Origin of the sequence: Kitasatospora sp. NPDC057223, assembly GCF_042669755.1 — a bacterium.
Taxonomy (GTDB): domain Bacteria; phylum Actinomycetota; class Actinomycetes; order Streptomycetales; family Streptomycetaceae; genus Kitasatospora.
The window spans coordinates 15871-64719 of the sequence record NZ_JBHUWW010000029.1 but is presented as its reverse complement, the minus strand read 5'-3'; the positions used below and the strand labels follow the sequence as shown (position 1 = coordinate 64719).

General features: G+C 71.1%; 47 protein-coding genes and 3 pseudogenes. 33 read left to right on the top strand and 17 right to left on the bottom strand.

Annotated elements, in window-relative coordinates; all coding sequences use genetic code 11:
• Positions 1-57: 57 nt before the first annotated feature.
• Positions 58-228 carry a hydrophobic protein gene (locus tag ACFUK0_RS13900; protein WP_380249603.1) on the bottom strand — a complete coding sequence of 57 codons (171 nt, stop codon included), beginning with the start codon at positions 226-228 and terminating at the stop codon, positions 58-60.
• Between the two features lie 142 nt (positions 229-370).
• Here ACFUK0_RS13900 and ACFUK0_RS13895 point away from each other — a divergent pair, with 142 nt between their 5' ends.
• Complete coding sequence (locus tag ACFUK0_RS13895) at positions 371-544, top strand: CsbD family protein (RefSeq protein WP_380249595.1); 174 nt, start codon at positions 371-373, stop codon at positions 542-544.
• Positions 545-705: 161 nt separating this feature from the next.
• On the opposite strand, the gene ACFUK0_RS13890 is transcribed toward ACFUK0_RS13895, so the two are convergent.
• On the bottom strand, positions 706-963 hold the full coding sequence (locus tag ACFUK0_RS13890) for a hypothetical protein (protein WP_380249593.1): 258 nt from the start codon (positions 961-963) through the stop codon (positions 706-708).
• A gap of 231 nt (positions 964-1194) precedes the next feature.
• Between ACFUK0_RS13890 and ACFUK0_RS13885 the strand changes: the two genes are divergently transcribed.
• Entirely contained in the window at positions 1195-1344 is a 150-nt protein-coding gene (locus ACFUK0_RS13885) for a hypothetical protein (protein WP_380249591.1), read from the top strand.
• A gap of 16 nt (positions 1345-1360) precedes the next feature.
• On the opposite strand, the gene ACFUK0_RS13880 is transcribed toward ACFUK0_RS13885, so the two are convergent.
• Both ACFUK0_RS13880 and ACFUK0_RS13875 read right to left on the bottom strand, forming a co-directional pair.
• The gene (locus ACFUK0_RS13880; protein WP_380249589.1) at positions 1361-2530 is read right to left on the bottom strand and encodes a helix-turn-helix domain-containing protein; all 1170 of its coding nucleotides are present in this window, start codon (positions 2528-2530) and stop codon (positions 1361-1363) included.
• 9 nt (positions 2531-2539) lie between these two features.
• Positions 2540-2773 carry a hypothetical protein gene (locus ACFUK0_RS13875; RefSeq protein WP_380249587.1) on the bottom strand — a complete coding sequence of 78 codons (234 nt, stop codon included), beginning with the start codon at positions 2771-2773 and terminating at the stop codon, positions 2540-2542.
• Positions 2774-3375: 602 nt separating this feature from the next.
• On the opposite strand from ACFUK0_RS13875, the gene ACFUK0_RS13870 reads away from it, so the two are divergent.
• The 5 genes from ACFUK0_RS13870 (at position 3376) to ACFUK0_RS13850 (ending at position 8066) form a co-directional block, all read left to right on the top strand.
• The gene (locus ACFUK0_RS13870; RefSeq protein ID WP_380249585.1) at positions 3376-4071 is read left to right on the top strand and encodes an HNH endonuclease family protein; all 696 of its coding nucleotides are present in this window, start codon (positions 3376-3378) and stop codon (positions 4069-4071) included.
• Positions 4072-4152: 81 nt separating this feature from the next.
• Positions 4153-5118 (top strand): hypothetical protein, encoded by a 966-nt coding sequence (locus ACFUK0_RS13865; protein WP_380249583.1) that lies wholly within the window; start codon positions 4153-4155, stop codon positions 5116-5118.
• Between the two features lie 1026 nt (positions 5119-6144).
• Positions 6145-6567, top strand: a complete 423-nt coding sequence (locus ACFUK0_RS13860; RefSeq protein WP_380249581.1) for a 4-oxalocrotonate tautomerase family protein — start codon at positions 6145-6147, stop codon at positions 6565-6567.
• A gap of 133 nt (positions 6568-6700) precedes the next feature.
• Positions 6701-7126: a response regulator transcription factor gene (locus ACFUK0_RS13855; protein WP_380249579.1), complete on the top strand. Its 426-nt coding sequence runs from the start codon at positions 6701-6703 to the stop codon at positions 7124-7126.
• 244 nt (positions 7127-7370) lie between these two features.
• Positions 7371-8066 carry an SDR family oxidoreductase gene (locus ACFUK0_RS13850; RefSeq protein WP_380249577.1) on the top strand — a complete coding sequence of 232 codons (696 nt, stop codon included), beginning with the start codon at positions 7371-7373 and terminating at the stop codon, positions 8064-8066.
• Between the two features lie 176 nt (positions 8067-8242).
• Here the strand turns inward: ACFUK0_RS13850 and ACFUK0_RS13845 are convergent, their stop codons facing one another.
• Positions 8243-8875 carry an HD domain-containing protein gene (locus tag ACFUK0_RS13845; RefSeq protein WP_380249575.1) on the bottom strand — a complete coding sequence of 211 codons (633 nt, stop codon included), beginning with the start codon at positions 8873-8875 and terminating at the stop codon, positions 8243-8245.
• Between the two features lie 264 nt (positions 8876-9139).
• Complete coding sequence (locus tag ACFUK0_RS13840) at positions 9140-9748, bottom strand: GlxA family transcriptional regulator (RefSeq protein WP_380249572.1); 609 nt, start codon at positions 9746-9748, stop codon at positions 9140-9142.
• Between the two features lie 18 nt (positions 9749-9766).
• Here ACFUK0_RS13840 and ACFUK0_RS13835 point away from each other — a divergent pair, with 18 nt between their 5' ends.
• Together ACFUK0_RS13835 and ACFUK0_RS13830 are read left to right on the top strand one after the other, a co-directional pair.
• Positions 9767-10123, top strand: coding sequence for an alpha/beta fold hydrolase (locus tag ACFUK0_RS13835; protein ID WP_380249570.1), 357 nt, complete (start codon positions 9767-9769; stop codon positions 10121-10123).
• Entirely contained in the window at positions 10120-10473 is a 354-nt protein-coding gene (locus ACFUK0_RS13830) for an alpha/beta fold hydrolase (RefSeq protein ID WP_380249568.1), read from the top strand. Before ACFUK0_RS13835 ends, ACFUK0_RS13830 begins: the two co-directional genes overlap by 4 nt.
• Before the next feature lie 521 nt (positions 10474-10994).
• Here ACFUK0_RS13830 and ACFUK0_RS13825 read toward each other — a convergent pair.
• Together ACFUK0_RS13825 and ACFUK0_RS13820 are read right to left on the bottom strand one after the other, a co-directional pair.
• A complete protein-coding gene (locus tag ACFUK0_RS13825; protein WP_380249566.1) occupies positions 10995-11654 on the bottom strand; it encodes a response regulator transcription factor in 660 nt (219 codons plus the stop codon).
• Positions 11655-11659: 5 nt separating this feature from the next.
• Positions 11660-12877: a sensor histidine kinase gene (locus ACFUK0_RS13820; protein ID WP_380249564.1), complete on the bottom strand. Its 1218-nt coding sequence runs from the start codon at positions 12875-12877 to the stop codon at positions 11660-11662.
• An 85-nt stretch (positions 12878-12962) separates the two neighbouring features.
• Here ACFUK0_RS13820 and ACFUK0_RS13815 point away from each other — a divergent pair, with 85 nt between their 5' ends.
• The 6 genes and pseudogenes from ACFUK0_RS13815 to ACFUK0_RS13790 all read left to right on the top strand — a co-directional run.
• A complete protein-coding gene (locus ACFUK0_RS13815) occupies positions 12963-13493 on the top strand; it encodes a hypothetical protein (protein ID WP_380249562.1) in 531 nt (176 codons plus the stop codon).
• Positions 13490-14554, top strand: a complete 1065-nt coding sequence (locus ACFUK0_RS13810; protein ID WP_380249560.1) for a peptidoglycan-binding protein — start codon at positions 13490-13492, stop codon at positions 14552-14554. The genes ACFUK0_RS13815 and ACFUK0_RS13810 overlap by 4 nt, the downstream gene beginning before the upstream one ends.
• A complete protein-coding gene (locus tag ACFUK0_RS13805) occupies positions 14551-15258 on the top strand; it encodes an ABC transporter ATP-binding protein (RefSeq protein WP_380249558.1) in 708 nt (235 codons plus the stop codon). Before ACFUK0_RS13810 ends, ACFUK0_RS13805 begins: the two co-directional genes overlap by 4 nt.
• Positions 15251-16507 carry an ABC transporter permease gene (locus ACFUK0_RS13800; protein ID WP_380249556.1) on the top strand — a complete coding sequence of 419 codons (1257 nt, stop codon included), beginning with the start codon at positions 15251-15253 and terminating at the stop codon, positions 16505-16507. The genes ACFUK0_RS13805 and ACFUK0_RS13800 overlap by 8 nt, the downstream gene beginning before the upstream one ends.
• A 604-nt stretch (positions 16508-17111) precedes the next feature.
• The gene (locus tag ACFUK0_RS13795) at positions 17112-17339 is read left to right on the top strand and encodes a hypothetical protein (RefSeq protein ID WP_380249554.1); all 228 of its coding nucleotides are present in this window, start codon (positions 17112-17114) and stop codon (positions 17337-17339) included.
• A gap of 109 nt (positions 17340-17448) precedes the next feature.
• Positions 17449-17798 (top strand): annotated as a pseudogene (locus tag ACFUK0_RS13790) (TetR/AcrR family transcriptional regulator); the annotation flags it as partial.
• 81 nt (positions 17799-17879) lie between these two features.
• Here the strand turns inward: ACFUK0_RS13790 and ykgO are convergent.
• Positions 17880-18002, bottom strand: coding sequence for a type B 50S ribosomal protein L36 (ykgO, locus tag ACFUK0_RS13785; RefSeq protein WP_380249552.1), 123 nt, complete (start codon positions 18000-18002; stop codon positions 17880-17882).
• Between the two features lie 535 nt (positions 18003-18537).
• On the opposite strand from ykgO, the gene ACFUK0_RS13780 reads away from it, so the two are divergent.
• The 3 genes and pseudogenes from ACFUK0_RS13780 (at position 18538) to ACFUK0_RS13770 (ending at position 21554) form a co-directional block, all read left to right on the top strand.
• Positions 18538-19950: a ricin-type beta-trefoil lectin domain protein gene (locus tag ACFUK0_RS13780; RefSeq protein ID WP_380249550.1), complete on the top strand. Its 1413-nt coding sequence runs from the start codon at positions 18538-18540 to the stop codon at positions 19948-19950.
• A pseudogene (locus ACFUK0_RS13775) lies at positions 19950-21146 on the top strand (alginate lyase family protein); the annotation flags it as partial. The gene ACFUK0_RS13780 and the pseudogene ACFUK0_RS13775, both read left to right, overlap by 1 nt.
• On the top strand, positions 21123-21554 hold the full coding sequence (locus ACFUK0_RS13770) for a ricin-type beta-trefoil lectin domain protein (protein ID WP_380249601.1): 432 nt from the start codon (positions 21123-21125) through the stop codon (positions 21552-21554). The pseudogene ACFUK0_RS13775 and the gene ACFUK0_RS13770, both read left to right, overlap by 24 nt.
• 79 nt (positions 21555-21633) lie before the next feature.
• On the opposite strand, the gene ACFUK0_RS13765 is transcribed toward ACFUK0_RS13770, so the two are convergent.
• The gene (locus ACFUK0_RS13765) at positions 21634-24468 is read right to left on the bottom strand and encodes a LuxR C-terminal-related transcriptional regulator (protein WP_380249548.1); all 2835 of its coding nucleotides are present in this window, start codon (positions 24466-24468) and stop codon (positions 21634-21636) included.
• 502 nt (positions 24469-24970) lie between these two features.
• Positions 24971-25915: a LysR family transcriptional regulator gene (locus ACFUK0_RS13760; RefSeq protein ID WP_380249546.1), complete on the bottom strand. Its 945-nt coding sequence runs from the start codon at positions 25913-25915 to the stop codon at positions 24971-24973.
• 621 nt (positions 25916-26536) lie between these two features.
• Between ACFUK0_RS13760 and ACFUK0_RS13755 the strand changes: the two genes are divergently transcribed.
• The 10 genes from ACFUK0_RS13755 (at position 26537) to ACFUK0_RS13710 (ending at position 39091) form a co-directional block, all read left to right on the top strand.
• A complete protein-coding gene (locus tag ACFUK0_RS13755) occupies positions 26537-27763 on the top strand; it encodes an SfnB family sulfur acquisition oxidoreductase (RefSeq protein WP_380249544.1) in 1227 nt (408 codons plus the stop codon).
• 58 nt (positions 27764-27821) lie between these two features.
• Entirely contained in the window at positions 27822-29012 is a 1191-nt protein-coding gene (locus tag ACFUK0_RS13750; protein WP_380249542.1) for an LLM class flavin-dependent oxidoreductase, read from the top strand.
• A gap of 419 nt (positions 29013-29431) precedes the next feature.
• Positions 29432-31063: an ABC transporter substrate-binding protein gene (locus tag ACFUK0_RS13745; RefSeq protein ID WP_380249540.1), complete on the top strand. Its 1632-nt coding sequence runs from the start codon at positions 29432-29434 to the stop codon at positions 31061-31063.
• Positions 31063-32040: an ABC transporter permease gene (locus ACFUK0_RS13740; protein ID WP_380249538.1), complete on the top strand. Its 978-nt coding sequence runs from the start codon at positions 31063-31065 to the stop codon at positions 32038-32040. Before ACFUK0_RS13745 ends, ACFUK0_RS13740 begins: the two co-directional genes overlap by 1 nt.
• Positions 32037-32939 carry an ABC transporter permease gene (locus ACFUK0_RS13735; RefSeq protein WP_380249536.1) on the top strand — a complete coding sequence of 301 codons (903 nt, stop codon included), beginning with the start codon at positions 32037-32039 and terminating at the stop codon, positions 32937-32939. The genes ACFUK0_RS13740 and ACFUK0_RS13735 overlap by 4 nt, the downstream gene beginning before the upstream one ends.
• Positions 32939-34672, top strand: a complete 1734-nt coding sequence (locus ACFUK0_RS13730; protein WP_380249534.1) for a dipeptide ABC transporter ATP-binding protein — start codon at positions 32939-32941, stop codon at positions 34670-34672. Before ACFUK0_RS13735 ends, ACFUK0_RS13730 begins: the two co-directional genes overlap by 1 nt.
• 8 nt (positions 34673-34680) lie before the next feature.
• Positions 34681-36057: an LLM class flavin-dependent oxidoreductase gene (locus ACFUK0_RS13725; RefSeq protein WP_380249532.1), complete on the top strand. Its 1377-nt coding sequence runs from the start codon at positions 34681-34683 to the stop codon at positions 36055-36057.
• Entirely contained in the window at positions 36054-37349 is a 1296-nt protein-coding gene (locus tag ACFUK0_RS13720; RefSeq protein ID WP_380249530.1) for an acyl-CoA dehydrogenase family protein, read from the top strand. The genes ACFUK0_RS13725 and ACFUK0_RS13720 overlap by 4 nt, the downstream gene beginning before the upstream one ends.
• Positions 37346-38572: an acyl-CoA dehydrogenase family protein gene (locus ACFUK0_RS13715; RefSeq protein WP_380249528.1), complete on the top strand. Its 1227-nt coding sequence runs from the start codon at positions 37346-37348 to the stop codon at positions 38570-38572. Before ACFUK0_RS13720 ends, ACFUK0_RS13715 begins: the two co-directional genes overlap by 4 nt.
• A 36-nt stretch (positions 38573-38608) precedes the next feature.
• Complete coding sequence (locus ACFUK0_RS13710) at positions 38609-39091, top strand: flavin reductase family protein (RefSeq protein ID WP_380249526.1); 483 nt, start codon at positions 38609-38611, stop codon at positions 39089-39091.
• Positions 39092-39227: 136 nt separating this feature from the next.
• On the opposite strand, the gene ACFUK0_RS13705 is transcribed toward ACFUK0_RS13710, so the two are convergent.
• The 3 genes from ACFUK0_RS13705 to ACFUK0_RS13695 all read right to left on the bottom strand — a co-directional run bounded on the left by ACFUK0_RS13705 (position 39228) and on the right by ACFUK0_RS13695 (position 40813).
• A complete protein-coding gene (locus tag ACFUK0_RS13705; protein ID WP_380249524.1) occupies positions 39228-39581 on the bottom strand; it encodes a hypothetical protein in 354 nt (117 codons plus the stop codon).
• A 167-nt stretch (positions 39582-39748) separates the two neighbouring features.
• Entirely contained in the window at positions 39749-40258 is a 510-nt protein-coding gene (locus ACFUK0_RS13700) for a hypothetical protein (RefSeq protein WP_380249522.1), read from the bottom strand.
• Between the two features lie 162 nt (positions 40259-40420).
• Complete coding sequence (locus ACFUK0_RS13695) at positions 40421-40813, bottom strand: hypothetical protein (protein WP_380249520.1); 393 nt, start codon at positions 40811-40813, stop codon at positions 40421-40423.
• 487 nt (positions 40814-41300) lie between these two features.
• Between ACFUK0_RS13695 and ACFUK0_RS13690 the strand changes: the two genes are divergently transcribed.
• Positions 41301-42887 (top strand): HEAT repeat domain-containing protein, encoded by a 1587-nt coding sequence (locus ACFUK0_RS13690; protein ID WP_380249518.1) that lies wholly within the window; start codon positions 41301-41303, stop codon positions 42885-42887.
• A gap of 194 nt (positions 42888-43081) precedes the next feature.
• Here ACFUK0_RS13690 and ACFUK0_RS13685 read toward each other — a convergent pair whose 3' ends face one another.
• Together ACFUK0_RS13685 and ACFUK0_RS13680 are read right to left on the bottom strand one after the other, a co-directional pair.
• Entirely contained in the window at positions 43082-43270 is a 189-nt protein-coding gene (locus tag ACFUK0_RS13685; protein ID WP_380249516.1) for an NUDIX domain-containing protein, read from the bottom strand.
• 29 nt (positions 43271-43299) lie between these two features.
• The gene (locus tag ACFUK0_RS13680) at positions 43300-43734 is read right to left on the bottom strand and encodes a hypothetical protein (RefSeq protein ID WP_380249515.1); all 435 of its coding nucleotides are present in this window, start codon (positions 43732-43734) and stop codon (positions 43300-43302) included.
• A 747-nt stretch (positions 43735-44481) separates the two neighbouring features.
• Between ACFUK0_RS13680 and ACFUK0_RS13675 the strand changes: the two genes are divergently transcribed.
• The 4 genes and pseudogenes from ACFUK0_RS13675 to ACFUK0_RS13660 all read left to right on the top strand — a co-directional run.
• Positions 44482-45636, top strand: a complete 1155-nt coding sequence (locus ACFUK0_RS13675) for a ParA family protein (protein WP_380249513.1) — start codon at positions 44482-44484, stop codon at positions 45634-45636.
• On the top strand, positions 45633-46871 hold the full coding sequence (locus ACFUK0_RS13670) for a ParB/RepB/Spo0J family partition protein (protein WP_380249511.1): 1239 nt from the start codon (positions 45633-45635) through the stop codon (positions 46869-46871). The genes ACFUK0_RS13675 and ACFUK0_RS13670 overlap by 4 nt, the downstream gene beginning before the upstream one ends.
• A 269-nt stretch (positions 46872-47140) precedes the next feature.
• On the top strand, positions 47141-47629 hold the full coding sequence (locus tag ACFUK0_RS13665; RefSeq protein ID WP_380249510.1) for a hypothetical protein: 489 nt from the start codon (positions 47141-47143) through the stop codon (positions 47627-47629).
• A gap of 308 nt (positions 47630-47937) precedes the next feature.
• Positions 47938-48339 (top strand): annotated as a pseudogene (locus ACFUK0_RS13660) (transposase); the annotation flags it as partial.
• Here ACFUK0_RS13660 and ACFUK0_RS13655 read toward each other — a convergent pair.
• Positions 48298-48651 carry a hypothetical protein gene (locus ACFUK0_RS13655; protein ID WP_380249508.1) on the bottom strand — a complete coding sequence of 118 codons (354 nt, stop codon included), beginning with the start codon at positions 48649-48651 and terminating at the stop codon, positions 48298-48300. The pseudogene ACFUK0_RS13660 and the gene ACFUK0_RS13655 overlap by 42 nt on opposite strands.
• Positions 48652-48849 lie beyond the last annotated feature (198 nt).

Sequence of the window (48849 nt, the reverse complement as noted above, 5' to 3'; positions counted from 1 at the left end):
GGGCACACCCAGCAGCGTGTGCCCCGCCTGGCGCTTGCCGGGCCCGTGGCGGGCGCTCTACCAGCGGTACCAGCGGTGGCGACTGCCGGAGGAATGGGTGCCGCGGGCGACGAACCCGACCAGCCAGACCACCAGCACGATGATCGCCACCCACCAGAGGATCTTGACGGCGAAGCCCGCGCCGAACAGGAGAAGGGCCAGCAGCAGCACAAGAAGAAGGGGAACCATCGCGATGACCTCCGGGTCGGACTTGATCGGCTTCGGCGAACGCTTGCCCCGGTCCACTGCCCGTATTCGTGGGAATCTTCCGCTCGGAAGAGGGCAGGCGACATGGCGTACCGGACAGCACACCGACCCACGGAGGCCCCCAGTGAGCGCCCACGACAAGATCGAGAACACTGGCGACAAGATCAAGGGCAAGGCCAAGGAAGGCGCCGGCAAGCTGGTCGGCAACGAACGCCTGGAGGCCGAGGGCAAGGCCGACCAGGCCAAGGGCGACGTCAAGCAGGCCGGCGAACACGTCAAGGACGCCTTCAAGCACTGACCGCCTCCGGCGTGTGCGGGCCCCGACCGGAACCGGTCGGGGCCCGCGCGCGTTCACCTCCACTCACCGGCCAGGCCACGCAGGGCCGCCTGTCACGGCCGAAGGCGGCCTGCCGACGGCTGTCCCCGGCCGGGGTGAGGGCAGGGTCTGTGCTGGTCAGGTCAGTTTCCGGCGTCCACCGTGTGGGCGGGGTCCACCCAGACGGTGCCGGTGACCTTGACGCGGTTCTTCTCGAACTGGCCGCGGTGGGGTTCGGTCAGGGTGACCGTCAGGGTGGCCACGCGGTTCTGTCCGGTAAGCAGGCAGATCCTGTCACCGGCCTTGAGGCTGGCGTTGATGGTGCCGCTGGGCACGTCGACGAACAGACGGTTGCAGTCGGCGACCGTGGGGGCGGGACCGTTCCCGGCGGGCGCGACCACCAGTCCGCGGCCGTAGACGCTGACGCGTTAGCCCTGGGTGAGGCTGGCCAGGAGGTCGGCGTAGGCGCGCAGGCGGGCTGCCGTACCCGAGCCCTGGGAAGACCGCGGATCCCCGCGTCGCCTTGGCCCGCCGCGGTCCCGGCCTCCCGTACCCTCAGCCCCCTGTACGCCGGCCGTCCCCCCGGACCGGCGCCGATCACGACGTCGGAGCACGACACGCTGCAGGCGCCGGTGAACGCCGGCAACTGGACGCTGCTCGCCGACACCGGGATCGACCTGGCCGTCGGCAACGTCGACGCGCTGTGCCGAACCGCGAAGCTCGACCAGAACGTCGTCGAGGCCTTCGCGCGCTGGGTGAGCAGCGCCAACACGGCCCGGTGACCGGTGCCGCGCCCGGTCACCAGCCGCCCTGCTCGACGCGGTCACCCGACAGCTCGGTGTGGCGGGCCGGGAGGTTGATCGTCACGTGGACGCGGGGTGGCTCGGCCTGCGGCGCCCTGCCCCAGGTGAAGGGGTCGTAGCGGGTGGCCACGGCGGCCGCGGCGACGGCCGGCCTGCGGCGCCGGGTCCGCTCGTAGCGGCGCGGAACGCGGATCGGCAGTCCCGAGAGGGTATGTCCCGCCGGGGGGTGAGGACGTCTGGGTCCGGCGGGGTCGAGCGGACGCTGCGCCCCGATCCCCGGGGCCATGACGAGCAGGCCGTGCTTGAGGAGGTAGTTGACGTCCCGGACCACCGGGTTGTCGTCGCCCCAGGTCTGGGCGATCGTCCGGGTGTCGCGCGACCACCTGCTGCGATCCCCCGCGGCCGGGGCCGGCCCGGGCCCGGGCGGTGCGGGTGGGAGTCTGTCGAAGCCCCACGGGTCCGGCAGGGCGCCGGTGGCGGGGCCGGCATCCGGGTGCCCGGGGAGCAGCCGGAGCCGGAGGGGGGCATGGGCGGCCTCGGCGGCGCTGTTGCGCCCGGCCCGGTCCCATGCCCTTCCCCATGTTTGGACCATGGTGTTGGAGGCGCCCATTGCCGTGGCGAAGGCGAGGACGTGGCTCCTGTCCGGCCGTTTTCTGCCGTTGAGGATCTCCCCGAGGGTGCTCTTGGGCAGGATGGGACCGCCGTCGTCGCGTCGGCCGGCTCGTTTCTCCAGTTCCCGCAGTGAGGGCTGCCCGTGTTTGGCGCGTAGTTCGCGCAGCGCGCGGCGCAGTTGGGGGAAGTCCTCGATGAGTTCTGGGTGGACGGTGTAGCGGTCGACGAGGATGGCGAGGTCGTGGAAGTCTTCGCCGTGGTGTGCGGGCTGGTGGTTCTTTCTGCGTTTCTGGTCGGCGCGGTGGGCGGCCCGCCAGAGGTGGCGGGCCTGGGTGAGGTCGGCGTCGCAGGCGCCGGCGAAGGCCTCGACGACCTGCTGGGAGGGCAGGGTCGTTCCCTTGCCGGCGCGGGAGAGCGTCGTGGGGTCGTATTTGGTGCTCTGGGCCATCGCCGCGTAGGTGAGGCCGGCGCGTTGGCGCTGCTCTCGGAGCCACAGCGCCAACGCTTCCATCTGCCTGGTCTCGGCGGCGACGGCGCTTTCGCGCCGTCCCATGAGCGTGGGTCAGATCGCGCCGGGCGTGCCCGGGCGGGGGTCGCGCAGGCCCTTGACGGTGCGGCAGGCCAGGTAGACGGCGCCGCCGAGGAACTCCAGGGCGCCGAACATCGGCAGGTCCGCGAGGGCGAGAGCGACGGCGAGGGTCATGATGATGACGACGACCGTGGCCTCCGGTCCGCTCAGGGCGCGGGGGCCCGCTTGGGGCCCGGGGTTCGGCATGGCGGTGCTGATCGTGCGCATAGGACTTCCTCCTGGTGAGGTGAATGTGGGCGTGGCTCCATCAACTGCGTGCTCCGACTGGGGGATTGCCGCCCCCGGTCGCCGGAACGGTGTGATCCTCTCACCCGTCACAGAGCGAGAACGAATCCTTGTGATCCGTGATCACGGATTGATGCGCGGATGTCCGATTGGGAGGCCGTGGGCCGGATTTCACCCGCCAGGGACAGCCGCAGGTCAACCGGGGTGTAACGAGAGAATTCCTGCGCGTTTGTCCGAAGCGTGGTTGCCCGCGGGGCGCCCGCGATGACACCCTCGTGAGCAGCGCTGAATCCGGCCGGTGGCCGGATCTTCCCCTGGCGTCGTGGCTCCATCATGGAACAGGGACCGGGCAGTGCCGCGATTGCCGCGTGGCCGCCCACGAGGGTGGCGCACCCTGCCGGGGTGCGGCCACCCTCAGCACACGAAGGCGCTGGCGGTCGGCAGCCCGGCGGGTCCCGAAGCGCCGCATCCTGTACGACTACTTCCCCTCCTGGGTGAACCCCGCCGCGCCCGGCTTCCCCCTCCGGGCGCGGGACCGCTAGGAAGATCCGCAAGTGACGGATCTCCAGAAAGCGGCCCACCGTATGCGCATCACCCCCACACGCGCCGTCGTACTCACCGCGGCCACCGTGCTGCTCAGCGCCGCGATCTCCGTACCCGCCGCCGGCGCCACCCCCGCACACCCCGCCCACCGGGCCGCGGGCGACACGGTCACCACCACCCTCACCCAGGCGATCGAGGCGCTGCCCGTCGCCGACGAGGACCGCACCGGCTACCTCCGCACCGCCTTCCGGCACTGGATCGACGCCGACAAGGACGGCTGCGACACCCGACGCGAAGTCATCATCGACGAAGCCGTCCAGGCACCCGAGGTCGGCCCGCACTGCGCGCTGACGGGCGGCCAGTGGTACTCCCCCTACGACGCGGTCATCGTCACCGACGCCGCCGGCCTCGACGTCGACCACATGGTCCCCCTCGCCGAGGCCTGGGACTCCGGAGCCTCCACCTGGACCGCGGCCGAGCGGCAGGCCTACGCCAACGACCTCGGCGACGGCCGCTCCCTCATCGCCGTCACCGCCAAGTCCAACCGCTCCAAGGCCGACAAGGACGTCACCGACTGGCTCCCGCCCGCCACCGGCTACACCTGCACCTACATCACCAACTGGACGGTCGTGAAGACCCGCTGGGGCCTGGACGTCGACCCGGCCGAGAAGACCGCCCTCCAGCGGATCGCGGCCGGCTGCGCCGACGAGAGCATCACCGTGCAGATCGCCCGCTGACCAAACGCCGCCCCGGGGCGTCGCCGACCCTGACGGCGCACCGGGCCCGCAGACGACGCGTGCCGTGAGGAAAGGACCGGGGTGGACTTCGACGAGATCGCCGACCAGTTGTACGCACTTGCGCCGACGGAGTTCACCCCGGCCCGCGACGAAGCCGCCCAGCGCGCCCGACGAGCCGGTGACCGCCCGCTCGCCAAGAAGATCCGTGCCCTGCGCAGGCCCACCACCGCCGCCTGGCTCGCCAACCGGCTCACCCGCACCCACCACGACGAGACCGCAGCACTCCTGGAGCTCGGCCGCGGGCTGCGCGCCGCGCAGGAGCATCTCGCCGCACCCGAACTGCGCGACCTGCTCGCCCAACGCCACCAGGTCGTCCTCGCCCTCGTCGGCCAGGCCCGCGACGACGCCCGCAACGCCGGTCATCACGTCGGTGACGGCCCCGCGCAGGAACTGGAGGAAACCCTGCAGGCCGCCCTCGCCGACCCGGCCGCCGCAGCCGCATTCGAAGCCGGGCGTCTCACCACCGCCCTGCGCCCCGGCGCCGGCATCACCCTGCCCACCACCACCGACACCAACACTGGTGGTGAAGGTGACGGGCCACCGCCGGGCCGCCCGACCGGCTCGCCCGCCGGCCGCGGCGCCACCACCCGAACGGGCCGCACCACCGCGGCCGGCACCACTCGGGAGGCCGACGAACTCGCACGGCTCGAAGCCGAGGCGGCCGACCTCACCACCCAGGTCGAGCAAGCGAAGAAAGACGCCCGCAGCGCGGAGAGGAAGGCCCGCTCCGCACAGGCACACGCCAACCGCGCCCAGGGCGCCCTGGAAGACGCCGAGCAGGCCGTGCAACGAGCACAAGCCGCACTCGAACAGGCCGAAGCTGCACAAGACACGGCCACCGGCACCGCCCGGACACGACACGAGGAAGCCGCCACAGCCACGACCAAGGCCCGGGACGCCGCCTCCCGCACCGGCGAACTCACCACCCGGCTGAACAGCGCCCGGGAGCGCATCGCCGCCCTGGGCAAATCCTCAAGCCCCACCTGACAAGACGTCCGCTCGGGGACCCGGCCTCGGACGCAGACACCTGCAGGACGGCTGCCCCACGCAACCTGTCCGCACGATTGTTCACCGGCGCGAGCCCACCATGCGTCGACTCATCGTCGCCAGCACCCCGGCTGCCTGTAGGCACGGCGTGAGACGCGGGAAGCAACCCACCCGGGAGGAACCGGCCGAGCTGCCAGCGGTACCGACCGGATCGGACGAATCTCGGCCCAGTCCTCCACGCGAATCACCCTCTCTTCATCCTGACCTCAGAGCATAGAAGTCAGGATGATCAAGAGATCGCAGAGCGGCCCGCTTTTGATCCGCCGTTCGTGGCCCTCGTTTCACCCGTTGTCGACACGGTATCGGAGACGCCCCCGGAGTAGCTGAATCCGCCGGGTGGCAGGCGAACCCGGCGAACGAGTGACGACACCTTGAAAGGGCCGGCTGTTCCTGGCGCAGCATCCTCTCGACCTTGCCCGGACGGGCCGTGCCGCGTGTCGACGTCGTCGTTCATCAGCGCGTCCCAGTGCTGAAGGTAGGTCCTCGGCCTGGGGCGGCTCCAGGAGCACACGGCGAGTGAGGGTTCGCTGGTGGTGTACGTGCGGAGGCCGCCGGAACGGGGAGGTGTTGCCGGGTCGAGAACAGCGGAGCGGCTGACCGCGTTGACGCGTGGGCCAGAGCCTGTGACCTCCCGGTGGGCGCGTACTGGGCTACTGGAAGGACTACGTGCGGTGCGTGGTTGCGGAACGGACGCGGCCAGGAACAGTTAATTCATGTACGCACGCGTCGTCGCACCGCCCGCGGGCGGCTCGGTCCGGCTTCGGGCTTCTGTCCGGGACGCCCAAAGCGTTGTGGCCCCGGCGGCCGGCTTTCGTCCCGTGGCTCCGGCCGGCCAGCCTGTGATCGGTTCGCCGGCGCTGCGCAACCAGCTGATTCCTCAGACTCCGTCCCGACCAGGACCGGTGCGTCCGGTGTCGGTGCGCGGGCCGGGGGCGAGGCGCCTATTCCTGTATCGAGGAGCACATCATGCCGATGATCGACGTGTACGTGGCCAAGGGAGTCGTCGCGGACCGCAAGAAGCTCGCGCAGGAACTCGCGCGGGCGGTGATGCGCTGGGAGAAGGTTCCCGAGATCCCGTTTTTCCTGGACAACACTGCCGGGTTCGTCCACGAGCTCGACCCGGAGGCGTTCAGTGACGCCGCAGGCGACAGTCAGCACGCCAGGGTGAGCGTCACCACCAATGCCGGAGCGCTCGACCGGGAGCAGCAGCTCGGCCTGGTCCGGGAGATCACCGACATCGTGGCCGACGCGGCCGGCGACCGGTCCCTGGCCGAGCGCACCTGGGTGACGCTGTCCGCCGCCGAGCCGGGCGGCTGGGGCATCGCCGGCCACGCATACACCAACGAGGAGATCGTCCAGCACGTGCGCGAGCTCCTCGGTAGGAGCTGACAACCACCGCGGATCCCCATCGCGTCGCAGGGTCGACGCGATGGTGGTCAGGGGACGGACGAGGCCGGGCTGCCCCGATCAGCCCGGCCTCGACCGGGTGCTGTGACCCCGCGCGGCCGACGCGGGGAGTGACATGCGTGTACTGATCGTCGAAGACGAGCTCCATCTTGCGGCGGCCGTCCAGGAGGGGCTGCGTCTGGCGGCCGTCCCCGCGGATACTGTCCATGACGGGGAGACGGCCCTGCAGCACCTGGCAGCCACGGGTTACGACATCGTGGTCCTGGAACGGGACACGCCCGTCATCCACGGTGAAGTGCTGTGCCGGCTCATCCACACCCGCCATCCGTGCTGCCGCGTCCTGATGCTCACCACTACCGGCCGCCTGGACGACGAGGTCACCGAAATCGGCCTCGGCGCTGACGACTACCTTGCCAGGCCGTTCGGTGTCCCCGAGATCATCACCCGGCTGCGGGAACTGTTCGGTTTCTCCTCGGCCCCTTGTACGGGTGACGAGGCGCCGCAGGCCCCATCGCCATGGCGCTCCCTGTTCAGGGCCTGATCATCGACCGGCCCCGGAGGCGGCTTCGCAACGGCGGACTCGCCCTGAGCGGTCGGTGGGCGCACGTGAGTGCCGCCGCGGTGGTGATCGGCTCGGGAACGTGGCGGGACGCCATTGTCAGAACCGGCGCCCCGGCCTCGCCCCGGCGGGTCCACCGCTACCCTCGCCAACGCTGCCGCGACGGCGGATGCCTCCTTGGCGTCTCTCGGCCGTACCCCGCGAACGGGTGTGTTTTCCGGGTGGGATGTTCGCCGTCCGTTGCCATGCGTTTTCCGCAGACACTGATGGGTGTGAAGAAATGAGAATCGTCATTGTTGGCGGCCACAGTCGGACCGCGTTGCTCCTCACCGGGTTGCTGAGCCGAGGGGGTCACGCCGTCGTGGGCACGGTCCGATCCCGCGTGCAGGGGAACGACGTGGTCGCGGCCGGAGGCACACCGCTCGAACTCGACATCGCGACAGTCTCCGTCCGCGCGCTCGCGGCCTCCTTGTCCGGTGCCGACGCCGTGGTGTTCGCGGCCGGCGCCGGCTACGGCAGCACCACCCTGCAGAAGGAGGCGATCGACCGCGACGGTGCGGTTTTGCTGGCCGACGCGGCCGAGGAGGCTGGGGTGAGTCGCTACGTGCTCATTTCCTCGATGGGAGCCGACTACCCCGACAGCGGATCGGATGATCCGTTCCAGGTCTATTTGCGGCTCAAGAGCGAAGCGGATGCGAACCTTCGTGCCCGCGCCCTGGACTGGACGATCGTTCGGCCGTCCGGGCTGGACGATCGACCGGGCCTCGGGCGCGTCCGGTTGGGCGACCGGCTCGGGGGCGGAAGCATTCCACGCACCGATGTGGCCGCGCTGATCGCGCGACTCCTCTCTGAGGGCCTCGGCATTCGGCACCAGTTCGAGGTCGCCTCCGGGCCGGAGCGCATCGAGGACCTCTCCCTCTGACATTGTCCGAATCCGCCGAGGCCCGGAGCACACCTGGCATGCGCTCGCGGATTCACGTCGCCAGCGTCGACGCAGCTCAGGACGCCGGTGCGGTGCTCATGTGGTGATACGCGCATTCCGACGAACACCCGCCTCGTGCGAGCCTCCGCAAAACCGCTCGCCGGCCGGCCGAGTGGCTACTCTGCCCACGGGGATGAGGCGGCTGCCAACTCCAGGCGTGTCACGCCGTCGGCCTGACGCTCGCGCAGCAGTTCACCGCCGATGGAATACCGAGGCCCTGCGGCGTCCGAGCGAGCAGCGCGCTCCACGATGGCGTCGACCAATGAACGCACCATGTCCAGACGGGGGTAGGCGATGTGGATCTCCTCCTGCCATCCGGAGGACAACTCCGTGTGGCGCCCGAAGTCCATCCCCACACCTTCACGGGTGAGGTAGCTCAGCACTCCTCGGCGCTCGGCGATGCCGGGGGAGGTGTGCAGGGCGATGGCCTCCCAGACGCGGTCGACGTCCGCTGCGGGAAGACCGTGTTCCTGGAGCAGAGATGCCGCGAGGTCGGCGCCTTCCACTTCGAAGCGTGCTTCGCCCTTGGCAAGGCTGCCGGTGCCCAGATCGTGCAGGACTGTCGCTGCGAACAGCAGGTCACGATCGTATGCGGCGTCTTCCAGACACCCTTCGTGCTCGGCCAGGAGCTGCGCGAAGAAGAAACTCCGCACGCTGTGGTTGAAGACAGGAGTGGATTCGGAGTTACGCACCGTGGAGACGACGGCCTCAACCAGCGGGCCTGTCGGAAACTCGAGTGAGAAGTCCATGTGTGGAGGTTAGGTGCCCCGATTCGGAGCCCGGGAGCTGTGCGCGTGACATTTACCGCAGTATTCGTGCCATTCATTCCACCGCTTGCGTCAGCCCTTATCGACCGACGCCTCCGGTGAGTACGTTTCTCGATAATGCTTCCTCGGGCCGGGTGCCCGCTCGGGCCGCGACGGTCCTCAGGCGCACACATGGCAGCCGACAGGCATCGGACTCCCTGTGAAGGGGTGGGCGGTACGCATCGCCGGTAGAACCTTGGCCGGAAATCAGGCCTTGACCGTAGGGGTCCGGGCCGGGGGCGGTTTGAACGTCTCGCGGTAGGCGCGCGGGGGGACGCCGACTCTGGCTTTGAACGTGGTCCGGAAGTTGGCCGGCGTGCCCAGGCCGCAGCGCCGTGCGACCGCTTCCACCGTCAGGTCGCTCGATTCGAGGAGCTCCCGTGCGAGACCGATCCTCGCGTCGAGCAGCCAACGCATGGGCGGTCTGCCGGTGTCGGTGTGAAAACGGCGGATCAGCGTGCGGCGGGACAGCCCGGACTGGCGCGCCAACTGGTCGACGGTGAGCGGCTGGTGTAGGTTGCGCAGGGCCCAGTCGTACACCCCCGCGGGACCGGCGTCCGGGTCTGGGGGTACCGGCAGGTCTACGAACTGGGCCTGGCCACCCGCGCGGTGAGGCGCCGCGACCAGCAGACGCGCCCGCTGGTTGGCCAGTCGATTTCCGTGATCGCGGCGGATGAGGTGAAGGCACAGATCAAGGCCGGCGGTGACCCCGCCGGAGGTCAGCACCTGGCCTTCATCGATGTACAGGGCCTCCGACTGCACCGTCACCTGTGGGTACTGCTCTTCGAGGTCCCCGGAGGCCAGCTGTACGCCCATGTACGCGAGGGTGAGGGCATGCCGCTGGTCTTCCTGCACTACTGGGGAGGGTCACGCCGCACCTGGATCCCCGTCCTGCGGCATCTCGATCCCGGACAGCCGTTCACCGCATACGACCAGCGCGGGTGGGGCGGCTCCGCCGACCTGCCAGGCTCATACGACCTCGAGAGCCTCGCTGACGACGCCCAGCGGGTCATCGACGAGCTCGCGCACCCCCGCTACGTCCTCGTCGGGCACTCCATGGGCGGCAAGATCGCCCAGATGCTCGCCGCCCGCAAGCCCGTCGGCCTGGCCGGTGTCGTCCTTGTCGCCCCCGCCCCCGCCTCGCCCTGCAGATCCAGGAGAACGCCTCCCACGCCTACGACGACGAGGTGACCGTCACCGCCGCCATTGACCAGATGCTGACCCACCGTGCCCTCAGCGACGAGCTGCGCCGCCAGGTTGTCGAGGACAGCCTGCGCGCCCGCCCCGAGGCCCGGATTGTCTGGCCCCGCCACGGCATGGTCCAGGACGTCTCCGCCGGCGTCGGCGACATCGACGTGCCCGTGCTGGTCCTCGCCGGCAGCCACGACAAGATCGACCCGCCGAGCGTACTGCGCGCCCACCTGCTGCCGATGATCCCCACCGCCAGCCTTGAAGTCCTCGACGGCACCGGCCACCTCTCGCCGCTGGAAGTGCCCGACCAAGTGGCCGCCCGCCTCGACGCGTTCACCACGGCCCTGTAGCAGTCCTTCCACCTCGCGGCCCCGCCCGCGACACCCGGCCCGGACACCTCGTCGGCGCTCGCCGCAGCAACGCCGCAGGCAGAGCCGAGCGCGGCTCCGGACATCCCCGAAGACCACGGCCTGCGCCGGAAGCCGGTGGTCCTGTCACTGCCACCTGGCGGCGACGCCTGTCCCTCCCCTTCCCACCATGACCGGTGCCCTCCTGAACCTGTTCGAGTGCGGTGCCGGCTGTGGCTAGCGACCCACGGGCGCCGCTGCCCGGTCGCACTGACCGAAACCTCCAGGCCACCGAGCTCGGACCGCGCACCACACGGTGTGCCCCGGTGGCCGGCAGCGCCACCCACGCAACGGCGTGGACGGCACGTGCTGCGTCGACCAGCTGACCGGGTGCCGGGCCGACCCGCTGCGACCCGAAATCCGCCCGGCGGCCGGCCTTGGGACTGCCGACGCCGATCGGCGGGCCCGACCGGGGGCTCGGACCGGTGCAACGGCGAACGCCCGGGCGCTGACCTGCGGGCCGTTCAGGTGAGGCGGTAGCCGCGGCCGACGACGGTGGTGATCGGGTCGGGCGCGCCGAGCTTCTGTCGCAGGGTCTTGACGGTGGTCCGTACGGCGGTGGTGAAGGGGTCGGCGTGCTCGTCCCAGACGCGGTTGAGGAGGTCCTCGGCGCTGACGATCTCACCGTCGGCGCGCAGGAGTTCGGCCAGGACGCCGAACTCCTTGCGCGTGAGGGTGACGGCGCGGCCGGCGCGGCGGACCTCGTGGCGGCCGACCTCGATGCGCAGGTCGCCCCGTTCGAGGACCGCAGACTGCCGGGAGGGTGCGCGGCGGCCGAGCGCGATGACACGGGCGACGAGCTCACGGAACGCGAAGGGCTTGGCGAGGTAGTCGTCGGCACCGAGGTGAAGGCCCTCCACCCGGTGGTCGACCGAGGCGGCGGCAGTGAGCATCAGTACCCGGGCCGGGGAACCATCACGGATCAGTGCCCGGGTGACGTCGTCGCCGTGCAGGAGCGGCAGGTCGCGGTCGAGTACGACGACGTCGGGCGTGATGTCGGCGGCGCGGCTGACCGCGGCAGCGCCGTCGTGGACCACGTCCACGACCATCCCCTGCTCGCGCAGGCCTACGGCGACGAGATCGGCGAGGACGGTGTCGTCCTCGACGACGAGGATGCGGAGCATGGCAGTCACCTTGCGGGAAAGTCGAGGATGTGGGTGAGGCCTCCGCCGGGGCGGGCCGAGGTGGTCCAGTCGGCACCGTGCGCCGCGACGATGGCGTCCACGATCGCCAGGCCCAGCCCTGCGCCCGTGGCGCCGGTGCGGCCCTGGCCGCGCTGGAACGGCTGGCGAAGCGCCGGGAGGTCGGCCGGGTCGACGTCGGCTCCGGTATTGTCCACCCGCAGCCACGCCCGGCTCCCGTTGCGACCGGTGGTGACCCAGACCCCGCCGCCAGGGGTGTTATAGCGGGCGGCGTTCTCCAGCAGGTTTCGCAGCAGCAGGCGTAGCTGCTCCGGGTCGCCCAAGGTCGGCGCTGGCCGCAGGTCCAGCACGATTGCGGGAGCGCCGTCGGGCCACGGTGTGGTCGCTTCGGCGGTCAGGCGGTCCAGGTCAACGGGGCCGCGCAGGTGACGCTGCTGTGTCTGGGCGAGCTGCAGCAGACTGGTGAGCATCGCGTCGCTGCGTTCGGCGGCGGAGGCGACGGTGGCCAGGGCGTGCCGGTACTGGGCCTCGGTGCGTGTTTCGCGGTCGAGCGTTATCTCGGCGGCAGTGCGGATGATCGTCAGAGGCGTGCGCAGTTCGTGGGAGGCGTTGGCCGCGAAGAGCCGCTGGCTGGCGAACGCCCGCTGGAGGCGGTCGAGCATGGCGTCGAAGGTATCGGCGAGAGTGCGAATCTCGTCGCGGGGGCCGGGCAGGGCGAGGCGGGCATCGAGGGTGTCGTGGGACAGCTCGGCGGCCGTGTCAGTGATCTGCCGCAGCGGGCGCAGCGCGCGCCGAGCGACCAGCCAGCACAGCACCAGAGAGATGGCGGTGAGGACAGCGAACAGGATGCCCGTGTCGAGGACGATCGAGCGCAGGGCATCGGTGCGGGCCCGGGTGGTCACGGCCTCGACAGCGGTGGCCTGCAGCGGGCTTCCGGTCGTGGCGGGTGAGGCGTCCGGTGCAACGGTGCCTGGGTTGACAACAGTGGGATCGCCGCCCGGTGTGAGGACTCCGTCGAGGACGATCTGCCCGGCGGTGAAGAACTCGCGACGCACCAGGTAGTACATCGCCGCGAGCACCACCGCACCGGTGACCGCGAAGACTGCCGCGTACCAGAGCGTCAGGCGCCCGCGGATGGTCAGCCGGCTCGCCGGGCGGGCCGCATCCGGCCTGGCCGTCGGGTGGTCAGTGGTGGGCTTGCTCATCAGGCCATTGTCGCCACGTGGGTGTGTGATCCGTGTGTGGCGCCACCACACGCCGGCACCACAGCCCGATGGCCAGGGTTGAGCCATGACCAGATTGATGTTGAAGGCATTCGCTCCCGCCGCCGCGATCGGCGTGCTCCTCCTCGGCGGTTTGACGGGCTGCTCGTCCGGCTCGGCAGCCGACGGCAAGGCCTCCTCCGCGGCAGGCGGCGAGCAGGCGCAGGCCCTGAAGTTCGCGAAATGCATGCGGGAGCACGGGGTAGACATGCCGGACCCGGGCAGCAACCTGACGGGCACCGGGACCGGGGCGGGTGACCAGGCCTCGCCGGGGTCGGTGGGCACCCTGGGCGCAGGGGGCACGATCGACGTCGGCGGGGGCGACGAGGCGTACCAGTCGTGCCGGCAGTTCCTGCCCAACGGCGGCCAGCCGCAGAAGCTCAGCGCCGAGGAGACGGCGCAGCAGGTCAGGTTCGCGAAGTGCATGCGCGAGCACGGCGTCGACTTCCCCGATCCGGCCGCCGACGGCCAGGCGCAGGGCGCACCGATCGACATGAGCGACAAGGACGCGATGAAGAAGCTCGAAGAGGCGAGCCGGGTCTGCGAGGTGGCGAAATGAGCAGGCGCAGGATTCTCGTGACCGCGACCGGCATCATCGGGGTCGGGGCAGTGGTGTCCGCAGCCCTCGGCCTCGACAGCGGCGGTAACGCGGGGGCTGCGCCCACGGCTCCGGCACCGTCGACCGCGCCGGTGACCCGCACCACCCTCGTCGACCAGGTCCGCCTCGCCGGGAAGATCGACTACGGGCTGGCGCAGCCGTTCGCGAGCCGGATCGCCGGCACGATCACGGCGCTGCCCGAGCCCGGGACTGTGCTGAAGGCCGGGGCTGCCGCCCTGCGCATCGATGACCAGCCCGTCGTCCTGCTGCTGGGCAAGCTCCCCGCCTACCGGGCGCTCGCGGAGGGCGTCAGCGGCCCGGACGTCAAACAGTTCGAGGAGAACCTGAAGGCCCTCGGCTACGGCGGATTCAAGGTCGACGCCGTCTACGACAAGGACACCGCCGCCGCGGTGAAGAAGTGGCAGAAGGCCTCCGGCATGCCCGAGAGCGGAACCGTAGACCTCGGCCGCGTCACCTACACCGAGGCTCCGGCACGCGTCGCGGAGCACAAGCAGCACGTCGGTGACACCGCCGCACCCGGCACGCCCGTACTCACCACCACCGGCACCACCCGCTCCGTGAGCGTCACGCTGGAGGAGAAGCAGGCGGCGCTCGCCAAAACCGGCACCAAGGTCCTGCTGCAGTCGGCAGGCGCCACGCCCGTCGAGGGCACCATGACCCAGGTCGGTGCCGCGCAGAACGGCGGGCAGGGTGAAGGGGGCGGTGGTGGCGGCGGTGGCGGGAAGACGCAGGTCACCGTCACCCCCAGCGACCCTTCGGCGCTCGGTGGCAACGACGGCGACGCGGTCGACGTGACGCTGAAGCGGGGCGAGAGGAAGGACGTCCTCACCGTGCCGATCGTGGCTCTCCTCGCCGTCCGCGACGGCTACGGCATCGAGGTGATCGGCCCCGCCGGACGCCACATCGTCCCCGTCACCGTCGGCATGTTCGCCCAGGGCCGTGTCGAGGTCTCCGGACCCGGCCTCGCGGAGGGCACCGACGTCGGGGTGGCCGGATCATGAGCATCCTGCTCCTCGACGAGGTCCGCAAGGAATACCCGGGCGGCGTCGTGGCCCTCGACAGAGTTTGCCTGGAGGTCGCCGAAGGCGAACTCGCCGCGATCGTCGGCCCGTCCGGATCCGGCAAGTCCACGATGCTCCACCTCGCCGGCACCCTCGACCGCCCCACCTCAGGCCGTGTCATCGTCGCCGGCCACGACCTCTCCACTCTCCCCGACCGGAAGGTGGCAGCCCTGCGCGCCCGAACCATCGGGTTCGTCTTCCAGCAGTTCCACCTCGCCTCCGGAGTCACCGCCGTCGACAACGTCGCCGACGGCCTCCTCTACCTCGGCGTCCCCGCGCGCCGCCGCCGGCAGTTGGCCCGCGAGGCCCTGGAACGCGTCGGCCTCGGCCACCGGCTCGACCACCGACCCCACGAGCTGTCCGGAGGTGAGCGCCAACGCGTGGCCATCGCCCGCGCCGTGGTCGCCTCCCCGCCGCTCCTGCTCGCCGACGAGCCGACCGGCAACCTCGACAGCGCCTCCGGCGCAACCGTCCTCGACCTGCTCAAGGAGCTCAACGCCGCCGGCACCACCGTCCTGGTCATCACCCACGACCGCGACCTCGCCGCCCAACTGCCCCGCCGGGTCGCCATGCGCGACGGCCGCGTCACCGACGACCACCGCACGCCGGCGGCCGAACCCGCGCACGGAGGCAGCCATGCCTGACATCAACACCAACACCACCGGCCCCGGCGCAACTGCGACCGCCGCCGAGCCCGCAGGTGCACCGAGTCCGGCCCGGCTGCGGCCAGCGGACGTCGCCCGGGTGGGGGCCATCGGGCTGCGGACCCGGCCCGTGCGGGCGGCACTGTCCGCCCTCGGGATCGCGATCGGCATCGCCGCGATGATCGCGGTCGTCGGGATCACCGCGTCCAGCCGACTCGACCTGGAGCACCGCCTCGCGAAGTTCGGCACCAATGTCCTGACCGTGACGCCCGGCACCGACTTCTCGGGCAAGAAGGCGGCACTGCCCGACACCGCCGGCGCGATGGTGGGCCGGATCCCGGACGTCGACCACCAGTCGGCGACCGGGACGACCAACGCGAACGTCTACCGCACCGACAGGATCCCGGCGGGCAACACCAACGGCATCGCCGTTCTCGCCGCCCGCTCCGACCTGCCCGCCTCCGTCGGCGCCACCCTGACCTCTGGCGCCTGGTTGAACGGCGCGACCGAGCGCGGAACCGCGGTCGTCCTGGGTGCCGCCACCGCCCGGTACCTCGGCATCGACCACGCCGGTCCGGATGTGCAGGTCTGGCTCGGCGGGCAGTGGTTCACCGTCATCGGCATCCTCGCCCCGACCCCCCTCGCGCCCGACCTCGAGAGCGCCGCCTTCGTCGGATGGCCCGTCGCCCAGGAACGCCTCGGCTTCGACGGAAACACCGGCACCCTCTACGTCCGCATCAAACCGACATCCGTCGACAGCGTGCGCACACTCCTCGGACGGACCGTCAACCCCGAGTCACCCAACGAGGTGCGCGTCGAGCGCCCCTCGGACGCCCTCCGGGTCAAGCAGGCCACCAACGACACCTTCACCGCCCTGCTCCTCGGCCTCGGCGCGGTCGCCCTGCTCGTCGGCGGTGTCGGCGTCGCCAACACCATGATCATCTCCGTGCTGGAGCGCCGCGGTGAGATCGGTTGGCGCCGTGCCCTCGGCGCGACCCGGGGCCAGATCCGTATCCAGTTCCTCACCGAGGCACTCCTTCTCTCGGCCCTCGGCGGCCTCGGCGGCATCCTGCTCGGTACCGCGGTCACCGGCGGCTTCGCCCTCTACCAGGGCTGGCCCGTCGCGGTGCCCGCCTGGGCCCAGGGCACCGCGCTCGGCTCCACCCTCGTCATCGGCGCCGTCGCGGGCCTCTACCCCGCCATCCGCGCAGCCCGCCTCTCACCAACCGAGGCCCTCGCCCAGCCGTAGGAGGACGCCGCAACCGATCGCCGCAACAGAACCCGGGCCACGGTGGTTCGACACGCCTTGACGGCGTCGAACCACCGGCCCGGCACTCCACCCGCTACGACCGCCGGGAGACCCCCGATGCCCCGGCCCCCCGACCGCCGGCGGCGGCCGGGTCGATGGCCTACCAGGTCTTCGTCGACACCCGCCGCCCGCACTGCCCCGCCTACGCCCGGCTGCGGACCCGCGACCCGCGCAGCGTCGACCTCGTCGTTGATCAGGCGCTCGGCGACATCACCGTGCCAGTGGCACACCCGCGTCATCAACTCGCCCAACGCGGCTCATGCCGCGTCGACGGTCCTGCTCGGCCGTCTCCACACCGCCGGCGACAACGACCCACCCCGCCCGGGGCCGGAACAAGCCGGCGATGCCGTCCGGCCGGGTGGCCCCCGCACCGACCTCGTCCTCCTGTGGACCGCCCTGCGGATGACCCGGGCACAGATCACCGACACCACCGGATTCCACCCCACCAACGTCAGTGCCCACCTGAACCGGGCAAGCCGCAAAACGCGAGGGGCCGCCACCGCCCAACGCCACCGGCGCCCGACCAAAGCGGCCAAGGACCCCCGTGCCAACTCATCGGACCACCCCCCACGAACCAGTCGAACCGCGCCCGGAAGGGGACCTCTGCAGCCGCTGGCAGGTTGTACTGCTGATCGCTGCGTACACCGCCGTCGCCGGCGCACTCCTGTGGATCCTCACCACGCACGGTACCGAGCCGGGCACGGTCGTTCGCTGCACCCTCCGCTTCTTCCACCTCAACGGCCTGCACACCCAATGCCTGCCCACCCGCTGACACGGACCCACCGGCGGCGACGGACCGGCGAACCCGCCTTGCGTGATCTGTAAGGCCAGATAGGGGCAGCCGCTGTAGTCCGGCCAGGAGGCCTGGACCTCGAACCGTTCAGCTCTTCGAGAGCAAGGACGACCTACTGGCCGCAAGCCTGGAGCAACGGGCCGCCGCCTACGCGGCCACCCTGCTGCCTGACCCAGGCGCGGGCTCGCCGTGTCTGCGCATCCTCCATCAAGAATCCGGAGCGCCCCGCAAGTCGCCAGCAGGGTCAAGCAGGGACTCAATGCGTTCTTCCTCGCTGAGGCCCTCTGCGGCCGGGCCCGGAACCCGGAGCTCCTGGCCCGGCAGCTCATCCTCCTGTTCGACGGAGCCAGTGCCCGCGCCGGCATCCATGCCGAAACGCTGACAGGCCTGCTCACGCCGACCGTGGTCACCCTGCTCGACGCTGCCGGCGTGGCCTGATAGCCATGTCCCTGATCAGCCGCAGGGCCGGTGCCCAGGACTGCGGACGGTCGATGTGCCCGCAGCCCCTAGTCCGGCCTCTCAGCCCTGACGGGCCTTGAACCTCGGGTCCCGCTTGTTCACGACTACCGTCCTGCCGCGTCGGCGGACGACCTGAGCGCCGGGCCTGGCCTTCAGGGCCCGGAGGGAGTTGCGCACTTTCATCTGTCCGTCCTTTCGCCTGTGCCCAGACAATTCAGATGTCGGAGCCATGCCAACATGGCCGCATCCCGGCTTGTTCCCGGCACGGATCGGAGCCCCCCAGTCCGGGCCACGCACCAAATCACTGGTCTGCGGCCGCCCGGCTCCCGGGGCCCGGCCCGGGCGGGTCCTGTGCGAGTCCTAGCCGTGCGATGCGGGGCCACGCGTCGCGCGTAGTCCTGGTGCGCGGCCGACTACGCGCCGGACCCGCCCCGCGCTCTCGATCCCCTGCCGGGTCCGGGCGGGTCCCCTCGCGCGGCACGCCCGCTGACCTGGTGGGCGCCGAGGAAGCCGCCCGGCGCGAGGCGGCTGTGCCGGCGCCGCCCGGCGCCGGGGGCGGCGACGAGCCCAGAACTGTCAGGAAGTTTTCCTAACCATCACCCTTGACGGTGGATCAGTGGCGCTTGTTGACTTCGGTGCCGTTCGGCCGAACCCCCATACCCCGCAGTCCTCACGGCCGGACGCCCCATGCCCCCATATCCCGAACGGGAGTCAGCCCATGCGCCTTCGGCGCGTCATCGCCCCTGTCACCGCTCTGCTCGCCGGTCTCGCCGGCGCGCTCGGCGTGGTCACCCCCGCCCACGCCGCGGCCAACCCGGGCCCCGGATTCCCCGCGCAGTTCGCGGCGCCCTACGTGGAGACCTGGAACTCCCCCGCCGCGCTCACCAACGCCCGCACAGCCACCGGCCTCAAGTACTTCACACTGGCCTTCGTCATCAACGGCGGAGGCAGCTGCAACCCCACCTTCAACGGCGACATCCCGCTGACCGACGCCGGCTGGACCGGTGCGATCAACACCCTGCGGGCCGCCGGAGGCGACGTGATCGCCTCTTTCGGCGGCGCCTCCGGCACCGAACTGGCGCAGGCGTGTACCTCGGTGAGCAGCCTCCAGGCCGCGTACAAGAACGTCATCGACACGCTCAACCTGACCCGTGTCGACTTCGACATCGAGGGCTCGGCCCTGGACGACACCGCCGCCAACGACCGCCGCAACCAGGCCCTCGCCAACCTCCAGGCCCAGTACGCGGGCCAGGGCCGGACGCTGAACGTGCAGTACACGCTGCCGGTGCTGACGAGCGGGCTGCTGTCGAACGCGCAGAACCTGCTGAAGAACGCGAAGAGCCGCAACGTCGACGTGAACCTGGTCAACATCATGACGATGGACTACGGCCCGAACTACAACATGGGCCAGGCGGCCATCGACGCGGCGACCGCGCTGCAGGGGCAGCTCGGCGCGATCTGGACCGGCAAGTCCGCGGCACAGCTGTGGGCGATGGAGGGCAACACGCCGATGATCGGCGTGAACGACTCCACCAACGAGGTCTTCACGACCGCCAACGCGTCGGCGCTGGTGAACTTCGCGAAGTCCAAGGGCATCCGTGAGCTGGCATTCTGGGCCCTGGGCCGGGACAAGGCGTGCGCCACCAACGGGACACTGTCCGACAGCTGCAGCGGCACCCCGCAGAGTGCCTTCCAGTTCGCGTCGATCTTCAACGGCGTGACCGGGGGCGGCGGCGGGGGCGGCGCCCGCACCGGGCAGATCACGGGCCTGGGCGGGCTGTGCCTGGACGACCGGTCAGCGTCGACCGCGAACTCCAACCCGGTGCAGGTCTACACCTGCAACGCCAGCGCGGCGCAGCAGTGGACGGTCGGCTCGGACTCAACGCTGCGGGTGCTGGGCAAGTGCCTGGACATCGCGGGCGGCGCGACGAACGACGGCGCGAAGGTCGGTATCTACGACTGCAACGGCACCGGTGCGCAGGTGTGGCAGCCGCGTGCGGACGGCTCGCTGTTCAACCCGCAGTCCGGCCGCTGCCTGGACGACACCGACCGGTCGACCACCCCGGGCACCCAGGTGCAGATCTGGGCGTGCGGCGGCGGCACCAACCAGCGCTGGAACGTGCCGGCCTGATGACCACGAACCTGCGAACCCGCATCGCCGCCCGAGCGGCCTCCGTCCTGGCGGCGCTCGCCCTCGCGGTGAGCGGTCTGCTCGCCGCCCCGCCCGCTCAGGCGGCGCCCGCCACGTTCAACCATCCCGGGGTGCTGGTCAGCAAGGGCCAGCTCGACTTCGTCAAGGCCCAGGTGAAGGCCGGTGCCCAGCCGTGGACGGCCGCCTGGCAGCAACTGCTTGCCAGCCCGTTCTCCTCCACCACCCGGACGCCCAAGCCCCGTTCGGTGGTGGAGTGCGGGCCGATCTCCAACCCGAACTACGGGTGCACCGACGAGCGTGAGGACGCGATCGCGGCGTACACCGACGCGCTCGCCTGGTACATCAGCGGCAACAGCGCCTACGCCGCCGAGGCCGTTCGCCTCATGAACGCCTGGTCGGCGACCATCACCGACCACACCAACGCCAACGCTCCGCTGCAGACCGGCTGGGCCGGATCCGTCTGGCCCCGCGCGGCGGAGATCATCCGCTACAGCTACAGCGGCTGGAACGCCTCCGACATCTCCCGCTTCTCGACGATGCTGCGCACCGTCTATCTGCCGGAGGTCATCAACGGCTCCAACAGCAACGGCAACTGGGAGCTGTCGATGATGGAGGCCGCCGTCGGGATCTCCGTCTTCCTCGACGACAAGGCCTCCTACGACAAGGCCGTCGCCCGCTACCTCAACCGTGTCCCGGCCTACATCTACCTCGCCTCCGACGGAGCGCTGCCGAGGACCGTGCCCGGGAGCGGGCTGAGCACCAGCCAGCAGATCATCAACTACTGGCAGGGGCAGTCGACGTTCGTCGACGGCCTGACCCAGGAGACGTGCCGGGACTTCACCCATACCGGCTACGGCATCGCCTCGATCTCGGACATCGCCGAGACCGCGGCGATCCAGGGCCAGAACCTCTACCCGGCGGTCGGCGAGCGGCTGCGGCAGGCCCTCGGCTTCCAGGCCAAGTACCAGCTGGGTGCCTCGGTGCCGTCCTGGCTGTGCGGCGGCCACCTCAACCTCGGCCTCGGGCCGGTCACCGAGGTCGGCTTCAATGCCCTGCACAACCGGTTCGGCGTCGCAATGGCCAACACCCAGGCGCTCACCGAGAGCAACCGCCCGGCAGGCACGAACTACCTGTTCGTGGCGTGGGAGACCCTGACCCACGCGAACAACCCGAACCTCGGGCCTGCCGCCGCACCGGCGTCCGGACTCGTCACCGGCATCGGCGGCAAATGCCTGGATGTGGCCGGCGCGAACCCGGTGAACGGCACCGCCGTCCAGCTGTACGACTGCAACGCCAGCAACGCCCAACAGTGGGCGCCCGGGTCCGACGGCTCACTGCGCGCCCTGGGCAAGTGCCTGGACGTCGCCGCAGCCGGCACCGCCAACGGCGCGGCGGTGCAGATCTACGACTGCAACACCACCGGTGCCCAGCAGTGGCAGTCACGGGCGGACGGCTCGCTCCTGAATCCCGCCTCCGGGCGGTGCCTGGACGCCGTCGGCAGTAGTTCCGCCAACGGCACGCGGCTGCAGATCTGGGACTGCACCGCCACGGCCAACCAGAAGTGGAACCTGACGACCGGCTGACCGGAAGTACCTCGGCGCCGACTAGGGAGCAGTCCTGCTTCCCAGTCGGCGCCGAGACGTCTCCAGCCGGGCTCTCTCGTCAGCGGCCCTGCCCGGCCCCGTTCTCGGTGAGGCGGGCGAGGTCGCGGCGGGAGCGGACGTCCAGTTTCCGGAAGACGTTGCGCAGGTGGTAGTCGACGGTGTGGGCACTGAGGAACAGCTGGGCGGCGATCTCGGCGTTGGTGGCCCCGGTGGCGGCGAGGTGCGCGACCCGGGCCTGTTGCGCGGTCAGCCCACCGGGCCGCTCGTCGCGGGATCGGATGTTCTCGCCCGCCGCGGCGAGCTCCCTGGCGCACCTGGCCGCGAAGGCGCGCGCACCCATCGCGTCCAGCAGATCGTGGGCAGCCCGCAGCTCGACACGGGCCTCCTTGACGCGACGCTCCCGGCGCAGCCACTCCCCGTACACCTGGCGGCTGCGGGCGAGCCGGCCACCGCCACGCGTAGCTCCGTGGTGTGCGACGGCCTTGCGGTACAGCTCCTCCGCCTCCAGCGCGTCGGTCGCGACCAAGGCCCGCGCACGGGCGAGGTCCCCGAGGAGCGACGGCACGGGCGAGCCCTCGGCGAGCGCGGTCAGCTGCGCGAGCGGGCCCTTGGCCCTGTCGGCGCGGCCGCTGCGCACGGCCGCCTCGACGGCGTCGACGAGGGCGAACTTCAGCTGGCTGGTCTCTCCGAGGCGGTCCTCCAGCAGAAGCAGTGCCTGCGCGTACTGCTCGTCGGCGAGGGCGAGGACGGCTTGGGCGTAGGACCGGAAGACCAGCAGGTAGCCCTGTCCGGTGCGGGCTGCCCGGGCGTCGACGGCGGCGGAGAGCTCGCGGACCGACGACGCATCGCCCCGCCAGCCGGCCACCAGCAGTGCCCCGAGATGCTCGACGTCGCCGCCCGCCTCCGCCAGCGCCGCGCGCTGGTCGAACAGCCGCTCCGCGTCCGGGAGGCGGCCAGCGATCAGTTCCGACAGTGCGGTGTGGCTGAGGGCGAGAGCCATCGGCAGGACGGCTCCCTGCTCCCGCGCCAGCGACTCCAGGCGCCACGCCAACTCGTACAGGGCGATGTCGTCGCCCAGCACAGTGGCGTGCGAACAGGCCGCCGCGAGCCACTGGAACACCTCCGGCGAGGTCGAGCGGGCCGCCAGGACCGCGGTGACGGATCCGCGCAGCCGCGGAAGGGCCGCCGCGATCCCCTCCAGGTGCACCGCCGTGTCCGCGTCCAGGACGAGATCCCCTGTGGTGACCGGAACGGAGACCGGCAGTGGTAGGGCGGCCGCGGCCTCGGCGACACCGCGCCGGTCAGCACCCGCGGGCGCCATCCGGTCGCTGACCTGCGCCTGGACGAGCGCTTCGACCAGGATGTCCCGGGCGAGCCGCACATCCACCGCGCCCAGCTCACGGGCCGCTGCCAGCAGCGACCCGGTCGCCGCTGCCGGTGCTCCCGCCAACCGGTGGATGCGGGCCTGAGCCCGCAGTACGAGCCCGGTGTGGCGGGGATCCCCACGGTGGGCGGCGGCCTCATCCAACTGGCTCTGTGCCCGGCCGGGGTTCCCGCCCACCGCGCTCGCCTCTGCGGCGGCCAGCAGGCGGCGCGCCGCGGCCGCCCCGTCGGGGGTCAGAGCGCCGGCCCGGCCAAGCAGCGTGGCGGCCGCCGACCAGCTGCCGCGTGCCCGCACCCGGCCCGCCGCGAGTTCCAGCTCCGCCGCGACCACCTCGTCCGGACCGGTCGCGGCGGCGGCCAGGTGCCATGCACGCAGTTCCGCCGGACCGGCGTCGCAGACGGCGGCGGCGAGCGCGGCGTGCACCCGGGCGCGCTCGGCCCTCGGGGCACCGTAGTAGACGGCGGAACGGATCAGGGGGTGCCGGAATCTGACGGTCTCGCGGACGGCGATCAGACCGCGCCCCTCCGCCGGTGCGGCCGCGTGCGGACCGAAGCCGAGCAGCGTGCCAGCCCGCCAGAGCAGGTCCGCGCTCCCGGTGGAGTCGGCGGCCGCCGCCAGCAGCAGCGTGCGGGTGTCGGCCGTGAACGCCGCCACCTCGCGCAGGTAGCCGCGCTCCAGCTGCAGGCCGACCGGTACCGGATCGGGTAGCGGGGTACGGCCGCTGAGCTGCTCCGGATCCAGTTCCCGCACTGCCTCGATCAGCGCCAGCGGGTTGCCGCCGGTCGCGTCCACCAGGCGCCCGGCCACTCCTGGATCCGCGTCGCCGCCGGCGGCTCGCGCCAGCAGGCCGTACGCCGCGCGGCCGTCCAGTCCCTCGACAGCGAGATCGGGCAGCCCTGTCAGCCGTTCGGCGCCCGCGGCATCGTCACGCAGGGCGAACGCCATCGCGGTCGAGTCCGCGTACAGGCGGCGGGCCACGAAGCCCAGCACGTCGGCGGAATCGCGGTCGAGCCACTGCGCGTCGTCCACCAGGCACAGCAGCTGACGACTGCCCGCCGGACGGTCCGTCAGCAGTCCGAGCGCGCCCAGCGAGACCAGGAGGCGGTCCGGCGGCGCCACTCGGTCTTCGAAACCGAATACCCGCCCCAGGGCACCGCGTTGCGGGCCGGGCAACTTCGCCAGCCCTCCGAGGCGCGAGGCGAGGACTTGGTGCAGTGCGGCGTAGCCCAGCTCGGCCTCGGACTCGACCGCATCGAAGCGGATCACTTCGAAGTCCCCGGCCGCACGCAGGGCGAGGTCGTCGAGGAGGGTGGTCTTGCCGACGCCCGGGCCACCCCGAAGGACCAGGGTCGCGCTCATCCCGCGCCGGGCCAGGTCGAGGATCTCGGCCAGCCGCGCGCGTTCCTCGTCCCGTCCGACGAGCTCCGCCACCCCGCGTGCCGCATCCGGGGCGGTGCCACGGGGGCGACCGGGCACACGCGGCGGGCGGATGCGACGTGCCTCGCTCATCCGGACCTCCCTGGGCGGGCCCCGGTCGCGGGGCAAGGGCCGCGGTGGGCCGGCCGGCGCCTGGTCCGCACGGCTTGGACACCACCCATCCTGGCCATCCCCGCCCCGCTTGTCCAGAACCGCCGGGACGCTGCGGGATGGGTCCTGACCTGCATAAAAGACGGGATCAGACCCCTGCCAGCGCTGACGGCCCCGATCCCGCCCGCCATCGCGTAGGGACAACCTCGCGCAGGACTACGCGCCGCACGTGGTCCCACGGTCCGGCCGCAGCCGGGCAACCGACCGGGCCGACAGTCCGAACGCGGCCGCGCCGGCCGGGTTCCTGCCGGTCCGGGACTTCTACCTGCCGTGCGAGCCACCGACGGGCTCCGGCGGGGGCCGCCCTGGGCGAACAGGGGTCACCTCGGCGGACGACCCTGCGCGGCACCCGGCGTGGCCGCCGGCGCGTAGTCCGGCCGGAGCGCACTACGCGTCGTTCGCAGTCGGTGATCGGGTGAGCCTGTCAGCCGCAGGCCGGCCGTTCGACGGGCGCGGCGCCGGCGTGGCCGGCCTCGTAGCGGGCGGCGCGGTCCACCAGCGCCTGGCGCAGGTCGCGCATGGCCGTGGGCATGCTGCCCGCGAGGCGGGACTGCAGCACGAGGCGCACCCGGGTGCGGGGGGCGGCCAGGGGCCTGGCGGTCAGCAGTCCGCAGCGCTCCAGGGGGTCGCCGAGGACGCTGTAGTCCGGCAGCAGTGTGACACCCAGCCCTTCGGCGACCATGAGTTTGCCCATCTCCGCGCCGTCGGTGGAGTAGGAGAAGCCCGGCACCTGTCCGTCGAAGAGGCGGTGCACGAAGCGGTGCATCAGGTAGCCGGCGCGCATCACGACCAGCGGCCGCTCCGCCAGGTCCTCCCGGGTGATCGACTCCTTCGCCGCCAGCGGGTCGTCGTGGCGCATGCAGACCACGACGTCTCCGCGCAGCAGTGGCGTCGTCGCCAGGTCGTGCGGGTCGTCGTCGCCCTCCAGCAGGTTGACCAGGCCCATGTCGAAGCTGCCGTCCAGCAGCGCCCGGTGGATCTGGGCCTGCTGTGCGGGGATCACCTCGACCTGGGTCTCGGGCCGCTTGCGCCGGAACTCCTCGATCGCCGGGACCAGGAGCGGTACGGTGGCGGCGTTCACGGTGCCGAGGCGGACCATCCTGCTGACGCTGTGCTGGTGGTCGGCGGCGCGGCGCAGCCGGTCGACGGCGTCCAGGACTTCCGTCACGAGCGGCATCAGCTCGCGGCCCTCGTCGCTGAGGGTCGCTCCGGAGCGCCGGCGCTCCAGCAGTGTCACTCCCAGTTCCTTCTCCAGGTTGCGCAGCGTCTCGCTCAGCGCGGGCTGGGTCATGTGGAGTTCCTGCGCGGCCAGGCGCAGTGAGCCGAGCCGGGTGACCGCGGCGAGGTAGTCGAGTTGTTCGGTGCGCATGCCGGCCTCCGTTCCGGCGGCCTTCCGGCCCCGGCCCTCAGGTGCCCTCCACAGTCCGATGGTGGAAGGGTTTCCCTACAGTACTCTTGCGAACTCCTATTTGACGCCCCTGGTGGCGCGGGCGATAGTAAACGCCATGCCCACCGCACAGACCCCTTCCAGGTCATCGGTGGCGAGCGGCGCAACCGGAGCGGGTCCGGCCCGCCGATGTCGCCGCTGATCTGAGTTCCGCGGCCCCGTGAGCCCGTTGCTCCCCGTCTGACCACGACTGATCCTGCCCACCGCGCCGCGGTGGCGCGCAGGGCCACCGCTCGTGGCGGCCTCCCGGCCTGCGACCCGGGCCGGGCCCGTTCTGCGGGCCGGGTACGGGGCTGCGGCACAGTGCTGTGCTCGCGCGCCGGGTTGTCCCCTGTGTGTCGCACGGCCGCTTCATGGCTTTCCCTTGTAGCCGCGTGTGCACGCACCCGTGCCTTCCGTCCGCCCCTCGTCATCCGTCGACATCAGGTGCATACACGCACGGACTGCCCTCGGCCAGTCGACGGGGGCCTGCTCTCACCACGGGCCCGTCCTCGACGTGTCTCCGTCCTGCCCTGTCCCTGTTCTGCGAACTGGAGCTCCGTCATGCCGCCCAGCCCTGCCGCCGTCCCCGACCCGGGACGGGACCCGGACGCCCCGGCCGTGACCACGGCGGCGCGGCTGGCCGCCGAGTTCGCCGAAGGCGCCGCCCACCGCGACCGCGACCGGATCCTGCCGGCCGCTGAGATCCACCGGCTCACCGAGGCGGGCCTGTTCGCGCTGAGCGTCCCGGCTGAACTCGGGGGTGCGGATGTCGGCGTTCCCGTGCTGACCGAGGTGTTCCGGCTGCTGGCCGCGGCCGACCCGAGCATCGCCCAGATCCCGCACAGCCACTACGTCTTCCTGGAACTGCTGCGCCGCCAGGGCAGCCCCGCACAGCAGGCGTTCTTCTTCGGCGAGGTGCTGGCCGGGCGGCGGCTGGCCAACGCCCAGTCCGAGCGCGGCAGCCGTACGGTCGCGGAGGACCGCACCACGCTCACCCCGCGGTCCGGCGGCGGCTACGTGCTGGAGGGTGAGAAGTTCTACGCGACCGGTTCGCTGCTGGCGCACTGGCTGGTGGTAAGGGCGGTGCTGCCGCACGCGGATCCGCTGCTCGACGGATCCCGCCCCAAGGCGGTGGCGTTCGTGCGGGCCGATGCCCCGGGTGTGAGCGTCGTGGACGACTGGCAGGGCATAGGGCAGCGCACCACCGGCAGCGGGACCGTGCGACTGGAACGGGTGCATGTGCCCGAGGAGCATGTGCTGCCCTACACAAGGGAGTTCGCGGCTCCGACGGCGTACGGCTCCTTCGCGCAGGTCCTGCACGCCGCACTGGACGCGGGTATCGCGCGGGCCGCCCTGAGCGCGGCCGTCGCAGAGACCGCCCGGGCCCGGCCCTGGTTCGAGAGCGGCGCCGAACACGCCGTGGACGACCCGCTGCTCGTCCAGCAGGCGGGCGAGTGCGAGATCACCGTCCGCGCCGCCGAGGCGCTGCTGCGCGAGGCCGCCCGAGCAGTGGACACCGCCCGGACCGCACCCGACGCGCAGAACACTGCCGCAGCCTCCGTCGCCACCGCGGTGGCGAAGGTCGCCTGTGCCCGGGCCGCCGTCGAAGCCTCCTCCGTGCTGTTCGAGCTGGCCGGCACCCGGGCCGCCGCGGAGCCGCTGGGCCTGTCGAGGTTCTGGCGGGACGCGCGGACCCACACCCTGCACGACCCGACCCGCTGGAAGGTGCAGCACATCGGCCGCTGGACGTTGACCGCGACCGCGCCGCCCCGCCACGGCCTGATCTGACCCCGCTGCCCCGCCCGCCCCCACTCCCGCCTTCGCACACGAGAGAGCCGCACCCGCCATGACTGCCAGTCCGCTCGCGTTCCACTGGTTCCTGCCCACCTACGGCGACTCGCGCTTCATCGTCGGCGGGGGCCACGGCCAGCCGGCCGGGGTCGCCGCCGGGGACCGGAGAGCGACCATCGGCTACCTGTCCTCGATCGTCCACGCCGCCGAGGAGTTCGGCTTCACAGGAGCGCTGACACCGGCCGGCGCCTGGTGCGAGGACGCCTGGCTCACCACCGCGATGCTCGCCCGCGAGACCGAACGCCTCGCGTTCCTCATCGCCTTCCGCCCCGGCCTCGTCAGCCCCACCCTGGCCGCCCAGATGGCCGCCACGTTCAGCGCCCACGCCCCGGGGCGGCTGCTGCTCAACGTGGTCACGGGTGGCGAGGCGCACGAGCAGCGCGCCTACGGTGACCACCTCTCCAAGGAAGAGCGCTACGAGCGGTGCGAGGAGTTCCTCTCCATCGTGCGCAGGCTGTGGGCCGGGGAGCAGGTCAGCCACCGGGGCACCCACCTGCACGTGGAGGACGCGGCGCTGCCCCGCCTGCCCGACCCGGTGCCGCCGCTGTACTTCGGCGGGTCCTCCTCCGCCGCCGGGCCAGTGGCCGCCCGGCACTGCGACGTCTACCTCACCTGGGGCGAGCCGCCGGCCGCCGTCGCCGAGAAGATCGCCTGGATGCGGGCGCTCGCCGCGGCCGAGGGCCGGTCCCTGCGCTTCGGCATCCGCCTGCACGTCATCACCCGCGACAGCGCCGACCAGGCCTGGCAGCAGGCCCAGTCGCTGCTGGACGCCCTCGGCCCCGATCTGGTGCGCCAGGCCCAACAGGGTCTGGCCCGCAGCGAGTCCACCGGACAGGCCCGGATGCGCGAGCTCCACGAGGACCTGCGCTCCACCGGCGGCTGGCGGCAGGCGCACGCGCTGGAGGTGTCGCCGAACCTGTGGTCCGGCGTCGGCCTGGTGCGTGGCGGCGCCGGCACCGCGCTGGTCGGCAGCCATCAGGAGGTCGCTGACCGCATTGCCGAGTACGCCGCGCTCGGCATCGAGGAGTTCATCCTCTCCGGCTACCCGCACCTGGAGGAACTCTTCTGGTTCGGCGAGGGCGTCCTGCCCGAACTCACCCGGCGTGGCCTGTTCCAAGGGACCGGTGCCCCCGCGACCGCCCCCGCGCACACGCCCTTCCTGCCCGCCGCGGTGCCCGCCCCCTGAGCGTCGGACGCCCGCCCTCGGGCTCGCGAAACACCCCGAACACGTCCCGTTCCTTCCCGTAGACCCGTCGTCACCTTCCCCGCCCGCCGGGCGGGGGGGAAGCGGCGGAGGAGAGATGACACCGATGGAAGAGCTTGCTTCCGCCTGGCTCGTGGCACGCCGCCACGTCGACCTCAAGCGGACCTGCAGCGCTACCTGTCGCTGAACGCGTCAGGACCGCGACGGCGCACCGCGCCGCCGCAGCCGACCCGACCCTCCCCTGTGCCCGGCACGGGTCCGGTCGACCCGGTCTTCCACCGCTCCTCGGCTCCGGCACCCCTGCCGGCCGATCGTCATCCGCCCTCCCTCCCACGGCCCGACCCGGCCGTGACCGCATCCCCGGCGCCCGACCGTGCGCCGGAAGAAGGGGACACCCCGTCATGCGCACCACCAGAACCACCGCCACCGTGGCCGCCGCTGCCACCGCCCTGCTCCTGTCGGCCTGCGGCAGCGGCGCGACTCCCGGGCAGGACACCGCGGCCCCGCGCGAGGGCGGCACCCTCGTCTTCGCCACCGGCGACGACGAGCCCACCTGCCTCGACCCGCAGAACCGCGGGAACATGGCCCAGGCCCTGCTGGGCCAGCAGTTCCTGCAGAGCCTCTTCTACCAGGACGAGAAGGGCGAGATCCGTCCGTGGCTGGCCGCCTCCTGGGAGGCCGCGCCCGACGGCCTCTCCTGGACGGTGAAGCTGCGCACCGACGTGGTCTTCAGCGACGGGACCCCCCTGGACGCCGCCGCCGTCAAGGCCAACATCGAGCGCGTCCAGGACCCCGCCACCCTGTCGTCCACCGGCCGCCTCGCCCTCGCCAAGGTGGCCTCCGTGCAGGCACCTGACACCTCCACCGTCGTCATCAAGCTCTCCACCCCCGACAGCGCGCTCCTGGAATCCCTCTCCCAGGTCTGGCTGCCGATCGAATCCCCCGCCGGCTTCACCCGCGGCCTGGCCGGCAACTGCGAACAGCCCATCGGCACCGGCCCGTTCCAGGTGCAGAACTGGGCCCGCCAGGACGCGGTGACCTTGGTGCGCAACCCGCACTTCAACACCCCCGCGCCCGGCGCCGCCCACACCGGCCCCGCCCGCCTCGACAAGATCGTGTGGCGTTTCGTCCCCGACAGCACCACCCGCTTCGCCGCCCTCCAGAGCGGCCAGGTCCACGTCATCGACACCATCGCACCCCAGCACGCGGTCGCCGCCAAGAGCGACCCGGCCCTGTCCGTCACCATCGCCTCCCGGCCCGGCGAACCCGTCGAACTGGAGCTCAACACCCGCCGCGCCCCCTTCGACGACCTCAAGGTGCGCCAGGCGTTCTTCGCCTCCGCCGACATCAAGTCCGCCCTGGCCAGCGTCTACATCGGCACCGTCTCCCAGGCCACCTCCCTGCTCAGCTCCGCCACCCGCCACGCCGTCCCCGCCACCGCGCAGGCCTACGATCCCGCCAAGGCCGCCGCCCTGCTCGACGAGGCCGGCTGGAGCGGCCGGGACACGGCCGGCTACCGCACCAAGGACGGCAAGCGCCTCACCGCGGTCCTGCCCTACAGCGCGTTCATCCCGCTGGAGGCCGCCGTCTACGAGCAGATCCAGGCGACCGCCCTCAAGAGCGGCTTCGAAGTGAAGCTCCAGCCCCTGGAGACCGCCGCCTGGTGGACCGTCAACAACACCTGGGACTACGACGCGATCCCGGTGTACTACACCAAGAACTCCGCCGACGTGCTGCGGATCACCTACCACTCGGCCGCCAACGCCGACGCCAAGCCCGGCACCTACCACGCCAACACCGTCCACCTCGCGAACCCCGAACTGGACGCTCTCCTCGACCAGGCTTCCCAGGTCTCCGACGACGCCCGCCGCGCCGAGCTGTACAAGCAGGCCCAGCAGCTGATCACCGCCGGCGCCTACACCCTGCCCGTCTACGAGCAGCAGACCCGCCTGGGCCAGCGCTCCAACGTGCACGGCCTTCGCCTGGCACCGTCCCTCGCCCTGCCCGACCTCTACGACGCCTGGATCAGCTGATGGCGACCCGATCCGCCCAGGGCGGTGCGCACCTCAAGCGCACCGCCCGCCGGGCGGCGGCCCGCCTGCTCGGCGCCGCGTTCGTCCTCTGGGCCGCCGCCACCCTGGCGTTCTTCGGCATGCGGGCCGCCCCCGGCGACCCGGCGGAAGCCGTCCTCGGCGGCCCCGGCTCGCGCACCAGCGCCGCCCAGCTCGCCGACGTCGCAGCCCGGTACGGCTTCGACCGACCGCTGTGGCACCAGTACACCGACCAGCTCGGCCGCCTCGTCCACGGCGACCTGGGCACCTCCTACGCCCACAAGACGCCGGTCACCACCCTGATCGGCCACTCCGTGGGAGCGACCCTGCTGCTCGCAGCCCTCGCCCTGGCCGTCGCCTGGGTGATCGCCCTGCTCGTCGCCCTGTGGTCGACCCGAGGCGGGCGCCTGGTCGCCGCGCTGGCCGGCGCGCTGGAGGTCGCGGCGGCCGCCGTCCCGCACTTCTGGCTCGCCAGCATGCTCGCGCTGCTGTTCGGCGTCCAACTGCGCTGGCTGCCGCCGATCAGCACCCCCGGCATCGAGGGCCTGATCCTGCCCGTCCTCACCCTGGCCCTGCCGCTCGCCGGATTCCTCGGACAGGTCATGCGCGACTCCCTCCTCGACGCGCTCGACGCCCCGTTCACCCTCTCGGCCCGCGCCCGCGGCGACAGCGAGACCCGGGTCCGCCTCGTGCACGCCCTGCGCCACGCCGCACTGCCCGCCATCAACCTCTCCGGATGGGCGTTCGGCGCACTCATCAGCGGCGCCGTCGTCGTCGAGACCGTCTTCTCCCGCAACGGCCTGGGCCGCACCCTGCTCAGCGCCGTCCTCACCAAGGACACCCCCGTCGTCATCGGCACCGTCCTCGTCGTCGCACTCGCCTACATCGCGGTCACCGCGTTCACCGAAGCGGCCGAGCACCTGGCCGACCCCCGCCTGCGCGCCGGGAGCCCCACATGACCCACACCCCGCACTCCACCGCCGCCCGCCCCGCGCCGGCACCCGAACCCGCCGCCCCCGCAACCGGAGGACCGACCCTCCGGAAGCACAACAGCGGCCCGCGACGGCCGACCGGGCCGGTGCTCGCCGCCGCCCTGCTCGCCCTGCTCCTGCTGGCCGCCGCCGTGCCGGGCCTGCTCGCCCCGCACAGCCCCACCGCGATCGACCCCGCCGACGCCTTCCACAGCCCGTCCGCCGACCACTGGTTCGGAACCGACGAATCCGGACGCGACATCTTCACCCGCACCGTCCACGGCGCCCGCTCCTCATTCCTGATCGGCGTGCTGGCCACCGCCCTCGGGCTCGGCCTCGCCCTGCTGCTGGGTACCGCGGCCGCCCTCGGCGGGCGGATCACCGACTTCGCGATCGGCCGCCTCCTCGAAGTGGCCTTCGCCGTCCCCGTGATGATGCTGGCCCTCCTACTGGTCACCGCCTTCGGCGGCGGCCCCACCGCATCCGCCCTCGCGGTCGGCCTCGCCACCGCTCCCGGCTACGCCCGCATCATCCGCGGCCGGGTGCGCACCGTCCGCGCGGCCGGCTACGTGGAAGCGGCCACCGTCCTCGGCCACCGCCGGCGCACCGTCCTGGCACGCCACATCCTGCCCAACACGCTCAGCCCGCTCCTCGCCCTGGCCACCCTCGGCATCGGCCAGGCCGTCGTATGGGCGTGCTCACTCAGCTTCCTCGGGCTAGGCGCCGCACCACCCGCCCCGGAATGGGGCGCCATGCTCGCCGCCGGCCGCCCCTACCTCGCCAACGCCTGGTGGCTCACCTTCTTCCCCGGCGCGCTGATCGTACTCAGCGCCGCCACCGTCACCGTGCTGGGCCGCACCCTCCAGCGCCGAACCCGGGAGCAGTGATGACGGCTCTTCCACCACACCGCCCCGGCCATCCCGCCACCACCCCCGTGCTGGACATCCGGGACCTGAACGTCTCCTTCGGCCCCCGCGGCCGTAGGGCCCCCGTCGTCCAGGGCGTGTCCCTGCAGGTCGAGCCGGGCCAGTGCCTGGCCCTGGTCGGCGAATCAGGATCCGGGAAGTCCGTCACCGCCCGCGCCGTGGTCGGCCTGGCCGGCACGGGGGCCGAGGTCAGCGCCGAGCGGCTGCAGGTGGGCGGCACCGACGTCCCCGGCCTGGGCGCGCGCGGACTGCGCCACCTGCGCGGTACGCAGGTCGGCTTCGTCCTCCAGGACGCTCTGGTCTCCCTCGACCCGCTGCGCCCGGTCGGCCGGGAGATCGCCGACGCACTGCGGGGCGCCGGCCTCGGACCGACCCGCAGACGCGAGCGTGTCATCGAGCTCCTGACCGCCGCAGGCGTCCCCGAACCGGAGCGACGGGCCCGCCAGCGGCCGGGAGAGTTGTCGGGCGGACTGCGCCAGCGGGCCCTGATCGCCTCCGCGCTGGCCCTGGACCCTCCGCTGCTGATCGCGGACGAGCCCACCACCGCGCTGGACGCCACCGTGCAGCGTCAGATCCTCGACCTGCTGGAGCAGCTGAAGGCGGCCGGCACGGCGATCCTGCTGATCAGCCACGACCTCGCGGTCGTCGACCGGATCGCCGACCGGGTCGCGGTCATGCACGAGGGCAGGATCGTCGAGCAGGGCGAGAGCACCACGGTGCTCACCCGGCCGGCCCACGACTACACGCGCCGCCTCATCCGGGCGGTGCCCACCGGCCGGCCCCGCGGCAGCCGCCTCTCCGACCGGCCGGCCCCCGCCGCGACGGAGGTCCTGCGGCGGAGCCGGCCCAGCCCGGTACCCGCGACCGATCCCGCCGCTGCCGGACACGGTGCCCCCGCGCCCCTGCTGGCCGTTGAGAAGGTCGGCAAGAACTACCAGGGCCCCGACGGCACATCCCACCAGGTCCTGGACGGAGTCGGCCTCCAGTTGGAGGCGGGCCGAACCCTTGGCCTGGTGGGCGAGTCCGGGTCCGGCAAGAGCACCCTGGCCCGGATCGTGCTCGGCCTGACCGCACCCGACACCGGTACCGTCACGCTCGACGGCCTGCCCTGGAGCGCACTGCCCGAACGCCTGCGCCGGCCCCACCGGCACCGGATCGGCGCCGTCTACCAGGACCCGCTCGGCTCGTTCGACCCGCGCCTGACCGTCCGGCAGATCCTCACCGACGCCCTCACCGTCCATGCAGGACCCGGCAACCCCGGCAAGGGCGAGCTCGACCGGCGGGTGGCCGGCCTGCTGGACGCCGTCGGCCTGGCCGCCACGGTGGCCGACCGCCGCCCCGCGAGGCTGTCCGGCGGCCAGCGCCAGCGCGTCGCCATCGCCCGTGCCCTCGCCCCCGGTCCCGAGCTGCTGGTCTGCGACGAGGCGGTCTCCGCCCTCGACGTCTCCGTCCAGGCACAGATCCTCGACCTCCTCGACGACCTGCAACGCGAGTTCCACCTCGCCTACCTGTTCATCTCCCACGACCTGGGCGTCGTCCAGCACATGAGCGACGACATCGCCGTGATGACAGCGGGCCGGATCGTCGAGACCGGACCCGCCGCCGACGTCTTCGCCACCCCGGCCCACCCCTACACCCGGCGCCTGCTGGATGCCGCGCCCCGACTGCCCGCCGCCGCCGCGGCCACCGAATGAGGACTGCCATGCCGCATCGCCCGCCCCGCCCACTGCGCTTCAACGCCTTCGTGATGAACACCGCCTCCCACATCCAGCACGGCCAGTGGCGCCACCCCGACGCCCGCCAGATCGACTTCAACGACGTCGGCCTGTGGATCGATGTCGTGCGGACCCTGGAACGCGGCCTGTTCGACGCCGCCTTCTTCGCCGACGTCACCGGCCTCTACGGGCCCGCCCTCGGCAGCTTCGACGTCAACGCCCGCGAAGGACTCCAGATCCCCAGCAACGACCCCTCCGTCCTGCTGTCCGCCCTCGCCGTCAACACCGAACACCTCGGACTGGCGTTCACCAGCAGCGTCCTGCAGGAACACCCGTTCAACTTCGCCCGCAAGATCTCCACCCTCGACCATCTCTCCAAGGGCCGGATCGCCTGGAACATCGTCACCAGCACCCAGGAGAACGCCGCCCGCAACTTCGGCCTGGACGCCCTGCCCGAGCACGGCGCGCGCTACGCCTGGGCCGCCGAGTACGCGGACGTCGTCTACAAGCTCTGGGAAGGCTCCTGGGACGACGGGGCACTGGTCCGCGACCGCGCCACCGGCGTCTACGCCGACGCGTCCAAGATCCACCGCATCGACCACCGCGGCCCGCGCTACTCCGTCGACGGCCCACACCTGTCCTCACCCTCCCCGCAGCGCACCCCGGTCCTCTTCCAGGCCGGCGCCTCCGAGGCCGGCCGCGCGTTCGCCGCGGCCAACGCCGAAGCGGTGTTCATCGCCGCACCCAACCCGGCCGTCGCCGCCGAGGGGATCGCCGCCACCCGCGCCGCTGCCGTCGCCCTGGGCCGGCGCGCCGAGGACATCCTCTTCTTCCAGGCCCTGTCGTTCGTCGTCGGCTCCACCGAGGCGGAAGCACGGCGCAACGAAGCCGAACTCGACTCCTACGCCAGCCCCGACGGATTCCTCGCCCACATGAACTACGGGCTGAAGCCCGACGGCAGCGCCTACCCGCCCGACACCCCGCTGTCCCAGGTGGAAACCAACTCCAGCAAGGGCATCCTCGAATGGCTGCGCCGCAGCTTCCCCGACCGTGAACCCGTCGTCGCCGACCTCGCCGACCTGCTCGGCCGCCGCGCCCGCGTCGTCGGCACCCCCGAGCAGATCGCCGACCGGCTCCAGGAGTGGCAGGACGCCGGCGTCGACGGCATCAACGTCGTCAACTGGCGCCTGCCGCAGTCCTACGACGAGTTCGCCGACCACGTCATGCCGGTACTACGCGCCCGCGGCCTCGCCCAGTACCAGTACGCACCCGGCACTCTGCGCCGCAAACTCTTCGGCACCGACCTGCTCAACGACCGCCACCCCGCCGCCCGCTACCGCGGCGCGTTCAAGGACCAGCCATGACCAGCACCCCCAGCACCGCCACCGCCACCGCCACCGGCCAGGTGGACACCCACCCCCCGGCACCGGCCCACGAGCACCTCGCCGCCCGGTTCCGCCCCCTCTTCGAGGAGATCGCCGCCGGCGCAGCCGACCGCGACGCGCACCGCGAACTCGCCCACGACGCCGTCGCCCTCCTGCGCCAGGCCGGATTCGGAGCCCTGCGAGTCCCGGTGAGCCACGGCGGCCACGGCGCCACCATCACCCAGTTGTTCCGCCTGCTCGTCGAACTCGCCCAGGCCGACTCCAACCTGCCCCAGATCCTGCGCGCCCACTTCGGCATCGTCGAGGAACGCCTCAACGACCCCCACTCCACCGTCCGGGACCGCTGGCTCACCCGCACCGCCGAAGGCGCGATCATCGGCAACGCCGTCACCGAGATCGGCAACGGCGAACTCGGCACCGTCCAGACCGTCATCACCGAGCACGCCGACGACGACTGGCGCATCAGCGGCACCAAGCACTACAGCACAGGCACCCTCTACGCCGACTGGATCGCCGTCCTCGCCCGCCACGGCGACGACCGCCTCGGTTTCGCCCTCGTCCGCGCCGACGACCCCGGCACCACCCGGCACGACGACTGGGACGGCTTCGGCCAGCGCCTCACCGCCTCCGGCGGAACCCACCTGCACGAAGTCGCCGTCCGGCCCGACGACGTTTTCTGGTTCGCCGACCGTGCCCCCAACTACATGATCGCCTTCTACCAGCTGTTCCACCTCGCCACCCTCACCGGCATCGCCCGCGCCGTCGTCCGCGACGCCGTCGACTACGTCCGCAGCCGCCAACGCGTCTACAGCCACGGAAGCGGTGACACCCCCGCCCAGGACCCGCTCGTCCAGCAGGTCGTCGGCCGGCTCTCCGCCCTCGCCTTCAGCGCCGAAGCGACCACCCTCGCCGCCGTCGACCACCTGGAGCGCATCAACACGCTGCGCGACGCCGGACCCGTCCCGCCCGAGCTGTACGACGCCGCCGAGATCGCCGCCTCCCAGGCCTACGCCACCGTCGCCGACACGGTCCTGCGCGCCGCCAACCTCCTCTTCGAGACCGGCGGCGCATCCGCCGTACAGGGCTCCCGCCACCTCGACCGGCACTGGCGCAACGCCCGGACCCTCGCCGTCCACAACCCCGTCATCTACAAGGAACGCGACATCGGCGACCACCTCCTCAACGGCACAGCCCCCGCCTACGCCTGGGTCGTCGGAACAAGGACCGCCGCAGCGAACAGCACCGAAGAACAGAACGGAACACCCCAGTGACCAGCATCGACCTGCTCCCCGACCCCACCGCGCCCCACGACCCCGACGCCGAACACTGGTACGCCGTCGTCCAGGAAGCGGCCACCGCGCTGCGCGCCGACGTCGTCGAACGTGACCGGGCCAACCAGGACCCCACCGCCGAGATCGAACTGCTGCGCGCCTACGGACTGCTGACACTGACGCTGCCCCAGCGGCACGGCGGCCACGGACAGCCCTGGCGCACCGGCCTCAACGCCGCACGCCTCATCGCCCGCACCGACGCCTCCCTCGCCCACATCCTCGTCTACCACTACGGCTGGCTGCGCACCATCGTCTCCTTCGGGACCGAGGAGGCCGACCGGCACATCGCCGAGGCAGGCGCGAAGGCGCTGCTGTGGGCCAGCCCCGGCACCTCCCGGGAGGGACTGCCCGCCATCGCCCCCGACGGCGAGAACTACCTCGTCACTGGGGACAGCGGCTTCGCCACCGGCGCCCCCGTCGCCGACCGGCTGTTCACCCGCGCCGTCCGGAGCGACACCAACCAGCTGCTCATCGCGGTCACCCGGCCCGACGGCCCGGGTGTCGAGCTGACCGGCGAATGGGACACCGTCGGCCAGCGCCTCACCGCCAGCCGCAGCATCCACTACGACCGGGCCCCCGTCCCCGCCCTGGACCTGCTCGCCGCGTTCGGCCCGCTCGACCAACCGCCCGCGCCGATCTGGTCGATGGCCGTCCTCAACTTCCAGCTCGCCTTCGCCGCCCTCTCCCTCGGCATCGCCGAAGGCGCACTGCTGGAGGCCCGCGACTACACCCGAGCGCACACCCGTCCCTGGTACCACTCCCTCGTCGACCAGGGCACCCAGGAACCCTTCATCCTCGCCGACTACGGAACCCACGTCGCCGAACTCCAGGCCGTCTCCGCGCTCGTCGAACGCGCCGAACGCGCCCTGGCCTACCTGTACGCCCGCACCGCCGACGGCCACGACGTCACCGCCGACGAACGCGGCCAGGTCGCCGAGATCGTCGCGGCCGCCAAGGTCCGCGCCATCCACGCCGGACTGGCTGCCACCAGCGGCCTGTTCGACCTCACCGGCGCCCGCTCCACCGCCACCGCGCACGGCCTCGACCGCTTCTGGCGCAACCTGCGCACCCTCAGCCTGCACGACCCCGTGGCCTACAAGCAGCACGAACTCGGCCAGTACTTCGTCAACGGCCAGCTCCCCACCCCCTCCGGCTACCGCTAGCCCACGCGCAGCGCCCCACCAGAAAGGCCGTCCCCCGTGACCATCACCACCGACACCCCCGCCGACCTGCTGCGCCGCACCCTGCGCCGCCACGCGGCCGGCGTCACGATCCTGACCGTGCCCGGCCCGGCAGGCTTCACCGCCACCTCATTCACGTCCGTCTCCCTGCAGCCCGCCCTGGTCTCCTTCTACCTGGCCGCCACCGCCTCGACCAGCGCGGCAGTGCACAGCGCCGAGATGTTCGCCGCGCACATCCTCGGCGAGCACCAGAGCGGCCTGGCCCGCCGCTTCGCCACCAGCGGCATAGACCGCTTCGCCGACACGGACTGGGCCCCGGACGCGGACGGACTGCCCATCCTCGGCGGCGTCCCCGCCCGGCTCACCGCGCGCATCGTGGACCGTCGGCCGGTCGGAGACCACCTGCTGGTCGTCGGTGCGGTCGAGTCCGCCGTCACCCCCACCCTGACACCGCCCCTCCTCCACTTCGACGGAGGATTCGGCTCCTTCACCGGCGGCTGACGCCCTCCCGGTCATGCAGGGGCCGACTGCCGCGTAATGACGCAGCACTCCCACCGTCCCCGCTGGGGGAGGCACCCGCGAGCGCCGGCGGCTGCCCCGCCCTCCGGACATCACGGACTCGTCGGCGCGTCGGGTCTCACGTCCTGGCGGCGTTCTGGCGCCACCACGTGCCGTCCCTCGCAAGCTCTTCCAGAGTCTGCAGTCGCTGCTCGATGTGGTCGAGGAACTCGGCCGGCAGTCTGACGCCATGGGCAAGGACGTAGTGGCCGGGCCCTTCCGGCCAGGGGTAGTAGCCGTCGCTGAGATCACGGGACCCGTTGACCCGCGCACAGAACCTGCAGCTCGATGCACCCATCCAGGAGCCGGCGACCTGCGCGTGATCCTGGTAGTCCGGGAGCCACTGCCGCTCCGTCTCGTCCCACGCAGCATCGACGAGAGCAGCGGGGTTCGGCAGCGTCCGGTCGTCGGGCGTTCCCCAGAAGCCCAGCAACCTGACCGGACGATCGGCATCCTCCCGCAGCTCAAAATTGCCGAGAGGCTTTCACGCCGACGGTCGATGCGTCACCCCGGCATCAAGTTCCGTTACGACCGATCGGCACGAATTCCGGCCGCCGCGATGCGGATGCTGTTGCCGGTCAGCTTGCTACACATACTGGCTCAGTCCTCTCCGAGCTGGATCAGGATCGCGAAGTACTCACCGTCACTTCCGGCAACCACGCCGTCGAAAGTGCAGGCGGTGACGGGATCCCAGGAACTACCTTGCCGGTTGGTCCACCACGTCGCGCCGGACCCGAGCCACTTCACAATGCGCGTCACAGTGTGTTGGGCGATCTCACGGTTCATGAGTTTCGAGCTGGGCCTTACGAGGTCGTCGGCGGCGAGCGTGGTCATCAGTTCGATCGCCATGTTGGCGGTGAGCGGCTCCAGGCGAGCCTCGACCTGCGAAGCGCTCGGGGGAACGGCCCCGCTGGCAAGGTGTCGCTCCCACATCGGGTGAAGGTCGGCGACGAGGGCGTGCACGTGGCCGGCAAGAGACCCCCGCCCGTGATCAGGGGTCGTCCCGGCCGGGAATCGGCCGTACCGCACGGAGACGGCGGGCCTGTTCGACAGCGACATGAGCAGGTCGCCGAGCTCAGACAGGCCCTCTGCACGTTCTTTGTTCTCCACCCACGCATCGTGCCATGCCGTGCAGTGGGCAAACGCGACTGTCATGTGTTTCGCAGGCACTGAGCTGGTTGGCCCGTCTTCCACCACGATGGCCACGATGTGCCGTGTGGCCGTTGACTTGTTTCCCGCCGTCGAAGTCTCGGCGTGATCCAAGGAGGCACACTAGTGTGTCCAGCTCTCACAGCCGAGCCGACCGGACTCCCGCCTCATGATGTCGAGCGCGGCCCGGGCCCCGTCCACAGCCGCCTCGAACGCCTTCGTGGTCTCCAGACCCAACAACGGTGAGGGCGCAGTGTCCGCGCCGCTCAGGTAGTCGTCGACCCCTGTGATGAACCGGCCCCAGGCGTTCCTGTAGAGCTCCGTGCACCGGTCGAACTCGGCGCCGCAGTCCGCCCACACCGCCGTCGCCATCGTTCCCTTGGTACGGCCCAGGAGGTGGTTCATCTCCGCATGGACGGCGATCAACTCCCCGGTCAGAGCCTTCCGGTGAGCGCCTGCGTGCCGGTGAGCCAGAACCTCGATGAACTCCTGATACGGACTCACGTAACTGTCCATGCTGCGTGGCCCCCTCATTATCCTCGCTGTCGGCCCGGCCGGCCGTACCGCGGCGGCGGCCAGGGTGTCGGGCCGGGACCGCCCCATACCGGAGCCATCCGTCCTGCGACAGTACAGCGTTTGCTCACCGCTCCGTTGGTCACACTCCTGCAGGACGACGGTACGGCGGAGCCCCGCGTCCGGCATCGCCCCTACGCGGTACTCGCCGTTGGCGTAGCCGTTCTGAAGCGGCAGCCATCATTGATGGCGCTCTTTGAATTTCCTCACCCTGTGCTCCAAAGGTGGCCAGACCTGCTCAGGAGAGCTCCCCGACCGTCGGATAATGCTCTTCGCTTGGTCCGGAGGGGCCGGACGCGAGTGCCCGCCCGTGAGGTTGAGCTGAGAGGCCGGACTCGTGTGGCGGGGTGCTCTCCTGGCTGGTGCGGCCTCTCGGCCCGATAATCGTTGGTCCGATCCATTCCCCGCCTGCCAGGATGCGGCGGTGACAGTGGACGAGGTGTGGGAACGGCTCGAACGGCAGCCGGGGTCAGCTGGATTGATCGCGATGCTGCAAGGGATCGCGGGGGGCGAGCCGACTGACGGGGATCGGTTGTCCTCCGCGATGTACTCGTACCGGCAAGGAATGAGTGCCCTGGCACCGGACGCACTGCCCTTCGTGCTCGCCCTTGCCCGTGACTCGGCACTGCCGGCCCGCGACGAAGTGATGCTGGCACTGAACATGTTGGTCGGATGCGGCCGGTCCCTGCCCGTGGAGCGGATCCCTCCGGGCTGGCCGCCCGCGTGGCAAGCGTGTCGCGCGGCCGCGGAGCCGCTGGTCGCGGACCAGGACCCGAAGGTGCGCTACTGGGCGATTGACCTGGTGGAACATCCGGGACCGCTGTTGGACCGGCTGCGGACGGAGACCGAGCCGTCGTTGCGGATCCGGCTCCTGCTGCGATTGGGCTCGGTCGCGGCGCCGACCGACGACGAGGCACGGACGACGCTCACAGCAACCGCCGGCACCCCCGTCCTTCGGCTGGCGGCGCTGCGCGGCCTGAACCGGTTGGACCCGGACGGCGCGGCCGGGCGGGTCGACGGGTTGGTGGAGCTGTTCACCGACCCGTCGAAGCCGGCGTCGGTCGAGTTGCTGTGGCATCCGGCCGGCGAGGACTACCGCCCCGAGCTGTCGGACCTGGTCCTGCCGACAGCCGAGGACCTGCCCGGTGAGGTCGCGGCGCGGTTCACCGCCCGGCTGGCCCGTGGCGGTCGTCCCGATCTGCGGTTGGCGGCGCTGGATGCAGCCTGGCGGGTGCTGGTCTCGCGGCCCTCGGCCGGTCCGGGGCTGCTGGCGGTGGCGGGGGAGTTGCTCGACGACCCGGATCCGCGGATCCGGGTACGGGCCGCCCACCTGCTGGCGATGCTGGGGAAGGCGGCCGCGCCTTTCGCTGACAGGTTGTTCGCGTTGCTGGACGACCGGGACGGCGACGAGTGGCTGGACGGCACCACGGCGGACTTCGCGCGTTGGGCACTGGCCCGGATCGGTGATCCGCGCGCACTGCCGGGCCTGGTTTGGCAGCTGACGGCGGTGCACAGGGAGCAGGGATGGTCCTGGACGGGGGGAGATCCGCATCGCCCCGAACCGTCCGACGCGCTGATCGCCCTGCCGGAGCACGCTGAAACCCTACGCCCGCAGATGGCGGTGTGGACGAGGGGCGGGTTGTTGTCCGCAGCCGATGTCGTGGCGGCGTGGGACGGCCGGGCCGTCATCCCCTGCCAGCCGCCTGCGGGGTCGGATCTGGAGTCGGTAGCGTGTCGGCTCTTCCGGATGCCGCAGCAGCACCAGCCTACGGAGGCACCGAGCAGGTATCGGACGGCGATGGTCGCTGTCGCGACGCTCTCCCAACGCGGACCGCTGCCCCCGAAGGTCCGTACGGCCGTGGAGTACGCACTGTCCCTGGACCGCCGCCTGTCCGAGGAAGTCGACTACCGGGCGGTCCTGGACGACGAACGCCTGCGCGACATGCTGCAACGGGCCCTGCGCGGCGAGGCCGTACAGATGCCGTCCCTTAGCCTGCAGTCACCCTCATTTGTATAGCCGTCAGTTCGACGAACGCCGAGGACGGCCCCGGACAGCGGCCATCAGGTGCCGATCCGGTCAGCCAGCCGTCGAGGAAACCCACCGCACGACAATCCCATGTACCCCTCCTCCTCCAACGTCTTGACCAGGCCAACCAAGTGGGAACGAGAAGCGGTTCTGGTGAAATTCCGGAGATCCTCATCATGACCTGCTCATCCACTCCTGGGGCCGCCGGAGAAGTACAGGGACGTCTCCGATACCGGGCTGAACACCACGGCCAGTGACCGGGGCTGGTGCACGAAGCCGGGGCTCGTCACCCACAGGTTGATGCCGGTCTCCTCGGTGCACTCGTGAACCGCGGCCTGCAAGGGGTTCTCACCCCGCTCCACGTTGTTGCCCACAGGTCGATCGAGTTGCTGACGAACGGACCTCAGTCGACAAGGTCTCTCGCTTCGTAGCCGGCCAGTCCCATGGCCAGCAGGGGCGGTACCAGTGCGTTCAGGTACCAGGCCATGTCGGTCACGGCCGGTGCTCCGTGGAGGCTTCGTCGGTTGATCGTCGGGATGAAGGAACAGCGGGATCGGCCGGCATGAAAAAGGAGCTGGCCACCGGTTTCCGCAGTCCGGTGATAGATGCAGACGCCGATGCAATAGTCGATGTTCTCGGGTGAGTCCACCACGGCCAGGACATCGGCTGCCCGGTCGGCTGAGGTCGACTGCCAGTCGAACAGGTCGTCGTCGTTGACCATGTAGGAGATACCGAGTGGTTCCTGCAGCGACCACCCCTCATCGGCCAGGGCTCGCAGCACGGCGTCTACGGTGACGGTACAAGCGAACACGAGATCGATGTCGGCGGTCCTGGACATTCACACCCCCTGCGATGAGGTTGATCGATGCGGGAAGCGTCTCACGTGTTGGCGGCGCAGAGCGCCCGGGGCCAAACCATCAAGATCACCAGCGAGCACGGTGGCGAACCCCGGATACCAGCACAGCAGACACACGGCAGCGTCAACTGGGCCTCAGAGCAGCATTTTCGGAAGATGATCGCGCGCCGAATCGCCAAAAAGGGCCCTCTGGCGGGCGATCTCTCCCCCGCAGGTCCCGCCATACCGGCGAGGTCGAGTTCGGCGCCCTGACGGCCCATTATGGGGGCCGATTTTTTGACTGTTCACGCACAAATGGCCGTCGGGCGCGCATACGGGCCGCCCGTGCAACCTTGCGGTCGAGCAGACGCACGAACGACGTTTGCGTCCTCCGGCGGCAGCTGCGCCCAGGTCGTCAGCTCAGGAGCCGGGGCCCGGTGTGAACGGCGCTACCAGCGGGGCACCGACGGCCTCCCTGGAACACCGGCCAGGCGCCGCAGATCCTCGCGGCCGAACCACCGTGGATCAGCAAGAGGCGCCACACCCTTGATGGGCTACGGACCCCCAGAGATGTTGTCCACGGACAACCACACCGTGGACCAGGACACCGGCACAGAACGTATGCCCCAGCTCGCTCCTGACGCGCGGCATGAGCATCAATCAGGTGATTTGAGCTAGATCGTCAGGATTTCTGCCGCGTCGTCACCGGGCAGAGCTTGAAATCACGCCTCCGGTTAGTAAACTCCCCGCATGACCGCCCCAAACACCTCAGAAGACCGGGACAAGGTAGTTACCAAGCTCCCTCCCCAGCTGCGCCGAGAACTCAAGATCCGTGCCGCGACCGTCGGCGTCGACATCCAGGATGCCGTGACCCAGGGCATCGAGTCATGGAGCTCCAGCCTCAAGCCGCTGGGCTTCATCGACACCTCCGGCAGCGAGTCGTTTTCGACGTACGTCCCACGCAGCCTTCTGGCGGCGTTCAGGGGCGACTGCTCAGAGCTCAAGATCCCCTACAACCAGGGCATCGCCCAGTCCATCCGCCTGTGGCTGGACACCCACCCCCTCCCCCGCCACGAACGACGCGCCACCGGCGCACGACGCATCGCCATGGGCAACCAGAAGGGCGGCGTCGGGAAAACCGCGATGACCGCCGGCGTAGGCCAGGGACTGGCCGAACAGGGCTTCCGCGTCTGCATGGTCGACTTCGACCCGCAGGGACACCTCACGAAGCAGCTCGGGCACCAGCACCTGCCCATCAAGGGCGACAGCCTCGTCAAGCACATGGTGGGCGACCGCCAGGGCGACCTGCACGACCTGATCGTCGAAATCGGCGGAGAGGCCTTCGGCGGCCGCCTGTTCCTCCTCCCCGCCTGCACCGACGGCTTCCTCCTCGACGCCAAGCTCGTCACCTCCCGCGAAGTCCGCATCAAGGAAACCGCACTGGAGAAGGCCCTCGCCGAGCTGGAGAAGGAGTTCGACTTCATCCTCGTCGACTGCCCGCCCAGCCTCGGCTACTCGATGGACAACGCGCTCTACTACGTCCGCACCCGCGACGGCGAGGAGCAGAAGAGCTCCGGCATCGTCATCCCCGTCCAGGCCGAAGACTCCTCCGCCGACGCCTACGAGCTGCTGCGCGAACAGATCGACGCACTCTGCGACGACCTCGACGTGGACATCTGCGACCTCGGGTTCATCGTCAACCTCTACGACGCCCGCAAGGGCTACGTCATCACCTCGTCCCTCGACGCCTGGAAGGCCATAGAGGATCCGGAGGTGATCGCCATCGTCCACGAGCTGAAGGACCAACGCGAAGCCGTGCGCAACAAGACCCCCCTCCTCGCCTACGCACCGGACAGCGAGCAGGCGGACGTCATGCGCGCCATCGCAAGGAGGATCGCAGGATGAGCACGGCAGCTGCCCGCGTAGGAGCGGGAAGCGCATTCGGAAACCTCGGTCGCACCCCCCGCAGCGAACGCGGCCGCGCCAAGGCACAGGCCGAAGGCCTCCTCCCCGACTACGAGATCATCCGCCTCCAGCTCGACACCGTCGCGCCATGCCCCGTGAACCCGCGTCGGAGCTACGGCACAGACGAACAGAAGAGCAACCTGGGACTCAGCCTCGGCAAGCGGCAGACCACCGCCTGCGTCGCCGTCACCCGCGAGGCCTACCTGAAGCTCTGGCCCAACCACGCCTCGAACTTCAGCGCCGGCATCAGCCACGTACTCCTCAACGGGGAACGACGCTACCGCAGCGCCCTCCACGTGGGCCTCGAGGCGCTCGACTTCGTCGTCCGCGACGACCTGGCAACCAGCACCGCCGACTTCATCGACAACCTGCTCCTCGAGAACGAGGACCGGGAGAACTTCAACATCATCGAACGTGCCCGCGGCATCAAGCAGCTGCTCGACACCTGCGAAGGAAACGCAGCCGAGGTCGCCCGCCGCCGAGGCAAGGACCGCTCCTGGGTCGGCAACCAGGTCGCACTTCTCACCCTCCCGGACGAAATCCAGGAACGGCTGATCACCAAGGACACCCCGGAACGCTACGGACGCCGCCTCGCCCGCGCCCTCAAGGACAACCCCGCCCTGAGCACCCAGAGCCTCCTGGCCCTGGAAGAGCAACTCCGTGAGGAGGAACGGACCAAGCGCCAGGCAGACAAGGCGCTTCTCGCGGCGACAAGGACAGAGGTGCTGTCCGCGGACAACACTCCCGCCCCGTCGGCGAGCGCTCAGCCGACATCCATCACTCCCCCGCCCGTCACTCCCCCGCCCGCTGCTCCCGTGGCAGCGACACCCCCGCCTGCCGGTCCCGCCACCCAACCGGTGTTGTCCGCGGACAACACCAGCAGTGCCGCTGCTGCCCGCGCCGATCGGCCGTCCCACGACACCCCCCACCCATCACCCCGGCCGGCGAAGGAAGTGTTGTCCGCGGACAACACCGTTCCGGTTGCCGCTGCTGCCGGAACGCCCCCTGAGGTACCCCGTCAGAGCGGCAGCCCCGACGCCATCGACGTCGTGACAGCCCAACAACGCGTCCGCGCGCTCGGGGAAACGCCCGCCGAACAGGCAGCCACACTGCGCGCCGGCCTCGACGAGGAGCAGCTCAATGCCCTGGTGGAGGTGCTCTACTCCCTCGTATAGCCGGGAGGAGGATGTTGTCCGCGGACAACATCCTCCTCCCGGGAGCAGTACTCAGCCGGACCCGCAAAACGTGAGACCCCCGTACCGGACGACAGGTACGGGGGTCTCACGCCGTTCCCCTCCTGTTGTCGACGGCGAGCGGCTGGCAGCCTGAACGGACCACATCGGGACCTGCAGAGGGGCATCTCCTCCGTCGCCGGTGTCCGAGCGGCGGCTGGTGTTGCGGAACACGTCTCCCTGGACGCGGAAGGGTGGCACACTCCTGGGCTGTGACTGAGATAGCAGGCCAACTGATCCCCGTCGCCTCCGCACTCGCCGGAGTCACGCTCACGCTCCTGAGCAATGCATGGCTGGAGCGCAGCAAGTGGCGGCGGCTCCGGACCTCCGAGCGGGACGACCGGACTCTCGCATCGTTCACTGACCTCCTGCAGACGACCACTGACATCGCACGGACCCTGCGGCAGACCGCCGAGCAACTCGACTCGGGTCAGCAGGTGAACGTCCAGGCCGTCGGGATCACGATCGACGAGCTGATTGGTCAGGTCCGACGACAAGGTACGGCAGCGCGTCTGGTCGGCCCCCGCAGTACCTTCGACCTGATCACGACGCTGGAGCGGCAGGTGGCCCAGATCCACGCGGCGATCACTTCAGCCGGACAGTCAGCGGATGGCACCGCGCTGGTCGAACCGGCTCGTCAGCTGATGAGGACCCGGGACAACATCATCGATCACCTCAGGAGCATCGAAGGCCTGCCCTGACCCCCTGACGGTGTCTGTGCCGCGGTCCCAGTCCGGCGCTCCCCCGTGTCACTCCCGACCACGCTGGTCGGACGCCGCCGCCGGCCGGCCGGCGTCTGGTCCTTGGCCCCCTTACGTCCGAGCGCCTCGCCGAGGACTCCTCGTCGTACTCAATGAGCCCACGTCGTCGTCCCGAGCGCCGAGGCAGCCGCTCTGATCATGCCGAGCCCGACTGGCTTCCCCCCGGCAGTCCGCGATGAGCACGAGTTCCTGGAGGTGCCGATAGGGGAACTCCTGGACGAGCACCCCATCGCCAAGATCTCGCCTCTGTACCTGGCACCGGAACCAGAACCGGTGCCCGCGTCCTGACCGACGTCGTCGACGGACGTGCGTTCCCAACCGCCACCCACCTCGTCCCCTACGCCGGACTCGCCCCGCCAATCGCAGTCCCGACTCCTCCGTACGCGGGCGAGCAACCCTCCCGGCGCGGCGGCAGGCAGCTGAAGACGGGGGGCGCTCCTGGCCGCGTCCGCCCCCCTCAGCACCCCGGCCCCCGCGCCCCTTACGACGAGAAGATCAGTCAGGGCAAAGGGCACACAAAGGCACTCCTCTACCTGACCAGACGTCGGGGCGACGTCCTGTTCGCAATCCTCCTCACCGGCACGCTCTACGAACATCGGCCCTCCGGGTCAGGATGTATCGCCGAGAGCTCGCCTTGCTGCAGCCCATAGCTGCTCGAAATCCTCGGCGGAGACCTCGACTGCTTGGGGCTGGTCCTGCCAACCGTCCATCGGACCCTCGGCGAGAACGCCGTACTGTCGTTCATAGCGGCTCATCGCCGCAAGGTCGGCGTGATCACGCAAGTGCAGCACCTCTGCCAAAGAAGCAGCCACCACCGGTCGTGAGTCCGTCGCCCGGACCTCGACCTGACGCGCCGCCCAGCCCTCGTCGTCGGCCTCGAAATACAGCCACAGATCTTCGTCGTCGTAGTAGGTGCGGAACCAGGACGTCATGCCGCCATCCTGACCCACGAGCTTGACCACAGACACAGGGGCAACCACTCCCCCAGGCGCGCCAACGTCACTCCCTCAGCATCACACTGCCCGGGTCGGGGGGGGGGGGGGTGGAGGAAACCCAAAACCCCCCACCCGCCCCGGGGGAACCATTTTTGGACCGGCAAAAAAAACCCCCCCCCCCCCCCCAACCCCCACAACCCCACGGGCCCGGCACACCCCCGCGCC

Coding starts and splice junctions, on each gene's coding strand:
- ACFUK0_RS13900 (WP_380249603.1), bottom strand. CDS start 228: ATGGTTCCCCTTCTTCTTGTGCTGCTGCTGGCCCTTCTCCTGTTCGGC.
- ACFUK0_RS13880 (WP_380249589.1), bottom strand. CDS start 2,530: ATGGGACGGCGCGAAAGCGCCGTCGCCGCCGAGACCAGGCAGATGGAA.
- ACFUK0_RS13875 (WP_380249587.1), bottom strand. CDS start 2,773: ATGCGCACGATCAGCACCGCCATGCCGAACCCCGGGCCCCAAGCGGGC.
- ACFUK0_RS13870 (WP_380249585.1), top strand. CDS start 3,376: ATGCGCATCACCCCCACACGCGCCGTCGTACTCACCGCGGCCACCGTG.
- ACFUK0_RS13860 (WP_380249581.1), top strand. CDS start 6,145: ATGCCGATGATCGACGTGTACGTGGCCAAGGGAGTCGTCGCGGACCGC.
- ACFUK0_RS13855 (WP_380249579.1), top strand. CDS start 6,701: ATGCGTGTACTGATCGTCGAAGACGAGCTCCATCTTGCGGCGGCCGTC.
- ACFUK0_RS13850 (WP_380249577.1), top strand. CDS start 7,371: ATGTTCGCCGTCCGTTGCCATGCGTTTTCCGCAGACACTGATGGGTGT.
- ACFUK0_RS13845 (WP_380249575.1), bottom strand. CDS start 8,875: ATGGACTTCTCACTCGAGTTTCCGACAGGCCCGCTGGTTGAGGCCGTC.
- ACFUK0_RS13840 (WP_380249572.1), bottom strand. CDS start 9,748: ATGGGCGTACAGCTGGCCTCCGGGGACCTCGAAGAGCAGTACCCACAG.
- ACFUK0_RS13835 (WP_380249570.1), top strand. CDS start 9,767: ATGCCGCTGGTCTTCCTGCACTACTGGGGAGGGTCACGCCGCACCTGG.
- ACFUK0_RS13825 (WP_380249566.1), bottom strand. CDS start 11,654: ATGCTCCGCATCCTCGTCGTCGAGGACGACACCGTCCTCGCCGATCTC.
- ACFUK0_RS13820 (WP_380249564.1), bottom strand. CDS start 12,877: ATGAGCAAGCCCACCACTGACCACCCGACGGCCAGGCCGGATGCGGCC.
- ACFUK0_RS13815 (WP_380249562.1), top strand. CDS start 12,963: ATGACCAGATTGATGTTGAAGGCATTCGCTCCCGCCGCCGCGATCGGC.
- ACFUK0_RS13810 (WP_380249560.1), top strand. CDS start 13,490: ATGAGCAGGCGCAGGATTCTCGTGACCGCGACCGGCATCATCGGGGTC.
- ACFUK0_RS13805 (WP_380249558.1), top strand. CDS start 14,551: ATGAGCATCCTGCTCCTCGACGAGGTCCGCAAGGAATACCCGGGCGGC.
- ACFUK0_RS13800 (WP_380249556.1), top strand. CDS start 15,251: ATGCCTGACATCAACACCAACACCACCGGCCCCGGCGCAACTGCGACC.
- ykgO (WP_380249552.1), bottom strand. CDS start 18,002: ATGAAAGTGCGCAACTCCCTCCGGGCCCTGAAGGCCAGGCCCGGCGCT.
- ACFUK0_RS13780 (WP_380249550.1), top strand. CDS start 18,538: ATGCGCCTTCGGCGCGTCATCGCCCCTGTCACCGCTCTGCTCGCCGGT.
- ACFUK0_RS13765 (WP_380249548.1), bottom strand. CDS start 24,468: ATGAGCGAGGCACGTCGCATCCGCCCGCCGCGTGTGCCCGGTCGCCCC.
- ACFUK0_RS13760 (WP_380249546.1), bottom strand. CDS start 25,915: ATGCGCACCGAACAACTCGACTACCTCGCCGCGGTCACCCGGCTCGGC.
- ACFUK0_RS13755 (WP_380249544.1), top strand. CDS start 26,537: ATGCCGCCCAGCCCTGCCGCCGTCCCCGACCCGGGACGGGACCCGGAC.
- ACFUK0_RS13750 (WP_380249542.1), top strand. CDS start 27,822: ATGACTGCCAGTCCGCTCGCGTTCCACTGGTTCCTGCCCACCTACGGC.
- ACFUK0_RS13745 (WP_380249540.1), top strand. CDS start 29,432: ATGCGCACCACCAGAACCACCGCCACCGTGGCCGCCGCTGCCACCGCC.
- ACFUK0_RS13740 (WP_380249538.1), top strand. CDS start 31,063: ATGGCGACCCGATCCGCCCAGGGCGGTGCGCACCTCAAGCGCACCGCC.
- ACFUK0_RS13735 (WP_380249536.1), top strand. CDS start 32,037: ATGACCCACACCCCGCACTCCACCGCCGCCCGCCCCGCGCCGGCACCC.
- ACFUK0_RS13730 (WP_380249534.1), top strand. CDS start 32,939: ATGACGGCTCTTCCACCACACCGCCCCGGCCATCCCGCCACCACCCCC.
- ACFUK0_RS13725 (WP_380249532.1), top strand. CDS start 34,681: ATGCCGCATCGCCCGCCCCGCCCACTGCGCTTCAACGCCTTCGTGATG.
- ACFUK0_RS13720 (WP_380249530.1), top strand. CDS start 36,054: ATGACCAGCACCCCCAGCACCGCCACCGCCACCGCCACCGGCCAGGTG.
- ACFUK0_RS13695 (WP_380249520.1), bottom strand. CDS start 40,813: ATGGACAGTTACGTGAGTCCGTATCAGGAGTTCATCGAGGTTCTGGCT.
- ACFUK0_RS13680 (WP_380249515.1), bottom strand. CDS start 43,734: ATGTCCAGGACCGCCGACATCGATCTCGTGTTCGCTTGTACCGTCACC.
- ACFUK0_RS13675 (WP_380249513.1), top strand. CDS start 44,482: ATGACCGCCCCAAACACCTCAGAAGACCGGGACAAGGTAGTTACCAAG.
- ACFUK0_RS13670 (WP_380249511.1), top strand. CDS start 45,633: ATGAGCACGGCAGCTGCCCGCGTAGGAGCGGGAAGCGCATTCGGAAAC.